The 56,867-nt window shown below is 68.1% G+C and carries 54 protein-coding genes and 1 pseudogene (1 of these 55 running past the window's edge); 29 read left to right on the top strand and 26 right to left on the bottom strand.

Annotated features, from left to right (window positions below):
• The 11 genes from ACIBI9_RS53675 to ACIBI9_RS53625 all read left to right on the top strand — a co-directional run.
• Nucleotides 1-1,407: the 3' portion of a maleylacetate reductase and hydroxyquinol 1,2-dioxygenase domain-containing protein gene (locus ACIBI9_RS53675; RefSeq protein WP_397235186.1), read on the top strand. It extends 561 nt beyond the left edge of the window; the window shows 1,407 of its 1,968 coding nt (coding positions 562-1,968); its start codon lies off the left edge, out of view; the stop codon is at nt 1,405-1,407.
• A 15-nt stretch (nt 1,408-1,422) separates the two neighbouring features.
• Nucleotides 1,423-2,037, top strand: coding sequence for a DoxX family protein (locus tag ACIBI9_RS53670; protein ID WP_397235185.1), 615 nt, complete (start codon nt 1,423-1,425; stop codon nt 2,035-2,037).
• A 241-nt stretch (nt 2,038-2,278) separates the two neighbouring features.
• The gene (locus ACIBI9_RS53665) at nt 2,279-3,133 is read left to right on the top strand and encodes a tryptophan 2,3-dioxygenase (protein WP_397235184.1); all 855 of its coding nucleotides are present in this window, start codon (nt 2,279-2,281) and stop codon (nt 3,131-3,133) included.
• On the top strand, nt 3,130-4,146 hold the full coding sequence (locus ACIBI9_RS53660; protein WP_397235183.1) for an amidohydrolase family protein: 1,017 nt from the start codon (nt 3,130-3,132) through the stop codon (nt 4,144-4,146). Before ACIBI9_RS53665 ends, ACIBI9_RS53660 begins: the two co-directional genes overlap by 4 nt.
• Nucleotides 4,143-5,387 (top strand): kynureninase, encoded by a 1,245-nt coding sequence (locus tag ACIBI9_RS53655; RefSeq protein WP_397235182.1) that lies wholly within the window; start codon nt 4,143-4,145, stop codon nt 5,385-5,387. The genes ACIBI9_RS53660 and ACIBI9_RS53655 overlap by 4 nt, the downstream gene beginning before the upstream one ends.
• Complete coding sequence (locus ACIBI9_RS53650) at nt 5,384-6,808, top strand: amino acid permease (RefSeq protein WP_397235181.1); 1,425 nt, start codon at nt 5,384-5,386, stop codon at nt 6,806-6,808. The genes ACIBI9_RS53655 and ACIBI9_RS53650 overlap by 4 nt, the downstream gene beginning before the upstream one ends.
• A 131-nt stretch (nt 6,809-6,939) precedes the next feature.
• The gene (locus tag ACIBI9_RS53645; protein WP_397235180.1) at nt 6,940-7,938 is read left to right on the top strand and encodes an AraC family transcriptional regulator; all 999 of its coding nucleotides are present in this window, start codon (nt 6,940-6,942) and stop codon (nt 7,936-7,938) included.
• A gap of 80 nt (nt 7,939-8,018) precedes the next feature.
• Nucleotides 8,019-9,071, top strand: a complete 1,053-nt coding sequence (locus ACIBI9_RS53640; protein ID WP_397235179.1) for a carbon-nitrogen hydrolase family protein — start codon at nt 8,019-8,021, stop codon at nt 9,069-9,071.
• Nucleotides 9,068-10,180: a cupin domain-containing protein gene (locus ACIBI9_RS53635; RefSeq protein ID WP_397235178.1), complete on the top strand. Its 1,113-nt coding sequence runs from the start codon at nt 9,068-9,070 to the stop codon at nt 10,178-10,180. Before ACIBI9_RS53640 ends, ACIBI9_RS53635 begins: the two co-directional genes overlap by 4 nt.
• Before the next feature lie 63 nt (nt 10,181-10,243).
• Nucleotides 10,244-11,149 carry a fumarylacetoacetate hydrolase family protein gene (locus ACIBI9_RS53630; protein ID WP_397235177.1) on the top strand — a complete coding sequence of 302 codons (906 nt, stop codon included), beginning with the start codon at nt 10,244-10,246 and terminating at the stop codon, nt 11,147-11,149.
• Nucleotides 11,146-11,907: an Asp/Glu racemase gene (locus ACIBI9_RS53625; RefSeq protein WP_397235176.1), complete on the top strand. Its 762-nt coding sequence runs from the start codon at nt 11,146-11,148 to the stop codon at nt 11,905-11,907. Before ACIBI9_RS53630 ends, ACIBI9_RS53625 begins: the two co-directional genes overlap by 4 nt.
• Before the next feature lie 106 nt (nt 11,908-12,013).
• Here the strand turns inward: ACIBI9_RS53625 and ACIBI9_RS53620 are convergent, their stop codons facing one another.
• Nucleotides 12,014-12,589 (bottom strand): ATP-binding protein, encoded by a 576-nt coding sequence (locus tag ACIBI9_RS53620; RefSeq protein ID WP_397235175.1) that lies wholly within the window; start codon nt 12,587-12,589, stop codon nt 12,014-12,016.
• Nucleotides 12,590-12,632: 43 nt separating this feature from the next.
• Nucleotides 12,633-13,466 (bottom strand): sensor histidine kinase, encoded by an 834-nt coding sequence (locus ACIBI9_RS53615; protein WP_397235174.1) that lies wholly within the window; start codon nt 13,464-13,466, stop codon nt 12,633-12,635.
• A 99-nt stretch (nt 13,467-13,565) separates the two neighbouring features.
• On the opposite strand from ACIBI9_RS53615, the gene ACIBI9_RS53610 reads away from it, so the two are divergent.
• Complete coding sequence (locus ACIBI9_RS53610; RefSeq protein ID WP_397235173.1) at nt 13,566-14,126, top strand: TetR/AcrR family transcriptional regulator; 561 nt, start codon at nt 13,566-13,568, stop codon at nt 14,124-14,126.
• A 748-nt stretch (nt 14,127-14,874) separates the two neighbouring features.
• The gene (locus ACIBI9_RS53605; RefSeq protein WP_397235172.1) at nt 14,875-16,656 is read left to right on the top strand and encodes a reverse transcriptase domain-containing protein; all 1,782 of its coding nucleotides are present in this window, start codon (nt 14,875-14,877) and stop codon (nt 16,654-16,656) included.
• Here the strand turns inward: ACIBI9_RS53605 and ACIBI9_RS53600 are convergent, their stop codons facing one another.
• Genes ACIBI9_RS53600 through ACIBI9_RS53590 form a run of 3 tightly spaced genes read right to left on the bottom strand, consistent with a single transcriptional unit; the run spans nt 16,657 to nt 17,677 of the window.
• On the bottom strand, nt 16,657-17,097 hold the full coding sequence (locus ACIBI9_RS53600) for a hypothetical protein (RefSeq protein WP_397235171.1): 441 nt from the start codon (nt 17,095-17,097) through the stop codon (nt 16,657-16,659).
• A gap of 23 nt (nt 17,098-17,120) precedes the next feature.
• A complete protein-coding gene (locus ACIBI9_RS53595; protein WP_397235170.1) occupies nt 17,121-17,456 on the bottom strand; it encodes a helix-turn-helix domain-containing protein in 336 nt (111 codons plus the stop codon).
• Nucleotides 17,453-17,677 carry a hypothetical protein gene (locus ACIBI9_RS53590; protein ID WP_397235169.1) on the bottom strand — a complete coding sequence of 75 codons (225 nt, stop codon included), beginning with the start codon at nt 17,675-17,677 and terminating at the stop codon, nt 17,453-17,455. The genes ACIBI9_RS53595 and ACIBI9_RS53590 overlap by 4 nt, the downstream gene beginning before the upstream one ends.
• Nucleotides 17,678-17,808: 131 nt before the next feature.
• Here ACIBI9_RS53590 and ACIBI9_RS53585 point away from each other — a divergent pair, with 131 nt between their 5' ends.
• Nucleotides 17,809-18,129 carry a hypothetical protein gene (locus ACIBI9_RS53585; protein WP_397235168.1) on the top strand — a complete coding sequence of 107 codons (321 nt, stop codon included), beginning with the start codon at nt 17,809-17,811 and terminating at the stop codon, nt 18,127-18,129.
• A 90-nt stretch (nt 18,130-18,219) separates the two neighbouring features.
• Here the strand turns inward: ACIBI9_RS53585 and ACIBI9_RS53580 are convergent, their stop codons facing one another.
• The 10 genes from ACIBI9_RS53580 to ACIBI9_RS53535 form a co-directional block, all read right to left on the bottom strand.
• Nucleotides 18,220-19,641 carry an aldehyde dehydrogenase family protein gene (locus tag ACIBI9_RS53580; RefSeq protein WP_397235167.1) on the bottom strand — a complete coding sequence of 474 codons (1,422 nt, stop codon included), beginning with the start codon at nt 19,639-19,641 and terminating at the stop codon, nt 18,220-18,222.
• Between the two features lie 30 nt (nt 19,642-19,671).
• Nucleotides 19,672-21,222, bottom strand: a complete 1,551-nt coding sequence (locus ACIBI9_RS53575; protein ID WP_397235166.1) for a GMC family oxidoreductase — start codon at nt 21,220-21,222, stop codon at nt 19,672-19,674.
• 24 nt (nt 21,223-21,246) lie between these two features.
• The gene (gene menC, locus ACIBI9_RS53570; protein WP_397235165.1) at nt 21,247-22,374 is read right to left on the bottom strand and encodes an o-succinylbenzoate synthase; all 1,128 of its coding nucleotides are present in this window, start codon (nt 22,372-22,374) and stop codon (nt 21,247-21,249) included.
• 2 nt (nt 22,375-22,376) lie between these two features.
• On the bottom strand, nt 22,377-23,171 hold the full coding sequence (locus ACIBI9_RS53565; protein ID WP_397235164.1) for a GNAT family N-acetyltransferase: 795 nt from the start codon (nt 23,169-23,171) through the stop codon (nt 22,377-22,379).
• Complete coding sequence (locus ACIBI9_RS53560) at nt 23,168-26,263, bottom strand: serine hydrolase (RefSeq protein ID WP_397235163.1); 3,096 nt, start codon at nt 26,261-26,263, stop codon at nt 23,168-23,170. The genes ACIBI9_RS53565 and ACIBI9_RS53560 overlap by 4 nt, the downstream gene beginning before the upstream one ends.
• Nucleotides 26,264-26,478: 215 nt before the next feature.
• Nucleotides 26,479-27,279, bottom strand: coding sequence for an ABC transporter ATP-binding protein (locus tag ACIBI9_RS53555; protein ID WP_192791884.1), 801 nt, complete (start codon nt 27,277-27,279; stop codon nt 26,479-26,481).
• On the bottom strand, nt 27,276-29,135 hold the full coding sequence (locus ACIBI9_RS53550; protein WP_397235162.1) for a dipeptide/oligopeptide/nickel ABC transporter permease/ATP-binding protein: 1,860 nt from the start codon (nt 29,133-29,135) through the stop codon (nt 27,276-27,278). Before ACIBI9_RS53550 ends, ACIBI9_RS53555 begins: the two co-directional genes overlap by 4 nt.
• 14 nt (nt 29,136-29,149) lie before the next feature.
• Entirely contained in the window at nt 29,150-30,178 is a 1,029-nt protein-coding gene (locus ACIBI9_RS53545; protein ID WP_319711848.1) for an ABC transporter permease, read from the bottom strand.
• Entirely contained in the window at nt 30,175-31,728 is a 1,554-nt protein-coding gene (locus ACIBI9_RS53540; protein WP_397235161.1) for an ABC transporter substrate-binding protein, read from the bottom strand. Before ACIBI9_RS53540 ends, ACIBI9_RS53545 begins: the two co-directional genes overlap by 4 nt.
• A gap of 153 nt (nt 31,729-31,881) precedes the next feature.
• Nucleotides 31,882-33,495: a PucR family transcriptional regulator gene (locus ACIBI9_RS53535; protein ID WP_397235160.1), complete on the bottom strand. Its 1,614-nt coding sequence runs from the start codon at nt 33,493-33,495 to the stop codon at nt 31,882-31,884.
• 114 nt (nt 33,496-33,609) lie between these two features.
• On the opposite strand from ACIBI9_RS53535, the gene ACIBI9_RS53530 reads away from it, so the two are divergent.
• Nucleotides 33,610-34,455 carry a M55 family metallopeptidase gene (locus ACIBI9_RS53530; protein ID WP_397235159.1) on the top strand — a complete coding sequence of 282 codons (846 nt, stop codon included), beginning with the start codon at nt 33,610-33,612 and terminating at the stop codon, nt 34,453-34,455.
• Here ACIBI9_RS53530 and ACIBI9_RS53525 read toward each other — a convergent pair.
• Both ACIBI9_RS53525 and ACIBI9_RS53520 read right to left on the bottom strand, forming a co-directional pair.
• Nucleotides 34,431-35,618, bottom strand: coding sequence for a M20 family metallopeptidase (locus ACIBI9_RS53525; RefSeq protein ID WP_397235158.1), 1,188 nt, complete (start codon nt 35,616-35,618; stop codon nt 34,431-34,433). The two genes, ACIBI9_RS53530 and ACIBI9_RS53525, sit on opposite strands and share 25 nt — an antisense overlap.
• Nucleotides 35,615-36,580, bottom strand: coding sequence for a serine hydrolase domain-containing protein (locus ACIBI9_RS53520; protein ID WP_397235157.1), 966 nt, complete (start codon nt 36,578-36,580; stop codon nt 35,615-35,617). The genes ACIBI9_RS53525 and ACIBI9_RS53520 overlap by 4 nt, the downstream gene beginning before the upstream one ends.
• Before the next feature lie 265 nt (nt 36,581-36,845).
• Here ACIBI9_RS53520 and speB point away from each other — a divergent pair, with 265 nt between their 5' ends.
• Nucleotides 36,846-37,829 carry an agmatinase gene (gene speB, locus ACIBI9_RS53515; RefSeq protein WP_397235156.1) on the top strand — a complete coding sequence of 328 codons (984 nt, stop codon included), beginning with the start codon at nt 36,846-36,848 and terminating at the stop codon, nt 37,827-37,829.
• Here speB and ACIBI9_RS53510 read toward each other — a convergent pair.
• A complete protein-coding gene (locus ACIBI9_RS53510; protein WP_397235155.1) occupies nt 37,789-38,550 on the bottom strand; it encodes an SAM-dependent methyltransferase in 762 nt (253 codons plus the stop codon). The genes speB and ACIBI9_RS53510 overlap by 41 nt on opposite strands.
• A gap of 521 nt (nt 38,551-39,071) precedes the next feature.
• Between ACIBI9_RS53510 and ACIBI9_RS53505 the strand changes: the two genes are divergently transcribed.
• Entirely contained in the window at nt 39,072-39,641 is a 570-nt protein-coding gene (locus ACIBI9_RS53505; protein WP_397235154.1) for an IS701 family transposase, read from the top strand.
• Between the two features lie 659 nt (nt 39,642-40,300).
• Here the strand turns inward: ACIBI9_RS53505 and ACIBI9_RS53500 are convergent.
• Complete coding sequence (locus ACIBI9_RS53500) at nt 40,301-40,492, bottom strand: hypothetical protein (protein WP_397235153.1); 192 nt, start codon at nt 40,490-40,492, stop codon at nt 40,301-40,303.
• 91 nt (nt 40,493-40,583) lie between these two features.
• On the opposite strand from ACIBI9_RS53500, the gene ACIBI9_RS53495 reads away from it, so the two are divergent.
• Nucleotides 40,584-40,835, top strand: coding sequence for a GntR family transcriptional regulator (locus tag ACIBI9_RS53495; RefSeq protein WP_397235152.1), 252 nt, complete (start codon nt 40,584-40,586; stop codon nt 40,833-40,835).
• Nucleotides 40,836-40,936: 101 nt separating this feature from the next.
• Here the strand turns inward: ACIBI9_RS53495 and ACIBI9_RS53490 are convergent.
• The 5 genes and pseudogenes from ACIBI9_RS53490 to ACIBI9_RS53470 form a co-directional block, all read right to left on the bottom strand.
• Nucleotides 40,937-41,806: pseudogene (locus ACIBI9_RS53490) on the bottom strand (IS5 family transposase).
• Nucleotides 41,807-41,875: 69 nt separating this feature from the next.
• The gene (locus ACIBI9_RS53485; RefSeq protein ID WP_397235151.1) at nt 41,876-42,013 is read right to left on the bottom strand and encodes a transposase; all 138 of its coding nucleotides are present in this window, start codon (nt 42,011-42,013) and stop codon (nt 41,876-41,878) included.
• A 390-nt stretch (nt 42,014-42,403) separates the two neighbouring features.
• Nucleotides 42,404-43,687, bottom strand: coding sequence for an NAD(P)/FAD-dependent oxidoreductase (locus ACIBI9_RS53480; RefSeq protein ID WP_397235241.1), 1,284 nt, complete (start codon nt 43,685-43,687; stop codon nt 42,404-42,406).
• A gap of 13 nt (nt 43,688-43,700) precedes the next feature.
• Nucleotides 43,701-44,555, bottom strand: a complete 855-nt coding sequence (locus ACIBI9_RS53475; RefSeq protein WP_397235150.1) for an alpha/beta hydrolase — start codon at nt 44,553-44,555, stop codon at nt 43,701-43,703.
• Nucleotides 44,552-45,781, bottom strand: coding sequence for an amidohydrolase family protein (locus tag ACIBI9_RS53470; protein WP_397235149.1), 1,230 nt, complete (start codon nt 45,779-45,781; stop codon nt 44,552-44,554). The genes ACIBI9_RS53475 and ACIBI9_RS53470 overlap by 4 nt, the downstream gene beginning before the upstream one ends.
• A 92-nt stretch (nt 45,782-45,873) precedes the next feature.
• Here ACIBI9_RS53470 and ACIBI9_RS53465 point away from each other — a divergent pair, with 92 nt between their 5' ends.
• Both ACIBI9_RS53465 and ACIBI9_RS53460 read left to right on the top strand, forming a co-directional pair.
• A complete protein-coding gene (locus tag ACIBI9_RS53465) occupies nt 45,874-46,527 on the top strand; it encodes a TetR/AcrR family transcriptional regulator (protein ID WP_397235148.1) in 654 nt (217 codons plus the stop codon).
• 18 nt (nt 46,528-46,545) lie between these two features.
• Complete coding sequence (locus ACIBI9_RS53460) at nt 46,546-46,734, top strand: recombinase family protein (RefSeq protein ID WP_397235240.1); 189 nt, start codon at nt 46,546-46,548, stop codon at nt 46,732-46,734.
• Nucleotides 46,735-46,843: 109 nt separating this feature from the next.
• Here the strand turns inward: ACIBI9_RS53460 and ACIBI9_RS53455 are convergent, their stop codons facing one another.
• Both ACIBI9_RS53455 and ACIBI9_RS53450 read right to left on the bottom strand, forming a co-directional pair.
• Nucleotides 46,844-48,073, bottom strand: a complete 1,230-nt coding sequence (locus ACIBI9_RS53455; protein ID WP_397235147.1) for a helix-turn-helix domain-containing protein — start codon at nt 48,071-48,073, stop codon at nt 46,844-46,846.
• Between the two features lie 14 nt (nt 48,074-48,087).
• Complete coding sequence (locus tag ACIBI9_RS53450; protein ID WP_397235146.1) at nt 48,088-48,501, bottom strand: NUDIX domain-containing protein; 414 nt, start codon at nt 48,499-48,501, stop codon at nt 48,088-48,090.
• A 162-nt stretch (nt 48,502-48,663) separates the two neighbouring features.
• Here ACIBI9_RS53450 and ACIBI9_RS53445 point away from each other — a divergent pair, with 162 nt between their 5' ends.
• From ACIBI9_RS53445 to ACIBI9_RS53405, 9 genes are all read left to right on the top strand, one after another.
• On the top strand, nt 48,664-49,479 hold the full coding sequence (locus tag ACIBI9_RS53445) for a TauD/TfdA family dioxygenase (protein ID WP_397235145.1): 816 nt from the start codon (nt 48,664-48,666) through the stop codon (nt 49,477-49,479).
• Between the two features lie 535 nt (nt 49,480-50,014).
• A complete protein-coding gene (locus tag ACIBI9_RS53440; RefSeq protein WP_397235144.1) occupies nt 50,015-51,559 on the top strand; it encodes a radical SAM protein in 1,545 nt (514 codons plus the stop codon).
• Entirely contained in the window at nt 51,537-52,256 is a 720-nt protein-coding gene (locus tag ACIBI9_RS53435; protein WP_397235143.1) for an aspartate/glutamate racemase family protein, read from the top strand. Before ACIBI9_RS53440 ends, ACIBI9_RS53435 begins: the two co-directional genes overlap by 23 nt.
• Nucleotides 52,240-53,055: a hypothetical protein gene (locus tag ACIBI9_RS53430; protein ID WP_397235142.1), complete on the top strand. Its 816-nt coding sequence runs from the start codon at nt 52,240-52,242 to the stop codon at nt 53,053-53,055. Before ACIBI9_RS53435 ends, ACIBI9_RS53430 begins: the two co-directional genes overlap by 17 nt.
• 19 nt (nt 53,056-53,074) lie before the next feature.
• Nucleotides 53,075-53,869, top strand: a complete 795-nt coding sequence (locus ACIBI9_RS53425) for a PfkB family carbohydrate kinase (RefSeq protein WP_397235141.1) — start codon at nt 53,075-53,077, stop codon at nt 53,867-53,869.
• Nucleotides 53,870-53,888: 19 nt separating this feature from the next.
• The gene (locus ACIBI9_RS53420) at nt 53,889-54,845 is read left to right on the top strand and encodes a nucleoside 2-deoxyribosyltransferase (protein ID WP_397235140.1); all 957 of its coding nucleotides are present in this window, start codon (nt 53,889-53,891) and stop codon (nt 54,843-54,845) included.
• Nucleotides 54,845-55,336, top strand: a complete 492-nt coding sequence (locus tag ACIBI9_RS53415; RefSeq protein ID WP_397235139.1) for a hypothetical protein — start codon at nt 54,845-54,847, stop codon at nt 55,334-55,336. Before ACIBI9_RS53420 ends, ACIBI9_RS53415 begins: the two co-directional genes overlap by 1 nt.
• A gap of 114 nt (nt 55,337-55,450) precedes the next feature.
• Nucleotides 55,451-55,762, top strand: a complete 312-nt coding sequence (locus tag ACIBI9_RS53410) for a MazG nucleotide pyrophosphohydrolase domain-containing protein (protein WP_397235138.1) — start codon at nt 55,451-55,453, stop codon at nt 55,760-55,762.
• Between the two features lie 277 nt (nt 55,763-56,039).
• Nucleotides 56,040-56,540 (top strand): DUF4231 domain-containing protein, encoded by a 501-nt coding sequence (locus tag ACIBI9_RS53405; RefSeq protein WP_397235137.1) that lies wholly within the window; start codon nt 56,040-56,042, stop codon nt 56,538-56,540.
• The last annotated feature ends 327 nt before the right edge of the window (nt 56,541-56,867 follow it).

The raw sequence follows: 56,867 nt of genomic DNA, 5'->3' as shown, positions 1-56,867 counted from the left end.
ACCGACGCGATGGCCCTCCAGGCCATCGGCGATCTTGCCACCGCGATCACCACGATCGGCGCCGACCCGCACGACCCCGGTGTACGCGAGAAGCTGCTGGAGGCGGCATGGCTGGCCGGCACCTGTCTGGGCGCGGTCGGCATGGGACTGCACCACCAGCTCTGCCACATCCTGGGCGGCGCCTTCGCGCTGGACCACGCCGCGACGCACGCGGTGATCCTCCCGCACGCCATGGCGTACAACGCCTCGGCCGTACCGGAGGTCATGGCCCGCATCGCGCGGGCGATCGGGGTGACGGACGCCCCGTCGGGAGTCCACGACCTCCTGCGCGCGGCGGGCGCCCCGGCGTCGTTGCGCGAACTCGGCCTGGCCCAGGCCGACCTGGCGGGTGTGGCCGCCACCGCCGCCGGGGCGTCCTACCCCAACCCCCGCCGGCTCGACGCGCCGGACCTCGCCGCGCTGCTCGACGACGCCTGGCACGGCCGCCGACCGGCCGGCACCGCCGCGGAGCTGTCCCTCCTGACCACGCAGGTGCTGGCGAGCTTCGACGCCACGCCGAGCCCAAGGGCCAGGCGCCTCCTACGCGACCTGGTCTGCCATCTTCACCGGTTCGCGATCGGGAACGACCTCACCGAAGCCGAGTGGCGGTACGGTATCGACTTCCTCACCCGCGCCGGTCAGGTCACCGACGACAACCGGCAGGAGTTCATCCTGCTGTCGGACACCCTCGGCCTGTCCAGCGTCGTCGACGTGCTCGGCGGCGCGCGCACGCCTGACAGCACGCCGTCCGCCGTCCTCGGGCCGTTCTACTGCGACGACCCTCCCCACGCCTCCCACGGCACCGACCTGGCGAAAGGCATGGCGGGGACCCCGGTGTGGGCTGACCTCCGGGTCGTCGGCCCAGGAGACCGCCCGATCCCCGGGGCGCGTGTCGATGTGTGGCAGTCCGACGACCAGGGCCTGTACGACCTCCAACACCCGGACCTGCCGGAGCCGCAGCTGCGGGCACGCTTCTTCACCGGCTCGGACGGCCGGCTCGCCTTCTGGACCATCCTGCCCAGCGAATACCCCATTCCGGATGACGGCCCGGTCGGCCAGATGCTCGCCGCCGTGGGCCGGCATCCGTTCCGGGCCCCGCACATCCACTTCCTGATCGACGCCCCCGGGCATCACCGGCTCGTCACCCAGCTGTTCGTCGCCGGCGGGGAGCATCTGGACTCCGACACGGTCTTCGGCGTGAAGGAGCCCCTCGTCGCCCCGTTCGAGCAGGGCGAAGGGCCCGCTCCCGGCGGCCGCCAGATCACCGGCGAATGGCGGCGCCTCACCTACACCTTCCGCCTGGCAAGAGGACCCCACCCTCCCGAGAACCTCGCTTCCCTCGACCAGCCGACCGCCCCATCGACCTGACACGAAGGCCTGAACATGACAACACATGAGGACATCACGGCGAAGCATCGCATCCTTCGATCACTGCACACCGCACTGTTCAACACCGGTACCGGCAGCCACAGCGGCCCGCCGGTCGAGGCCGCAGGCCATCCCTCCCCCGGGATCGGCATCGGCCTGCTCGTTCTGCGGATCACCCTCGCCTGCATCGTCGGAGCGCACGGTCTGCAGAAGCTCTTCGGCCTGTTCGGCGGCAGCGGCATCGGCGGGTTCGCCAAGGTGCTCGGCGGCTACGGCTTCACCAGCAACACCACCCTGCTCGCCTGGGTGACCGCTCTCAGCGAGACAGGCGGCAGCGCACTGCTGCTGCTCGGCCTCGGCACCCCGCTGGGGGCGGCGGCGCTCCTTGGTGTCGCGGTGAACATCGTCTACATCAAGGCGCCGACCGGGTTCTTCATGGGCACCCAGAAGGACGGGTTCGAATTCCAGCTGCTCCTCGGCGTGGTCGCGCTCGCCTATCTGTTCACCGGCGCAGGCCGTTACTCACTCGACGCGCGCACCCCCTGGGGGCGCCGGCCGGTCCCCTATGGTCTCGCCGGCCTCGCCCTCGCCCTGGTGACCTCCACGGGCGTCATCCTCCTGTTCCGCTGAGGATCGTGTTCTTCCAGCTCCCGTCACTGCGCTGCGGTGCGCCGACACGGTGGTGCGCTCATCCGAGTGCCCGCACCCGCCGAGGTTTCTAGCATCGCCGTCAACACACAACGTCACGTCGGCGGGCGCAGGCGGGAAGGCGCCCGCCGGCGAACGAGGCCCCTGCCGTCGATCCGTCTCCACGGAGAGCGGCCTGAGATCGTCCGCCTGTGAGAAGACCCGCCAGAGTACGGAGCTCCGCATGACCCGATCCCCCAACAAACGGGACATAGAACACGAAATGCACCGGGGCGGCCCGGATGACCTCACCTACGCCCAATACCTCAACCTCGAGGTGCTGCTCAGCGCCCAGCGCACCCGCAGCCGGCCGGAACACCACGACGAGCTGCTGTTCATCATCCAGCACCACACCTCGGAACTGTGGTTCAAGCTCATCATCCACGAGCTGAGCCACGCCATCGACGGCCTCGCCCGCGACGACCTGCGGACGGCGCTGAAGAGCATGGCACGGGTCAAACACATCCAGCGGCAGCTCTTCGAGCAGTGGGCGATCCTGGAGACCCTCACCCCGGGCGAGTTCGTCGCCTTCCGCGACCACCTGGCCAAATCCTCGGGCTTCCAGTCCGGGCAGTACCGGACCATCGAGTTCATGCTCGGGAACAAGAACCCCGACATGATCGAGATGTTCGCCGAGGACCCCACCACGCAGGAGAAGCTGCGTCAGGTCCTGCACCGGCCCAGTCTGTACGACGAGTTCCTGCGGTACCTGTTCCGGCGGGGATACGAGATCCCGGGCGAGCTGTTGGACCGCGACTTCTCCCAGCCTTACACCGAGAATCCGAAGCTGCTGCCCACCCTGAAGCTGATCTACGAGAACCCAGATGAGCACTGGCGGGCCTGGGAGACCTGCGAGGAACTCGTCGACATCGAGGAAGCCTTCCAGCTGTGGCGGTTCAGGCACATGAAGGCCGTCGAACGCATCATCGGCTTCAAACGCGGGACGGGCGGATCCAGCGGCGTGGCGTTCCTGCGCGCCGCCCTGCGGCTGACGTTCTTCCCGGAGATCCTCTCCGTCCGCACCGAGATCGGCAGATGACCCCCCTGGTGGTCGAGGCCGAGGCCGGCTGGTGCGGCGGACGCGAACTCCACCGTCCGGCACGGGTGCTCGTGGACGGTACGGGCGTCCACTGGTCGCCCGGCATCCCCGAACCGGACGTCGTCCGCCGCGTGCGTGTGCCGGGGGTGCTGGTGCCGGGCCTGGTCGATCATCACGTCCACACCGACCAGATCGACCCGCCGGCCCTGCTCGCGGGCGGGATCACGTGCGTACGCGACCTCGGGGCGCCCGCGGGCTTCGTGTTCGAGCTCGCCCGGCGTTCCGAGCAGGACCCGGGGCTCCCCAGAATCCTCCCGGCCGGTCCCTTCCTGACCGCCCCCGGCGGATACCCCACCGACCGCCTCTGGGCGCAGGAAGGCTCCTGCCGTCCCCTCCGGGACGCCGTGGACGCGGAACGAACGGTTCACGACCTCGCCGCCCAAGGAGCATGCCTGGTCAAGGTGGCCATGAACGCCGACGCGGGACCCGTCCTCGGCGACGCCGAACTACGGGCCGTGGTCGGCGCCGCCCGGGACGCCGGGCTCCTCGTGGTGGCCCACGCCGAGGGTGACGACCAGGCCGAAAGGGCGCTGGACGCCGGCGTGGACGAACTGGCCCACGTGCCCTGGACGCACCGGCTCGCCGACGAGGTGATCCGCCGGTGCGCGGCCCGGACGGCGTGGACGTCCACCATGGACATCCACGGATGGGGGAAGGACACCCCCGGACGCGAGATCGCCATGGACAACCTGCGGCGCTTCGCCCGTGCCGGCGGCCGGGTGAGGTACGGGACCGACCTGGGCAACGGGCCGCTCCCGCTGGGGGTGAACGTGCGGGAGCTCCAGGCGCTGTCGGACGCGGAGCTCTCCCCGGTCCGGATCCTCGCTTCGATAGCCACCTCCGCCAGGGAGCTCGCCGTCCTGCCGGGGGACCCGTTGACGGATCCGCTGATGACGAGCCGCGTCACCGCCGTCGTGCGAGCGGGCGTCTACAGAGAAAGGACATCAGGGTGACCACGGTTTCCACCTCCGCGTCACGGGAGGAGGCGGCCCTCCTCGACCAGGGCGACGAACTCGCCGCATTCCGAGACCGCTTCCTGCCCATTCGCGACCCCTCTGTCATCGCCTACCTGGACGGGAACTCCCTGGGCCGTCCCCTGAAGCGGACCCTCGAGCTGATGAACGACCTGGTCGGCGCCCAGTGGTCGTCGCGGCTGATCCGAGGCTGGAACGACGGCTGGCTGGAACTGCCCCGGCGGCTGGGGGACGACCTCGGCCGGGTGGCGCTCGGCGCCGGCCCGGGCCAGGTGATCCTTGCGGACTCCACCACCGTCTGCCTGTACAAGGCCCTGCGGGTGGCCGCGGCGCTGCTCCCCGGCCGTGGTGAGCTGGTGTGCGACACGGGCGACTTCCCGACCGACCGCTACATCGCCCAAGCCGTAGCCGACGAGCTGGGGCTCACGGTGCGGTGGATCGACTCCGACCCGGCCTCCGGCGTGACAGCCGAGCAGGTCGCCGACGCCGTCGGCCCCGGCACCGCGGTCGTCGCCCTCTCCCACGTCGCCTACCGTTCGGCGTTCATCGCCGACATGGAACAGATCAACGCGATCGCGCACGACGCGGGCGCACTGGTGGTGTGGGACCTGTGCCACAGCGTCGGATCGGTGCCGGTGCACCTCGACGCCACCGGCACCGACTTCGCGGTGGGCTGCACCTACAAGTACCTGAACGCGGGCCCGGGCGCGCCGGCGTTCGTGTACGTGCGGGCGGACCATCATGGTGCGGCCCGCCAGCCGATACCGGGCTGGATGAGCGCGGCCGACAGGTTCGCCATGGCACGGGACTACCAGGCGGATCCGGGCATCGGCAGGATGCTCTCCGGCACCCCGGCCGTCACCGGGCTGATCGGAGTGGCCGCCGGCGTGGAACTGCTCGAGGAGGCGGGGATCGGACGCGTCCGCGCCAAGTCCGTCGCCCTCACCCGGATGGCCATCGCCCTGTACGACGAATGGCTCGCGCCCCTCGGATTCACCCTCTCCTCACCCCGGCCGGATGCGATACGCGGTGGACACATCACGGTGTCGCATCCGAAGGCCGAGGAATTCGCCGACACCCTCATCGGCGACGGCGTCATCGTCGACTTCCGCGCTCCCGACGGGATCCGCCTGGGCCTCTCACCGCTGTCGACGAGCTACACCGAACTGTGGGCGGCGCTGGACCGCACACGGGCACTCGCGACGGAGGTCCTGGCATGAACCAACGACACCCCGACGGCCAGGGCGGCCTGCACAGGGCGCTGGGCCGCCGCCAGATGGCGCTGCTCGGGTTGGGCTCCGCGCTGGGCACGGGACTGTTCCTCGGCGCCGGGTCGGCCATCTCCGTCGCCGGACCCGGCGTCCTCATCAGCTACTTCGCCGGCGCCCTCATCGCGCTGACGGTGGCCTTCGCCCTCGGCGAGATGGTCAGCGCCATGCCCGTGCGGGGCTCCTTCGGCGCCATCGCCACCCGATACCTCGGCCCCTTCGCCGGATTCGCGGTGCGCTACATCTACTGGGTCGCCCTGGTCGTAGGCATCGGCAGCGAAGTCGTGGCCGCGGCCATCTACATGCGGTTCTGGTGGCCGCAGATCCCTCTGCCGCTGACCGTCCTGGCCTTCGCCGTCGCGGTCACCGCCCTCAACGTGACGGGAGTGAGGTCCTTCGGCACGGCGGAGTCGGTGCTGAGCACGGTCAAGGCGTCCGCGGTCGTCGCCTTCATCGGCCTCGGCGCCGTCCTGATCGTGTTCGGCCTCCCCCAGCGCCCGGCGACCGGCGTGCGGAACTGGGTCGCTCAGGGCGGGTTCCTGCCGGAGGGCAGCTTCGCCGTGTGGCTGGTCATGGCGATCGTCCTGTTCAGCTTCGCCGGTGTGGAGCTGGTCGCGATCTCGGCTCCGGAGGCCAGGGAGCCGGGCGCCTCGCTGCGCGGCGCGCTGCGCTCGCTGATCCTCCGGCTGACCTTGTTCTACCTCGGAGCCGTCGCGGTGATGCTGGCCGTCACTCCGTGGCGCGAACTGGCCGCACACCACGGCGTTCAGACCAGCCCGTTCGTGATGATGTTCGCCGCGGCGGGCATCCCTGCCGCCGCCTCGATCACCAATTTCGTCATCCTGGTGACCGCACTGTCCGCCATGAACGCCAACCTCTACGCCGCGGCTCGGATGCTGCACTCCCTGGGCGGCGACCGGCTGGCCCCGGCCGCGCTGGGAAGGACGACCGCGCGCGGCGTCCCCCGGGCCGCCGTCCTGGTCTCCTCGCTCGGCTTCCTCGCGACCGCCGGCCTGACCGCCCTGTTCGGGGCGCGGGTGTTCTCCATCCTGATGTCGCTGGGCATATTCGGCGTCATCGCGGTATGGATCATCATCCTGGTCACCCTGCTGGCGTTCCGGCGGGACGTGAACCGGCCGCCGTCCACCCTGCGCCTGCATGGAGGCCGGCTCGTCCCCCTGCTCGGCATCGCGGCGCTGCTGTCGGTGTACGCCACCGGCATCTTCGTTCCTGACATGCGGATGGCCTGCATGGTGGGTGTGCCCGCTCTCGCCGTACTGGCGGCGGCCTACCGGTTGCTGGTCCGGCACAGGCCCGAGCCCGGCTCCGCGCTCCTTCCCGCCGGCGCCCCGCAACCGGGGGACGCCCTCTAGCGGGCCGCCCGCTCCACCGAGCGGGCGGCCTCGGCCCGGGGTTCCACCGACGCGATTACGGTTCACCCCTATTCCGCCCGGCAGGTCAGGTCTTAGCCTCAGGTGGGGAAGCGACTCGGCAGGAGAACACCATGGGCACGACCCGGCCGCTGGACATCGGCATCGACCTGTCACGGCACACGGTGCTGCGGTCCCGCGACCGGGACGAGATCGTCCACACGGTCAGCAGTGTGCTGAGGCCGCACCGGTTCCGCCCGATGGACACCCTGGACGCGCCGTGCCTGCTGCAGCACGTCAGCATCGGCGGCGTCTCGGCGACCCGCCTGCGCTACGGCCGGCGCGTCGTCATCGACTCGGATCCGCTGCGCGACCGCTATCTCGTGAGCGTGCCGCTCGCCGGGGCGGCCTCCTACCGGCACGGTGTGGAGCAGACCACGGCGACCCGGAGCACGGCGACGGTGATCAGCCCGCACGACCCGTTCCAGATCACGATGGCCGCCGACTACGACCAGCTCATCGTGCGGATCGACCGCCGCATCGTGGAGCGGGTGCGCGATGCGATGGTGGGCGGCCACGACGACCGGCAGGTCCGGTTCAAGTTACGTTTCGACACCGTGTCCCCGGACTGGGCGCGCTGGGCACCGGCGGCGCAGGCGCTGCTCGGCACCGACGAATTCCTCACCCAGGTCCAGCGTTCGCCACAACTCAGTGTGCATCTGGAATGGCTGCTGGTCTCGGCCCTCATGCAGGCGCAGCCGAACACCGCGAGCGACATGGCCAGGCTGGAGGCCGACACGGCGTCTCCACTGTTCGTGCGGCGCGCCGAGGAGTACATCCACGCCCATCTGGCCGAGCCGGTCACCGTGGCCGAGATCGCCGCCCATGCCGGCGTCAGCCCGCGCAGCCTGTACGCGGGGTTCAAGGAGCACCGTTCGGTGTCACCGATGTCCCTCGTCAGACGGCTGCGCCTCGAGCGGGTCCACCAGGAACTGCTGCTCGCGCCGCGCGGGTCGGCGACGGTCACCGAGATCGCCTTCCGCTGGGGCTTCGGGCACCTCGGCGAGTTCTCCGCCGCCTACCGGCAGCGGTTCGGCGAGACACCGTCGGCCACGCTGACCCGAACTCCCTGACACGGCGGCCCCGCACTCAGCCGACTTTCCCCGGCGCTAGGACGATAGAGGCGGACCTCTCCCGTTCCTAGATTGGCTGCATGCCCTCCCCCCTCCTCCGGCCCGGGCCGGTGATGGACCTCCGGGATCCGCCCCGCTTCACCGCCGCCGCCGTCCAGGCCGCCCCGGTCTACCTCGACACCGCCGCCACGATCGGCAAGGCGGTCTCGCTCATCGCCGAGGCCGCCCGCAACGGCGCCTCGTTGGTGGTCTTCCCCGAGGTCTTCGTTCCCGGGTACCCGTACTGGAACTGGACCATGAATCCGGTCCAGGGCTCCCCCTGGTACGAGCGGCTGTACCGGTGCTCGGTCGACATCCCCGGCCCCGAGGTCGACAGGCTGCGCGAAGCCGCGCGCCGGCACGGGATCGTGCTGGTCATAGGGGTCAACGAGCGCGGCCGGCACAGCCTCGGCGTCCTGTACAACGCCCTGGTCGTCATCGGCTCCGACGGCCGGGTCCTGGGTGTCCACCGCAAACTCGTCCCCACCTGGGCCGAGAAACTCACCTGGACCGGCGGGGACGCCAGCACCCTGCGGGTGCACGACACGCCATTGGGGCCCTTGGGCGCGCTGGCCTGCGGGGAGAACACCAACACTCTGGCCCGGTATGCGCTGCTGGCCCAGGGCGAGCTCATCCACGCCGCCACCTACGTCGCTCTGCCCGTGGCACCGGCCGACTACGACATGTCCGAGGCCATCGCGGTGCGTACCGCCGCCCACAGCTTCGAGGGCAAGGTCTTCTCCGTCGTCTCCTGCTCGGCGCTCTCTGCGCAGGTCGTCGACGCGATCGCGGGCTCGGACACCGAGATCCGCGAGCTCATGACCCGGCCGGGCAGCGCCCTGTCCGGAATCTTCGGACCGGACGGCCGTCCCGTCTGCGACCCGCTGGTCGACGAGGAAGGCATCGTGTACGGCGAGATCGACCTCGCCCGGTGCATCCAGCCCAAGCAGATGCACGACATCACCGGCCACTACAACCGGTTCGACCTCTTCCGGCTCCACGTCGACAACCGCCCGCAGACCCCCCTGACCTTCGCCTGCGACCCCGGCCTGCCGCCGGCGTCCCCCGCTGACGACCACGAGGAGAAAGCATGACCAGCGCCTACGACGACACACAGATCGGCCGCGCCCGCGTGTCCGACACCCCAGAGCTCAAGGAGTACTACCGAGAGCTGGAAGAACTCGACGCCGGCGCCCTGTGGACCGTCGCCAACGACATCGAACCGTGGTACCCCCAGCCACGGTCCATGCCCGCCCACTGGTCGTACCAGAGGCTGCGCCCCCTGGTCCACAAGGCGCTCCCCCTGGTCGCCGCAGACGACGCGGGGCGGCGGGTGGTGATGCTCACCAATCCGGGCCGCCGGGACGTCAGCGCAGCGGTCGGCCTGCTGTACACCGGCCTGCAGATCATGGGTCCAGGAGAGGCCATGACCGCGCACCGGCACCAGGCCGCCGCCCTGCGCTTCGTCCTGGAGGGCACCGGTGCCTGGACCATCGTCGACGGGCAGAAGCTCAAGGTCGGGCCGCGCGACTTCGCCATCACCCCGAACGGCACCTGGCACGAGCATGGCAACGAGTCCGCCGACACCCCCTGCGTATGGCAGGACGGCCTGGACATCCCGCTGGTCAACGCGCTGGACGCGCCGTTCTACGAGGTGCACCCTGATCTGTACCAGGCTCCCGGGGAGGTCGTCGGCTCCTCGCTGCTCACCTACGGGGGGAACCTCCTGCCGTACGGGCTGGAGAAGTGGAGCAGACCTTACTCGCCGCTGTTCGCCTTCCCGTGGGAACCCACCTACCAGGCTCTGCGGAACCTGGCCGCGTCCAGCGAGGGCTCGCCGTACGACGGCGTGATCATGGAGTACGCCAACCCGATCACCGGAGGCTCCGTCATGCCGACGATGAGCGCTCACATACAGCTGTTCAGGCCGGGACAGCACACCGCGGCGCACCGCCACACCGGTTCGGTCGTCTACACCGTCGCCAAGGGCCGCGGCCACTCCGTCATCGCCGGCCGCCGCTTCGACTGGAGCGAGGGCGACATCTTCTGCGTGCCCTCCTGGGCCTGGCACGAGCACGCCAACGCCGACACCTCCGAGGACGCCTGCCTGTTCTCCTTCAACGACTTCCCCGTCATGCGCTCGCTGGCGTTCTGGCGGGAGGAGGCCTACACCGCCGACGGCGGCCACCAGACCGTTTCCTGACCCGGCCCACGAGCGGGCCTCCCGGCGCGCCTCGCACGCCACTGTCTCTGCCTTGGAGCATCCATGCGACTGGTCACCTTCTCCCTCCCTGACGGCCCTCCACGCCTGGGAGCCGAGGTCGACGGACACCTCGTCGACCTCACGGCGCTGAGCGCCGAGGAGAACGTCAACCTCCCCCAGGATCTGCTGTCTCTCATCCGCGCCGGCGACTTCGGCCTGCACACCACCCAAGTGCTGCTGTCCAGGCGGACGCTGGAATCACTGCGGCCCCACGTCCGCGACCGTGACGAGATCGTGCCCCACGCACCTTTCAGGCCCGGGAAGATCATCGGGGTGGGGCTGAACTATGTCGAGCACATCGCCGAATCCGGCCGTGCGCTGGGGACCGGCGAGGAACGGCCCCCGCGGCCCGTGCTGTTCAGCAAACCCGGCACGGCCATCACCGGTCCGGGGGACCCCATCCACCACAACGGCGATCTCACCTCCCAGCTGGACTGGGAGTGCGAGCTGGCCGTCGTCATCGGACGCACCGCACGGCGCGTCAGCGAGGCGGACGCCTGGGAGCATGTGTTCGGCTTCAGCATCATCAATGACATCAGCGCACGCGACCAGCGCCGGTCCGGCCAGTGGTTCTTCTCCAAAGGTCAGGACACCTACGCCCCCTTCGGGCCCGTGGTCGTCACCCGGGACGCGGTTCCGTGCCCGCCCGAGCTGGACCTGTCGCTGCGTGTCAACGGTGAGGTGAAGCAGAAGTCCAACACCCGGCACATGCTGTTCCCGATCCCTCGCCTGATCGCCGACATCTCCTCCGGCGTGATGCTCGAACCTGGCGACGTCATCGCCACCGGTTCCCCCGCCGGCGTCGGCGCCGGCCTCAATCCTCCGCAGTTTCTGCGGCCCGGCGACCTGGTCGAGGCGACCATCGAGTCGATCGGCACCCTGACCAACCCGGTGGTGGACGCCCGATGACCCGCTCGCACGTCTACCGCGTCGGCCAGATCGTGCCGAGCTCCAACGTCACCATGGAGACCGAGGTCCCCGCCATCCTCCAAGCCCGTCACGCCGTCGAGGCGGAGCGCTTCACCTTCCACTCCAGCCGGATGCGGATGACCCATGTCACCCCCGAGCAGCTCCAATCCATGGACGCCGAGTCCGACCGCTGTGCCGTGGAGCTCTCCGACGCGCGCGTCGACGTCCTGGGGTACGCATGCCTGGTGGCCATCATGAGCATGGGCCCCGGATACCACCGGGTGTCGGAGGAACGCCTGCACAAGCGGACCGTCGACAACGGTGCCCCGGCGCCGGTCGTCACCAGCGCGGGGGCCCTCCTGCACGGCCTTGCCACGCTCAAGGCCCGAAAGGTCGCTCTCATCGCCCCCTATATGCTGCCGCTGACCCTCACCGTGGTCGCCTATCTACAGCACGAAGGCATCAAGGTCGTCGACTTCGAGGCGCTGGAGATCCCCGGCAACCTCGACGTCGCGGCCCATGACCCCCGGCTCCTGCCGCACATCGCGCGCCGGCTGGACTACACAGGCACCGACGCCGTGGTCTTGTCGGCATGCGTGCAGATGCCGTCGCTCGCCGCGATCGAGGAGGCCGAGCAGTTCCTCGGACGCCCGGTCGTCTCCTCGGCGACCTGCACGGCGCACCAGATGCTGGGGGCCATGGGCCTGCCTGCGGTCGCCCCGGGTGCCGGGCACCTCCTCTCGGGCGCGTTCGCGTAGGCCGACCGCCACCTGTCCGGCCTGCCCGGCGGATTCGCGGCTCTCAGATGAGCAGGTGACGCGGCCGGCAGGTGGTGCGGGGCGCGGACGGCTCCACCCGGGAGGGCTATGGCCGGTCGGGTCGGATGGTGAACCAGGTGATCCTTTTCTTTCCCCTCTGGTAGGTGCCCCATCGCTCGGAGATGGCGTCCACGAGCAGGAGTCCTCTGCCGTTCTCAGCGCACGGGTCCTGGCGCATCCGCGGTTCGTGCGCGGAGCCTGGGTCGGTGACCTGGACGTGGACGCTGGTATCGCTCTGGCTCACCTTCAGTTCCACCTGCCCGGCGCCACACGGGGTGGAGTATCTGACGCTGTTGGTGACCAGTTCTGAGACCAGCAGCACGATCTCCTCCAGAACAGGGTGGGCTTCTCCCAGCGTCTTCCGCACGAAAGCACGCGCCGGCGCGACGGAAGTGGGAAGGCAGAGCAGCTCGGTCACTCCCAGCAGGACTTCGGTGGCGCTGTTCACCGTCATCGCCTCAGCCGGCCGGCCCGCGTCGAGCGTTCGTGGTGGCGGCGGGATGCTTGTGCGTCCCATCGTCTCCACCGCCGCGGCTTGTGCGGTCCGGCCGAAGGAGAGAAACAGGTTGGGTGCATGCCCCTCAACACGTGGCTTCGGCTTGTCGACTATGGCCTGTCGCATGATTCCGGCCTCCTTGGTATCTCCGTAGTGGATGGGGGGACCGTCACTGTGGTTCCGGCTCAGGCGGGCCGAAGCGTAGGCTGGATCCGAGGTTGGCCAGAGGCAGCCGAAGTACGAAGCACGCGCCGAGGAGCGAGTCCTCCACGCGGAGGGTTCCATGGTGGGCCCAGGCCAGGCCACGGGCGATCGCCAGCCCCAGCCCCGGTCCCCCGTAACGGCGGCAGCGGGAGGCGTCCAACCGGGTGAACACTTCGAAGATCTGCTCTCGATCGGTCCCGGCGATCCCCGCGCCGTCGTCGGCGACGACCAGCTCGGCGGTGTCCCCGCTACGGCGCACCTCGACGTGGACAGTGTCCACGGCGTGTCGCTGGGCGTTGTCCAGCAGATTGCCGAACAACCGGCTGATGTCACATCTGGCGACGTTCACGATCACTCCGCTGTCGAGCCGCAGGATCACCTCACGGCGGTCGACCCGACGGGAGAGCACGTCCTGGACCAGCTCGGCCAGATCCGTCGGCTCCCACCGGCCGGCGGCATGCGCCTCTGGCCGGGCCAGGACAAGCAAGTCCGCGACGATCGCTTGCAACCGGTAGACGTCGCCCAGCGCACCGACGAGCAGGGTTTCCAAGTCCGTTTCACCGGGATGGAGGCGAGCTTCTTCCAGCCGCGCCCTCAGTCCCGCGATCGGGGTGCACAACTCATGTGAGGCATCGGAGACGAACCTCCGCTGCCAGCCGAGCATCCCGTGCGGCTGGGCAGCTCGCATGATGGCGGCGATATCTTGCATCATCTGCTGTTCGCAGCCGCATTCGCCGGCGGAAGCCGCGGACTGGGCGGCTTCCCGGACTGCCGGTCGCGAAGAATGATCCTGGCTCATGTGTGGCCCCCGAAAAGAGAACGTCCGTTCTCACCGTCGTGTAGTAGTCTAGAGAACGATAGTTCTCGATGCAAGAGGCCAGTTCGAAGGAGGTCGGTGATGGACGCGGAGACAGCCCAGACACGCCTGCTGGACGCTGCGGCGGAGCTGTTCTACGGCCGGGGGATCCAATCGGTCGGCATGGACGACATCCGTTCCGCCTCTGGGGTGTCGCTCAAGCGGCTGTACCAGCTGTTCCCCTCGAAGGAGGCGCTGGTGGACGCTTACCTGCGGCGGCGTGACATCCGGTGGCGGCAATCGCTGGAAAGCCACGCCGACGCCCAGTCGACACCCCGGGAGCGGATCCTTGCGGTGTTCGACTGGCTGCACGGCTGGTTCGGTGAGGCCGACTTCCGTGGATGCGGCTTCATCAATTCCTTCGGCGAACTGGGAGCCACCTCCCCGGCCGTCGCCGAGATCGCCCGCGCCCACAAAGACGCGTTCCGCCGATACCTCGGCCGACAGGTCGCCATTGCGGGCGGCGAGCCCCGGCTGGCCGACCAGCTCACCCTGCTGGCCGAAGGAGCCATGACCACCGCAGCCATCTACCGATCCCCCGAACCTGCCCACCATGCCAAGGACGCCGCCCGCGTCCTGCTGGACGCGGCCGGCCTCAAGTAGGAACGCTCTGGCGGGGAGACCGGCGCGGGTGTCCCGCTCTTATGTGTCCTGAGCTGCGCTTAAGCGGCGTGGCGGTACTCAGTGATCATGCCGGCGACTACCTGTCTTCGGCGGATGGATTGCAGGTCGTTGAGGTCGGTCACGTCGCGGGAGGGCTGTGTCCCGATGTCCCGCCGTTGCTGCCGGGATTGGTGCGGCCGATGCCCGTTGTAGCTGCGCCATGAGGCGCCTTGTTGTATCCCCAACTCAGTTGGGAGGGACTCGGAGGGAGGTTCCTGGGCCTGATGGCTGACCCGGATCCGAAAGGTGATCGGGGACCACAGCATGCCAGAAAATCGGCGATCGCGTTCAAGTGCCAGAAGCGATGCGTCGAGGGGCCCGCGTGACACGGCGAAAGCTGGATTGCCTGAACCCTAATCTCCAGATGACGAAAGGGCACGTCCGCCGGAAATGGCATTTGTAACCGGCGCCAGACCCTGCATCGGCATCACTACAAGGTCGATGCATCCTCCGGGGTATGGAGCGATTCCCAATGAGGGAATTCAAGGAGATGAATGGGGCGCCTAAATCACGCTCGATACGTACAACAAGGATGAACATGGGATCGCCTAAGGGGCGCGAGCCCTAAGGTTCGACGGAGACCTCGTAGTAGTCGCAGGAGTAACGGCCTGCCAAGGGGGACGGGAATGCCGTCCACAGGGCGAAGGAGGTCAGGTGATGGACATTCGGAGACCGGGAGGTATGCGCAATGCAGAACGCCGAAACGGTGCTGAATGTCTTGCGTGAACGCGGTAGGCGTGGCCTGCCGTGCGATGAGCTGTACCGACAACTGTTCAACCCGCAGCTATATCTGCTGGCCTACGGGCGTCTGTACTCCAACCAGGGAGCCATGACGCCTGGGGTCGACGGGGAAACCGTGGACGGCATGTCCGAGGCCAAGATCGGTCGCATCATCGGTGCGCTGCGCCACGAGCGCTACCGGTTCCGGCCGGCAAAGCGAGTCTATATTCCCAAGAAGAATGGGAAGAAAAGACCGCTAGGACTACCATCCTGGTCGGACAAACTCGTCGGCGAAGTGATCCGCCTACTGTTGGAGGCGTATTACGAGCCGCGTTTTTCCGACCGGTCCCATGGTTTCCGTTCCGGCCGGGGGTGCCATACCGCACTCAGCAAGGTGGCAGAAACCTGGACCGGCACGACCTGGTTTATCGAGTTGGACATCGCCGACTGCTTCGGAAGCCTGGACCATCAAGTCCTGCTCTCGCTGCTGGCGGAGAAAATCCACGATAACCGGTTCCTCCGGCTCATCAAACAGAGGTTGCAAGCCGGGTACCTGGAGGACTGGGCATGGAATGCAACGCTCAGTGGCGCGCCACAAGGCGGTGTCGTGTCACCCATCCTCTCCAACATCTATTTGGACCGGTTGGACAAGTTCGTCGAAACAACTCTTATACCAGAACACGCCCGGGGTAAACGCAGAGCACACAATCGTGCCCACACACAGGTCGTGCGCGAGATGGCACGGGCCCGCCGCCGCGGTGACCGCGCCGCCCTGCGCCAGCTGCGCAAGCAGCAGCGTTGTCTGCCCAGCGGGGATCCTGACGATCCCGGCTACCGGCGGCTGCGCTACTGCCGCTACGCAGACGACCAGATCCTCGGGTTCACCGGCCCCAAAGCCGAGGCCGAGCAGATCAAAGCCCGCCTCACCCAGTTCCTGCGCGATGAACTCCGACTGGAACTGTCCGCGGACAAAACCCTGATCACGCACGCCCGAACAGGCGCAGCGCGCTTCCTCGGCTACGACATCACCGTCCAGCACGCCGATCGCAAAACCACCCATGGTAAGCGGTCGATCAACGGCGGTATCGCGTTGAAAGTGCCTACGGCGGTGATCAAGGCCAAGACCAGCCCCTACCTCAAAGGCGGTAAACCCGCGCACCGGTCCCAACTGGTGAACGAGAGTGACCACACCATCGTCAACACCTTCGGGGCCGAATACCGAGGTCTGGTCAACTACTACCTGCTGGCCGGCGATGTTTACAAGCTGAGCCGGGTGCGGTGGGTCATGGAAACCGCACTGCTGAAAACGCTGGCCTGCAAGCACGCCTCGACGGTGTCGAAGATGGCGGCCCGCTACAAGGCCAAGATCGATACACCAGACGGGACCCGTACCTGCTTTGAGGCCCGCGTCGAACACGACGGCAGGAAACCTCTGGTCGCACGGTTCGGTGGACAGCCACTGAAAAAGAAGAGAAACGCGGTACTGGTGGACCGCAAACCAGTCCCGGGCATCATCCGGCACAAGGACCTAATCAACCGGCTCCTGACCGGACGATGCGAATCCTGCGATCACCAAGGCGAGGTGCAAGTACACCAGGTCCGGAAAATCGCAGACCTCACCAAACCGGGAAGGCCACAGCCCCCATGGATGGAAACCATGGCAAAACGGCGACGAAAAACCCTCATCGTATGCGCCACCTGCCACGACACCATCCATGGACGACACCCCACCGCGACAACCACGCAGTAATCACTGGAGAGCCCGTTGCTCGGAAACGGGCACGGCGGGTTCGGGAGGGGGCCGTCCGGAAAAGGACCAGCACGCTGGCACCTCGCCGGACGGCCTACCTCGCTGATCGGCATAATCGATCAGTACCGACCGCAGATGCCGTTCGTTGTAGATCAGCAGGCGGTCGGTGCACTCAGCCCGCACGGTGCGCACCCATCGTTCGGCGGAGCAGTTCGCCCGCGGCGTCCGCGGCGGCGTCTTCACCACCGTCACGCCCCCGCCGGCGAAAACCTCGTCGAAGACATCGGTGAACTTGGTGTCCCGGTCACGGATGAGGAAGCGGAAGGAGCCGACCCGCCTCCCAAACTCCATGAGCAGGTTGCGAGCCTGCTGTGCCGTCCAGGCGCCGGTGGGGTTGGCGGTCACACCCAGGATGTGCACGCGCCGGGTGGCGATCTCCATCACGAACAGCACGTACAGGCGCCTCAAGGAAATCGTGTCGACGTGGAAGAAATCGACAGCCAGCAGCCCCTTCGCCTGGGCCGCAGGAAAGTCTTCCACGAAGTGTCGGCGTCTCGGGGAGCCGGGCCGACCCGTCGGCCACGGAGGATCCGCCGCACGGTCGCTTCGCTCATGCAGTAGCCGAGCCGGACCAACTCACCATGCACCCGGCGATATCCCCAGGTCGGGTTCTCCCGTGCCAGGCTCAGCACCAGGTCTCGGACCTGCTTGCTCGTCCTCGGGCGGCCGAACCGGCTCGGATATGTCCACCGGCGTCGAACCAGGCGGCGGTGCCAGGCCAGCAAGGTGCCCGGCGTCACCAGCCGATGAGCCGCAGCCCGGGCGACAAGAGCCGTGCCAGCGCAGCCAGGATCGCTCGATCGGCCCAGTCCGGCTTCGGCCGGACGACCTGACGCCGCAGCACCGCCACCTCATGCCGCAGCACCAGAATCTCGGCATCCTTGGCCGCCTCGCTTCGGCCCAGGAGCACCAGCCAGCCGAACACCCGAATCATGAGCAGGTAGAGGAGACGGAGAGGCACAGAACCGATCTTGCCTGAGCCGCCGCCTCAGGTCGATCCGCAGGTCAAACGCCCTGCGACGACTTTTGAAGCGGTACAGGACCACGCACCGGTAGTCACCGGTGTACGCCTCCCGCCAGACGAACCCGGTCGTGCATGCGTGCCAGACCCCGGAGGCGTTCTCCGACCGCGTCCGGTCGCGTACGGCCGGGTCCACGCAGACGTGGTCGCTGGACCGCGCGCCGCGCCAGACGTACCCGCTGGCGCAGGTGTCAGGGGCGAACGCGGTCTCGGCGCCGGCCCCCGTAACCCCGAGCACCGACATCGCCAGGCATCCCGACGCGGCCATCGCCGCGAGCCTGCCGGAACGTGTGGGCATGTTCTTCCTCCGGGAGAGATCAAGGAACGGATCGCGGGCGGGCACTCCCAGCCCCGTGATCGCATCCTGTCCCGCGGCCCACCGCCGGGCATGAGTAGCCCCTACTCATGTTCGGCTCTCCGGAGTGGGCCCTTGCTCAGGCCGCCACGACCGGCGCGCCCCCCGCCGGGAGCACGGCCCCGTACTACCCGTGGTTCGTGGACGGCGAGTAGAGCATCGACACCGGGCGGGTGGCGGCGTCGAACGACGCCGCTGCCCCGGTCGCACCCATCCCGCTGACCCCCCACGGCTCGTAGACCATGTTGACGCCACCGTGTTGCCACTCGTTGATCCACACGAGAGCGGCGTTGATCTCCCTGCAGCGCCGCAGGTTCTCGGGGGTCGAGGAATAGACCGTCGCCGCGAGTCCGAAGCTTGTGGTGTTGGCCAGGTCGATGGCTTCGGCGAAGGAGTCGACCACGGTGACGGGGGCGACCGGCCCGAAGGTCTCCTCTTTCATGATGCGCATGTCCGAGGTGACCTCGGTCAGCACCGTCGCGGGGTAGAAGTATCCGGGCCGGTCTGGTTGCCCGCCACCGCAGAGCAGCGTCGCCCCGCGGTCGACGGCTTCGTGGACGTGGTCGTGCACGATCCTCCTCTGGGTGTCGTCGACCAGTGGTCCCAGGCCCGAGGAGTAGGGGTCGTCGCTCATCGTCCAGCCTTCGGCTTCGGCCACGAGGGCGGCGATGAACTCGTCCGCGACCGCGCGGTGCACGTAGATCCGCTCCGACGACGTGCAGATCTGTCCGCTGTTGAGGAACGTCGACGTCGCGACCGCCTTGGCGGTGGCGGCCACGTCGGCGTCGACGAGGACGGGGTCGTTCCCTCCCAGTTCCAGGATCGTTCGCTGAAGGCGCTTGGCCGCGGCGACGGCGACGCTGCGGCCCGCCTCGACAGACCCGGTGAAGTGTACCAGCTTGACCGCCTCGTGCTCGGCCAAGGGCTTGCCGGCGCGCGCGTCGCCCAGGAGAAGGTTCACCACGCCTGCCGGAAGGTCGCACAGCTCGACGAGCCGGGCCGCGGACAGCGGCGCCTTCTCCGAGGGCTTGATCACCACTGTGTTGCCGGCGGCGAGCAGGGGGCCGAGGGCTCCCAGGATCGAGGTCACCGTGAAGTTCCAGGGCACGATGAGTGCCAGCACGCCCAGCGGCTCACGGATGACCACTGTCCGTCCGGACTCGCCCGGAGCTGTGACGTCGGCGACGAACGGATAGGACCGCGCCCGCTCGATGCCGAGCCGGAACGAGGCGATTCCGCCCGCGATGAACTGCTCGGCGAGCGGGACAGGCTTGCCCATCTCCCGGTTCTCGAGTTCCGCCAGCTCGCGCACATGCCGTTCGAGGAGGTCGGCGGTGCGGCTCAGCCGGCCGAGGCGGTCCTCGAGGTCGAGCCTCGCCCAGCCCGCGTGCGCGGCCTGCGCCGACTCCACCGCCGCCGCGGCGTCGGCGGCCGATCCGGCCGGAATCAGTGCGACGACCTGTTCGGTGGCCGGGTTGACGACGCTGCGGAGTTCCGGATCCGCGGCTTCGACCGGGGTTCCGTCGATGATGTTGCTCAGGCGCTTCATCTGCTCGTTCCTTCTGGATCGAAGCCGGCTTCAGTGGAGCCTGCGGGCCATGTGCTCGCCGAACATCACGCAGGCGAGATGGGTGTTGGCGCGTGGGACGAAGGGGAAGACGGAGGCATCGACGACTCGGAGACCCTCGAAACCGAGGACCTCGCACCGGGGGTCGACGACCGTCTCCGGCGCGTTCGGATCTCCCATCCGGCACGTGCTCGTCGCGTGCTGCGTGTCGACCACGCTGGCGCGCAGGTAGTCGCGCAGTCGCCCTGGTGTGTCCAGGGCATCGCGCAGCGACGAATTGACCCGCCAGAGATCGCCGTCGGCGATCTCCGCGAAGCTGGAGTGGGCCACCAGGTCGCCGAGGAGCCTGATGCCCGCTTCCAGGCGGTCGATGTCGCGCTCGTCCGACAACATGTTCAGCGCCACCCGGGGCTGCGTGCTCGGGTCGGCGCTTCGAAGCTTCAGCGTTCCGCGCGAGTAGGTCCGGTTGACGAACACCCCGACGGCACCGGCGCCGGCGCGCACTTCGGCCGCCGCCATGGCCAGCGCGTTCTGGTTGAGGGCGGCCAGCATCATGTCGTTCCCGCCGGGCACGGTACCGCTGCTGTAGCGCACGCAGCAGTTCGTGTGCCGGTCGGCGGGGCCGGCCGAGGCCGCTTCGGTGAGCGGGATGCCGATCAGGGCCATCGGATGGTCCTGGAGCCCACGGCCCACCGGCAGATCGGCACGGACCTCGATGCCCAGCCGTCGGAGGTCATCGGCGGGGCCGATGCCCGAGCGCATGAGGATCGAGGGCGAGGCCGTGGCGCCCGCGCTGAGCACGACCTGGTTCGCGTGGAAGGCCGATCCGTTGGCCAGCCGGACGCCGACTGCCCGAGCACGTTCGAAGAGAACCACGTCGACCAGGCTGTCGCCGCGGATGGTGAGGCCCGGGTTGTCGCGACGTGGCTCCAGGTAGGCGTCGTGGCACGAGACCCGTCGACGGTCGATCGAGTTGATGGGGTAGGGAGAGACGCCGGTCGCGCCGGGTGCGTTGACGTCCGGGGCCCATTCGAAACCCGAGGCGAGCGCTGCCGCGCGGAGCGCCTGGTCGACCGAGCCCCACGTGTCGACCGGGGCCCGGTAGACGGGGATCGGGCCGGCGGTGCCGTGGTAGTCCTCGTCGCCGAAGTCGGCGTCGGACTCCAGGGCGACGAAGTCCGCCATGACCTCCGCGGACGACCATCCGGTGCAACCGGAGGCCGCCCACTCGTCGAAGTCCTCGATGGGCGGCCGGATCGCGATCTGCCCGTTCACCGTCGAGCTTCCGCCGAGGCCCTTGCCTCGCCAGTACAGGTAGGGCTCCTGGGCCTCGGTCCTGGTGGCCAGATGCCCGTCCCACAAGAACGCGTTGTACTCGGCGTTCAGGATCGCGTTCAACGGATTCGGCGACCTCCATGCCTCCGGAAGCTGCGAGGCCGCGTAGTCCCGGCCGGCCTCGAGCAGCAGCACCCGCTGTCCCGCGTCGGCGAGCCGTGCCGCGAGTGCCGAGCCGGCCGAGCCCGCTCCGACGACGATGGTGTCGTAGCTGCCTGCTGATCCCATCTGGCCTGATCCTTGGTCTCGTCGCTAGGCGGTGAGGTCGAGCGTGTGAACGGTCATCTCGCCGAGTGCCGCGGGAAGGGGTTCGACGCCGAACCCAGGTCCGCCGGGGATCGACACCGCGCCGTCCTTCATGACGATCGGCTCGGTGATGTCCTGGGCGTAGAACCGATCCGAGCCCGAGATGTCGCCGGGCAGCGTGAAGCCCGGGAGCCCGGCCAGCGCCGCGTTGGCGGCTCGGCCGACGCCGGTTTCGAGCATGCCGCCGCACCAGACCGCGACGCCGTGCGCCAGCGCGAGGTCGTGGATGCGTGCCGCCTCGAGGTATCCCCCCACCCTTCCTGGCTTGATGTTGATGACACTCGCCGCCCCCAGCGCGATCGCGTCGGCGGCGGACCGCGCGTCGACGATCGACTCGTCCAGGCAGATCGGCGTGGTGAGCAGGCCCGCGAGCAGGGCGTGTTGCCGCAGGTCCTCCTCGCCCAGCGGCTGTTCGATCAGCAGCAGATCGAAGGGGTCGAGTCTGCGCAGCCGCTGGGCATCGGAGAGACGGTAGGCGGTGTTCGCGTCGACCTGCAGCGCGATGTCGCCGAACCGCTCGCGCACCGCCTTGACCGGCTCGAGGTCCCACCCGGGCTGGATCTTGAGTTTGATGCGCGCGTAGCCCTGGTCGACGAAGTCGCCCACCCGACCGAGCAGGTCGGGAATCGACTTCTCGATGCCGACGCTGACCCCCGACGGCACCGAGACGCGGGTCACACCGAGCTGCGCTGCGAACGACATGTTCCGCAGCCGCAGCTGGGCATCCAGGATCGCCATCTCCAGAGCGCCCTTGGCCATGCGGTGGCCGACCACGTGCTCAAGTGCCGCGCCGACCGTCGATGCCGACACGGCGTGACCCGCGGCCTGCCACTCGAACAGCGCGGGCACGAGGAATCGCCGCAGGACCTCTCGTGCTCCCTCAAGGTATTCCGGCGAGTAGAACGGCTCGGCGAGGGCGACGCACTCACCCCACCCGGTCACGGTGCCGCCGTGGTCTGAGGCCGTGACCCGGATCAGGAGCGGAAGTCGCTCCGTCTGGGTGGAGAACGAGGTGGTGAACGGGTGGATCAGCGGCATCCGGACCGTGATGAGCTCGACACGCTCGATGTGCATTCTCAGGTGCTCCTCGTGAGGCAGTAGTGACCCCGGCGGTCGAAATCGACGACGACCCAGCCTTCTTCCAGCAGCCCACCCAGCGCCCGTCGTAGCGCGAGCCGCCATGAGATCGCGAGCTCGGGTTCGTGGCGCCGTAGAGCCTCGATGTCCGAGGGGATCTCCACGACGCATCGGGTCAGCGACTCCGCCCGGCCGAGGTCGAGCCGGGGTCGCCGGTCCACGGACCTCAGCACGGCGGGGCCGTGCTTCTTCTCGGCTCGTGAGGGCGCCGTGGCCTGCCCGATGTGCCAGGCCACCATGATCCGGTCGCTGTGCTGGCCCTGGTTGAGCCCGTCACCCATCGGTCCGTAGAAGTCGGGCAGGTAGACCTCGACCTCACAGCCGAGCTTGTGGAGGTTGAAATACGCGTTCCGGGCCACCAGGGGGTCATAGGTCCACGTCACGCGAGTGACACCGCGGGCCAGGCACCAGTCGCGCTGGTGGTGCTTGAGGGCTCTGCCCCATCCTGTGCCCGCCGCGTCTGGTCGCACGCCGGCGATGTGGGAGTGCAGGGCATTCTCCCGGGGCGGGTAGAAGAACCCGACGCAGACCGCCATGAGCTCATGGCCGCGGAAACCACCGGCGACGTAGTTGCCCGCGTGCGCGAACGCCGTGAGGAGCTCCGGGCTGACATGCGACTGGGTGTTGTGGACCTTCCAGATCTGCGCCACGAGCTCGGAGGCGGCAGACATCTCCTCCGGGCGGTGAAGCAGCCGCAACTCCATGGAGGTCGAGCTCGGCGCCTGGGTCGTCATGAGCACTCCTGCCGCAGGAAGCGGCTTCCGTTGTAGACGCCGCCGGCGACGGGCCGGAACTGCTTCTCCCCCGCGAGCTCAGCGGTGGTGTAGGCGTAGACGCCCGGGATGTTCGAGGCATGCAGCGCGACGAACTCCGGCTCTGCTGCCGTGCCGTCGAGCAGCTGCCCATTCCGCTCCCACAGTGTCAGTCGAAGACCGTCCGCGTCGGGGGCCACCTCCGCGCGATAGCCGGCGCACTCCCAGGCGCCCTCCAGCGGTTCGGGCGGACGTGTCATGTCGGCCCGGACCCGGACCGGGGGCAGACTGCCGTCGATCGACGACGTGACGTCCGCGAACAGCTCGTAGAAGAGACCATCCGGTTGACCACCACTGGTCAGCAACGCCACCGCGTAGTTCGTACCGGGGATCAAGCGCAGGTATGAACGTTGGCCGATCGTGCCGCCGTCATGGCCGTATACGAAGGTTCCCCGCCAGTCCTCGAGGAACCAGCCCAGTCCCCAGCCTTGGACGGTGGCGACGCTCTGTCTCAGATCGACATGCTCGATGGTCATCAGGCGAGCGCTGCCGGCTGACAGCAGACGAACGCCTTCCCGGGTCACCCCTCCGCGCAGTGACATCTCCGCGAACGTCAGCAGGTCGCCGACGCTCGCCACGATCAGGCCCGCGGGTCCCATGGATCGGGTGATCGACCACTGGGGCACCGGGGCCGACTCGTCGCCGAAGCCGGCGTGGCCGGTCGCCGTGGCGAACCTGGGTGCGTCCTCGCTCAGGGTGATGGTGTGCCGCAGGCCCATCGGCTTGATCAAATAGTGGAGCAGCGCCTCGTCCCACGTCATGTCGCGGAGCACCTCGACGATGCGGCCCGCGACGACGAAGCCGGCATTGCAGTAGGAGAACCTCTCTCCGGGCGGGTGGATGTGGGAGACGGCGGCGAGGTGCTCCACGTACCGCGCGACGCAGTCGTCTCCCCTCCCGGTGTCGGTGAAGACGTCCCCGTCGATGCCGCTGGTGTGGTTGAGCAACGCCCGTACCGTCACCGAGGGCGACTCGTCGTCGGCCAGCCTGAAGTCCGGCAGGATTTCGCGCACGGGAGCGTCGAGATCGAGCAGCCCCTCGTCGACGAGCTGCATGACGAGCATCGTCGTCCAGACCTTCGTGATCGACCCGATCTGAAAGACGGCGTCGTCGATGACGGGTTCCCGGGTCGAGACGTTCAGGACCCCGGAGCTGACCGTGATGCGGTCGAAGACCGTTCCGCTCCGATCGAGCTGCACGATGCCGAGTTGCGCCCCGACGACTCCGTGCCGTTCTCGGAGGAGGTCCAGACGGCGGCGCCAGTAGTGCTCCCCACGTGGGGCCGGCGACAGCGCGGCCGGCCGTGCGGCGGCGCGGGTGTGCAGCTCGACCCATTCCACGACCCGGGCGTGGTAGTCGACGCGGTGATCGACCTCGCCGTCGGCGATGAAGAGGTGGCTGCCTCCTGGATAGACCACCAGGCGAGTCGGCACACCCTGGATCCGCAGTGCCGAGAACCACTGCTGCGCCTGTCCGATCGGGCAGGTGTTGTCGTTCTCGCCGTGCAGCACGAGCGTGGGTGTCTTCACCTGCTCGACGCGTGCGATCGGAGAGCTCTCGATGAGCCGGACCACGTCTGTCGGCGCGGCACCTGCGGTCGCCGAGGCGAAGAAGCCTTCCGGCAGCAGTCGCTGACCGGCGATGGAGGCGAAGTCGCAGATCAGGCCGCCGGCCACCGCGGCCGCGAACCGGTCGGTGTGGGCGGTGAGGGCACAGGTCGCGACGCCGCCGTAGCTATAGCCGGCGACAGCGAGTCGCTCGGGGTCGGCGATCCCCTCGGCGATCAACTGGTCGATCGGCTCGATGAAGTCCGCCAGATCAGCTCGTCCCCAGCCGCCGTCGACGGCTCGGTAGAACTCCTCGCCGTACCCGTCGGATCCACGGGGGTTGAGCGTGAGGACACGCCACCCGCGTGCGGCGAGGAGCTGTTGGTACAGATGGATCTCGTCGGCCACACCGGCCCAGGCGTTGTGCGGCCCACCGTGGATGTCGAGCAGGAGCGGAGCGGTTCCGGTCGTGTCCGGTGCCGCCATCAGCCACCCGTGGACGACGACGCCATCGCTGATCGTGAACTCTCGTGGCTCCGGTCGACAGAGCTGGACCCCGGGGAGGCTCTCTTCCATCAGCGAGGTGAGGACCTCGACTTCGCCGGTGGCGAGGTCGACGATCGCGACCTCGGCGAACGACTCAGGAGTGGTCAGGACGATCGCGGCACGGGGTGCCTCGGCGGCCACCGAGAGCGCGGAGACGACCTGATGCGGCTCCGCGACGATCGGCCTGCCCTCTCCGCCATCCGGACCGACCCCGTACAGATGGGTCCAGCCACGGTCACGCAGGCAGAAGACGATCTCGCTGCCGTCGTGGCTTTGCGCCGGGTGGCCACCTGGGTAGCCCGTCGCGCCCGGCAGCACATTGCGGTCCAGCCCAGCCGTGATGTCGGTGTCGGGCCTGCCGTCGCCGTACAGCCGGAGAAGCCGGGCATGACCTGCCACCATCGCGGGTGATCCCACGGCGAGCAGCGACGCGCCGTCGCGAGCCCACATGACCGGACCGGTCACTCCTGTGGCCTGTCCGAGCACCTGCACCGGAGCGAGCGGGTCGTCGACCTCGACCGCGTAGGCGCGGCGTTCGAGCTCGACGTCCGCGCGGTGGGCCATGGAGGCCGTGAATGCGAGGCGGTCGCCGTCGGGCGACCATGCCGGGCCGTCCGCGTCGTAGTCGCCGTCGGTGACCTGTCTGATCTGCCTGGATCCCAGGTCCATCACGAAGATCTGGCGGCGGACACTGCCGATCCAGCCGATCTCGTCCGCCTTCTGGTCGAGCGTGTCGATGACGATGGGCGCAGCGGCGTCGCCGGGCGCGCGGTTCACGGGTGCGGAGAACGCGACCCGGCGACCGTCCCGGCTGACGGCCGCGGCCCCGGCCCCCAGCGGCAGCTCGGTCAACCGCGTCGGCTCACCCATGTGCGGCAGGAGATGCAACTGCGGGAATCCGTCGACATCGCGCAGGAACATGATCCCCGTTGGGACGATGCGAGGTGCTCGATCCGTCGGCCCGTGGGTCAGCGGCTGTGGCTGAGAGTCGCGGGAAACCGCCCACAGCGAGGTCTCCGTGCGGTGGTCTGCCGCCTGGCGCCGCGTGAAGACCACCGTTCTTCCATCCGCCGTGATCGCAGTCTCGGGAACGGTGACGACCTGACGGACGTCATCGAGACTGAACAGGCGAGAGTTCATAGAGTGGTTCCTTTGCCGAAGAGAGGGGTGCCGATCCGGGGGACGGCACGGACCAGCTCACGTGTGTAGGGATGTTCGGGGTGGTCGATCACCTCGGTCGCCGATCCGACCTCGACGACCTGCCCGTCCTTCATGACCGCGACGTCGTCGCACAACTGCCTGACCACAGCGAGGTTGTGGCTGATGAAGAGAACCGTCAGATCGAGGTCCCGCTGGACGCGCATCAGCAGATTCAGCACGGTCCCCTGCACCGAGACGTCCAGCGCCGAAGTGATCTCGTCAGCGAGCAGCACCCGGGGCTCGGCGGCAAGCGCCCGCGCGATCGCGACGCGTTGACGTTGACCCCCCGACAACTGCATGGGCAGATCGCCGGCACGGGCCGGGTCGAGCTCGACCATCTCGAGAAGCGCGGCCACCTCGCCGCGCCGGTGAGCGCGATCGCGTCGCGCGGATCGTCCACGTACGGCAAGCGCCTCCTCGATCGAGGCGCCGATGGACATCCTCGGGTTCAGGCAGGAGTTGGCGTCCTGGAAAACCATTTGCACGGTGCGGCGAACGGACGCGGCACTCCCCCGGGCACCGACGACATCGGTGCCATCGACCAGGATGCGGCCCGTATGAGCCTCGTGCAGGCCGACGACGGCACGAGCCAGCGTCGACTTGCCCGAACCTGACTCGCCCACCAGCCCGACCGTCCGGCCGCTCGGCACGTGGAGACTCACCCCACGGACCGCCTGGTGGGCGGCGGGTCCGTGCCCGTACCTGACTCCCACGTTCTCGAAGGCGAGGTCGCTCACGCCGACCCCTCCCTTACGGCGTCGAGGGGAAACTCGGCATCCTCGGTGATCGTGGCGAACTCGGTGCCCGGGACGGCGTCCATGTGCGGCACCGCCGCCACCAGCGCCCGGGTGTAGGGATGCTCCGCGCGTCCGCTCGCGAGATCCTCGGTGCTCAGGCTCTCCACGATGGCTCCTCGGTACATGACCAGGACTCGCGTGCAGAATGACGAGACCAGCGAAATGTCGTGCGAGACGAACATGACGGCCGTCCCATGCTCACGGTTCACCCTCCGCAAGAGCGCCAAGACCTCCCGCTGCACCGTGACGTCGAGGGCCGTTGTCGGCTCGTCGGCTATGACCAGCGCCGGTTCGCCCATGAGCCCCATCGCGATCGTGGCTCGTTGCCGCATGCCACCCGAGAACTCGTGGGGATACTGGCGGGCGCGGCGAGCCGGGTCGGAGAGCCGTACCGCGGCAAGCCGGTCGACCGCACGCCGGCGTGCCTCGCGCCGGCTGAGGCCGCCGTGCAGCAGACCGACCTCCGCGACCTGCGTACCGACGTGAAGGGCGGGGTTGAGCGAGGTCGAGGGATCTTGGAAGACGAACGCCAGTCGCGTACCTAGCTGTTGGGCCAGCGACTTGGAACGCGGTCTGCCGGGCACCTTGCCCCTGACGACAAGTTCCGTGCCGTCGAACTGGACCGATGACGCCGTCACGTGAAGTGGCTCTTCCAGGAGTGACGCGACCGCCATGCAGGTCAGTGACTTCCCCGAGCCCGACTCACCGACGATGCCGACGATCTCCCCTCGATCGATGTCGAAGCTGACGCCACGAACCGGCGTCGCCCATCCATCCCCCCGGGGCGCCTCCACGCGCAGGCCGCGTACGCGGAGCACGGGGTCGGCCGCGACCTGCGGGACCGGTGATGCCGCCGTCGAGCCGGTGGTCTTCCGCTGCCGGCGGCGGCCGGAGGGCCGGTGCAGCCCGAATGCCCGGGCGAGCACCTCGCCGGCGAGCGCGAACGTCACGCCGGCGAACACGATGGCGGCGCCTAGCCCCAGAGACGGAGCGGGGTTCACGTAGATGGCTCCCATGCTCTCGTTGAGCATGCGGCCCCAGTCGTAGTCCGGCGCCTGTACGCCGAGGCCCAGGAAGGACAGCCCCGTCGCCGCGACCAGCGCGGTGCCGGCGCCGATGCTGGCGTTGACGATGAGCGGGTCTCGCACGTTGGGCAGGACGTGCCGTACCAGGATCCGCGCTCGGCTGACGCCGAGGATGCGAGCGGCGGCCACGAAGTCGCGCCCGGTCACCGACGCACCGAGGGTCTGAGTGAGCCGGGCGTAGGACGGCGCCATGGCCAGGCCGATCGCCAGTGTGACACTGGTGGCGCCCACACCGAGGGTGATCGACACGACGATGGCGAGCAGGAGAGCCGGAAAGGCGAGTGCCACGCCGATGGCGCTGTTGACCAACCGCCCCAGCCGCCGGGGCGCGATCGTCGGCAGCAGGCCGATGACCACACCGACGAACACGCCGAGGGCGGCCGACAGGACGGCGGTGACGATCGAGAGCCGGGTCGCGGTCAGCACCCGCGCGAGAACGTCCCGGCCACCCGCGTCGGTGCCGAGGAGGTGGTCCGCGCTGGGCTTCGCGGACAGTTGGGTCAGATCGGCCTGCCGCGCGGCCTCGCCCCACAGCACCGGTCCGAACACCGCGAAGAACGCGACCACCATCAGGGCGGCCAGCGCGCCGATGCCGAGGGGAGAACGCAGGACGGTCAGGAACCTGCGGCGAGACGAGACCGCCATGGGCATCGGCTCGCCCACCGCCGTCGCGGCGGCCGGCCCCGCCAGCGCGGAGTCGGGAGAGGACATGCTTGTCACCGCCATCACGTGTCTTTCAGCGCTGAACGCGGGTCAAGGCAGACCAGGACGATGTCGATCAAGAGGTTGGAAACGAGGACGATCAAGCCGTAGACGATGACGATCCCCTGCGCGAGCGGAAAGTCCTTGCTCCGCACCGCGTCCACGATCGTGAGCCCGAGTCCGGGCCACGAAAAGATGGTCTCGATCAGCACCGTGCCCGCGACGAGGGAGCCGAGCACGATTCCGGCGACGGTGAGCGAGGAGGTCACCAGGTTCGGCAGAGCGTGGCGGAAGTACAGGCGCCACCTCGACATGCGCTTCGCCCGCGCCGTCCGGATGTAGTCCTGCTCGAACACGGTGAGCGCCTCGACCCGGACGATCCTCGAGACGCCCGCGGCGACCGCGATCGACAGTGCCAGGACGGGCAGCACGTACGAGCTCGGATCGGTTCGGCCCGCCACGGGCAGCAGGTGGCTCTGAACGGCGAAGAAGTACACCAGAGCGACTCCCATGAGGAACTCGGGGATGACGGCGAACAGGCCGCTCGCCGAGGTGTAGGCCAGGTCGACGGTGGGTCTGCGGCCGCCTCGGGTGAGCGCGGCGACGACGATGCCGAGCGGGATCGACACCAGGAGCACCAGCGCCAGCGACAGGAACGCGAGTTCCAGGGTCGCCGGCAGGCGCTGCTCGATGATCGTGGTCACCGGCAGGTGAAGGGAGAAAGAGTCTCCGAGATCCCACGTGAGCAGCCCCTTCCAGAAGTTCAGGTACTGCGTCCACAGCGGGTCGTTCAGTCCCAGGCTTTCGCGTTGTGCCTCCACGACCGCGGCCGTCGCGTTGATTCCGAGGGCATTGCGGACCGGGTCTCCTGGGATCAGCCGGACCATCAGGAAGACGACGGTCACCAGGGTGACCACCGAATACGCGAGCCGCACCAGCCGCCGCACGATGAAGGCCCCCAGTCGCCCACCTCTGCCCCGGAACGTTCCGGTCGCGGAATCCGGTCCCGCCCCGGTTCCCGTCAGCAGGGTGACGGTCGGTTCCGTGGTCACTTCAGCACGCGGATCGCGGAGCCGCCGATGGGCAGGTAGAGCGCCGTCGCGCCATTGAAGTACATCTTGTACGGCGTGACGGACACCGGTATGAGGTCAGCGCTTGTCATCAAGGTCTTCTCCGCCTCGGCCCAGGCCTTGCAGGCATCGTCACCGGTCCGGCCGGCGGCCGCGGCGACGCTGCGGTTGTAGTCCTTGTTGTCGATGGAGGCGAAGTTCGTCCCCGCAGGGGCGGCAGGTCCGGAGAGGTACTGCGGGAAGATGGCCGGTGTGCCCGTCTGGAGGTTGAGCCCCAGCGATGCCGTCCAGCCCGACGGGTCTTTGGCCGCGAAGGTCCGGCTGATGACGTAGTTCTCGTCACCACCGTCGAGTTTCACGGCGGCGCCGGCGCTCTCCCACTGCTTCGCGACGTATTCCGCGGCGGCGCTGCCCGTGTCCGTGGAGTTGTCGTAGACAAGTGTGATGTCGACCGGCTTGCCCACCGCGCGCAGGGCCTGGCCGGCGGCGTTCGGGTCGTGGGAAGGCAGGTTGCCCTGGACGGTGTCGTAGGCGCACCGGCTCGGGTTTTCGGAGAGCAGCGATTTCGCCCGTTCGCCCTTGCCGCCGGTCAGAATCTTCGTGAGGGTGTCGAGGTCGACCGCCTGGGTCAGTGCGCGCCGTACGGCGGCCCCAGCGGTCGGGAGACCTTGATGGTGGTTGTAGACGATCATTCCGGACATGGCCGGCGTCGGCTGCGACTTGAGAGCGGCGAGGCGTTCCTCGTCCTTGCCGCTCACTACGGCCGCGTTGAGCTGACCGGACAGCAGCAGGTTCGCTCTGGTCGACGGGCTCGGCACGATCTTGGTCGTCACGGTCTTCGGCATCCCCGGCGTGTTCGAGGTGCTGTTCTTGGGGCCCCACGTGTAGCCCTCTCGGCGGGTCATCGTGATCGAGTCTCCGGCCACGACGCGATCGATGGCGAACGGGCCGGTGCCGTCGCTCCCCGCGGAGAGGCTCTTGGGATCCTTCAGGCCGCGCTCGCACACCAGCTGCTGCGCGCCGATGTCGTACAGCATGAAGGGCCGCGGCTTGGAGGTGGTGACGGTGAGAACGTTCCCCTTCGCGCTCGCCTTGGCATCTGCCGGCACGACGGATTCCAGGCGCGGCGACTTGTTGGCGGGGTCGACGATCCAGTTGAGGTTGTCAGCGGCGGTCTGCGCGGTGAACGGCGTGCCGTCGGCGCAGGTGATGGCGTCGTTCAGGGTGTAGGTGACCTTGGTCGGGCTTTCTGTCCAGCTCTTCGCCAGGAAGGGCGCGGGCTCGGCCGTCTCGGGGTCGAGGAAGATCAGCGTGTCGTAGGAGTACATTCCGACGATCTGCGCGTTGACGAGGTTGGTGACGAGCGGATTCAGGTCGCCTGGGTCGGAGTCGATCGCGAACGCGAACGTGCCGTCCGTCGCGAAGCCCGCCTGGCCCCCGTCCGAGCCCGAGCCCGAGCCCGAGCCGCCGCAAGCCGCAAGAGCCGGCAGAGCGATGAGGAGGGCTGCGAAAGCAGCGGCGCGTCGATTCATGGCAGGCCCGCCTTAAGGTCCGAGTCGGGGTGTGACGTCGAACACCAAGACTCACCCGCCTGGTCGGAGAGGCGCATCGTACGTCCGCCTGATCTGCGTGCACGGACCTTGGACGATCGACCAACCCGGGACCGGCTGATGCGGTCCCGGTCGCTACGCGGGTGGCCGCGGCGATCGCCGACCGCGGCCGAGGCGGAGTTGCAGCATCAGAGCGAATCGTTCGTCGGGGTCGGCCAGATCCACGCCGCCGATCGTCTCGATCCGGCCGAGCCGGTATCGGAACGTGTTCTTGTGCACGTGGACGGCTCGTGCCGCGGCGGCGACGTCCCCGAAGTGCTCGAGCCAGCTCTGGAGTGTCGGCACCAGCTGGGTGTCGTGTTCGGTGTCGTAGTCCTCCAGGTCGGCGAGCGGGCCGGTCAGTTCGATGCGGTCGGCTGCCATCAGGTCGCCGAGGCGGAGCAGGAGGAACTCGATCGCCACGTCCGCCAGTGACGCGACCCGTCTGCCCGCGCGCGGATTGGAGCTCAGCACCCGCATCGCGGCATCGGCATCGCGCCGGGATGAGCCGAGTTCGCTGACGTCCTCGACGATGCCGCCGAGTCCGGCGCAGAACCCGGTGGTGGTGTCCAGACGGGCGATGAACTCGGCGGCCAGGTCCTTCATGGCGGCCAGCGCCGGGGCGGCCGCGGCACGCACGGGGACGACGGCGTAGACCGCGCCACCGAGTTGGGCGACGATGGCCCGCGGATAGGTGGGCCTGAGGTGCGTCCGAAATGCGGAGGCCGTTCGCTGGATGTCGGCCGCCGTGCGGACCTCGTCGTCGGACTGCAGCGGCCCCAGGACCAGGACGCATGCCGGCGACGAACCGAAGGCCAGCTGCTGCGCGGCTTCGCGCGCGCCGGTCCCTCCCTCAAGGAGCATGGACAGCAGGGCCACTCCGAGTCGTTGGGAGGCATCGGCGCTGACGCGGGCACGCAGCATCTCGAGCGCGATCACCCGTGCAGCCTCGATCATGGCGGCCTCCCGCTCGGGGGTGAGCGGCCCTGCCACGGCGGCCCAGATGGAGCCGAGAAGCTCATTGCCCGCCTGGACCCTCATCGCCGCCCGAGGACGGGTGCCGGGGGCGGGGTTCTGCATGAACACCGGTCGCTCCGAGGCGTACACGCGGCGGAACATGCCCTGTTCTCTCTGGTATTCGCTGTAGATCTGCGGCACCTGGAGGCCGAGGATCGTCAGGCGGCGCGGCTCGTCGGCGCCGGCCTGGTCAGCCGAGAAGGCGACCACCCGCGACGACAGATCCTCGATCGTGACCGGGGCGTCGAGGAGAGCCGACAGCGAGTTCGCCAGGGCGAACAGGTCTCGGTCCGCATCGCCGCCGACAGCGGGCGCCCCATCGGCACCGAGATGCAGAGCGCCGCTCAGCAACGTCGCCACCTGGATCCACGATGCGCCCTGCACCAGGCCGAAGACGGACACCTTGCCGCGCTCCGCCTCGCGGGCGACCTCCTCGTCGACGGCCAGCGGCTCCCGGACCACGAGGGCCGTGGCCCCGGCTTCGCCCAGCGCTCTGACCAGGGTGACCAAGCTGTCGTCAGCCGCCACGCCGACGCCCAGCACCACTGCGTCCGGCGGGACGTCGGGTTGGTCCAGAGGATCGTGAATGATGACGGTCGTCACGGCACGAGCCGGCTGACGTGGCCCCGCCTTGATGGTCAGCAGCGTCGAGCCGAGCCGCTCGACCACCCGCCCCAGGTCTGCTCCATGCATTGTGTGATCGTACATCTATGTCCGATTTGATTCGGTCGATCGACCCAGTGTTGACGCGAAAGCCTCGACAACAATGGGAGTGACGCGTGGCACCGATGAAGGAGAAGCTCAGCGATGAAGGCGTACATCTCCGTCGACATGGAGGGCGTCGCCGGCATCGCGACCCTCGACCAGATCGTGCGCGGCGGGTACGGCTACCCCCGGGCCCAGGAGCTCATGACCGAGGAGGCCAATGCCGCGATCGCGGGCGCCTTCGACGGCGGAGCGACGAGCGTGCTCGTGAACGACTCCCACGGAACGATGGACAACCTGATCCACGAGCGCCTCGACCCGAGGGCACGGCTGGTCTTCGGGCAGCCCAAGGCCCAGTGCATGGCCGAGGGCCTGACCGAGGACTGCGCCGTGGCGCTCTTCGTGGGCTACCACGCGCCGGCCGGCACGCCCGGGCTCTTGGCGCACACCTTCTCCGCCTACTTCGGTGAAGTCAGAGTCAACGGATCACCGGTCTCAGAGGCCGAGGTCAATGCCCTGTACGCGGCATCCCTCGGTGTCCCGGTGGGCCTGGTCACCGGGGATGACGTCATCGGCGCGATCGCGACCGAGATCTTCCCTGAGGCCACGATCGTGACCGTGAAGAAGACACACGGATTCTCGGCCACGGACTCCGTCGCGCCGAGCGTGGCGAGGGACCTGGTGCGGGAAGGGGCCGCCGATGCCGTGGCCCGCGCGTCGGCACTGAGCTGTCCGCCGCCGCCCCCGTCGTTCGAGGTCGAGGTCGACCTGCCCTCGCCGGTGGCCGCCGAGCTCGCCGCCTGCATCCCCGGCTGCTCCCGGACGGCCGACCGGACGGTGTCGACAGTCCTCACGGCGTCGGCGGATCTCCTCGGATTCATCACAGTCCTGTACGAACTCGCGGCGAGCAGCGAGCGCGCGCGTCAGGTGATCTCCGCCCGCCGTTGAGGCCCGGCGCTCCTACCTGTGAGTTCTTCGATGAGGGTGGTGAGCAGTCGCGTACGCGGGAGGATCCACGCGATCTCCGCGTGCTCGTCGCGGGCGTGGGCGCCGCCGCCGACGGCACCGAGCCCGTCCAGGGTGGGCACTCCCATACCCGCGGTGAAGTTCCCGTCCGATGCGCCGCCGACCGTCATCTCCTCCAGCGGAGGATGGCCGAGGCGGCGTGCGATTCGTTGTGCCTGGCTGAACAGCGCCGCCGCCGCGCTCCGTTCCATGGGCGGCCGGTTGATTCCGCCCCGCACCCGGATCTCCGCCGGGACGAGAACCGGCGTGACCTCGCGGATCGCCCGGTCCACGCGGTGCTGCTCCTCGGCGGTGCCGGCCCGGACGTCGACAGCCACAGAGGCCGTCGCGGGCACGGTGTTGGGCGTCGTGCCCGCGCTCATCACCGTCGGGGTGACGGTCGTACCGGCCGCCGGGTCAGCGAGCTGGGCGATCGCCAGCACCACCTCGGCGATCGCGATGGTCGCGTTCACGCCCTTCTCCGGATCGAGACCGCTGTGCGCGGCACGACCGAGCACTTCGATCCGGTAGAGGGACACGCCTTTGCGCCCCGTCTTCAGTGCGCCGCCCGGGCCGGCCGCCTCCAGCACGAGGGCTGCCCGGCAGCGGCCTGCTTCCTGCTCGATCAGTGCCCGTGATGTCGTGGACCCCAGCTCCTCATCGCCCGTGATGAGAAGGGTCACCTGGTCGAGGACGCCGGTGCCGCGGCATCGCCGCAGCCACGCGAGAGCGTGGATCGCCTGGACGAGGCCGAGTTTCATGTCGAAGCAGCCCGGGCCACTGACGACGCCGGCAGTTTCGGTGTAGGGCAGCTCGTCCAACGTGCCGAGCGGCCAGACGGTGTCGTGGTGCCCGAGGAGCATGACCATTGGATCGGCCCCGCGCAGCAGGACATGGTCGACTCCGTCGACGCACAGGATCTCTGGCCGACGCCCCAAGCGCTCATGAACCAAGTCCGCGACCACCCGCGCGGAGCGGCCGACCGCGTCCAGGTCCGTCGACGGCGACTCGGTACGAACGAGTCTGCTCAGATCCTCGAGGAGGAGCGACAGGTTCCCGGACGCCTCCGGCCCGGTGGAATCCTCGGGTGTCGGCTTTTTCCTCATGAGCCAGCAGCGTTCGCGAGCCGGGTGCGCAGGAACGCGGCGAGCAGGTCCGCGGAGTGGTCGTCGAGGTTGGTGAGGACGACGACGGTCGTCGCGGTCGCCGGATCGTGGCCGGCGAACGATTGGAATCCGGGCAGTTCGCCGTTGTGGCCCCACATGCCGTCGAAGTTCGCGATGCCGAGGCCGTAGGTGATGGTGCTGTCGGGCACCGGGTGGGTGCGCATGCGTTCACGCCGGGTCTGCTCCTGGAGGAGGTCGCCGCGCACCGATGCCTCGATGAGCAGTCTCAAGTCGCCCACGGTGGACACCGCGTTACCGGCGGTCCACGCCCAGGACGGGTTGATGCGCGTCGCGTCGACGAGTTCGCCGTCCCGGCGGTGGTACCCACGCAGCCGAGGATCCGGCAGGGCGGCGGCGTCGTGCGTCAGCGGCGGGAGCTCGGTCTCCCTCATGCCGAGGGGGTCGAAGACCAGCCGGCGCGCGACGTCCTCGACTCGTGCGCCGGTTACGTGCTCGATGAGCATTCCCAGCATGATGTAGCCGGCGTTGCAGTACGCCCAGGAGGTGCCGGGCTCGAACTGCTGCGGGTTCCGCAGGGCGACTTTGAGCAGCTCGGAGGGAGTCCAGAGCCGGTCGGGCTCGAGGAGCAGACCGGCGACGAACTCCTCCGAGGTGTAGTCGGGCAGGCCCGAGGTCATGTCGAGGAGACGGCGAACGGTGACTCCTCGCGGGATCTGCGGCTCTGCCAGATGGACCTGTATCTCATCGTCCAAGGAGAGGTCTCCGGCTTCCGCCAGGCGTAGGACGATCAGCGCCACGATGGTCTTCGTGAGGCTCCCGATCCTCATGTGGCTGCCGGCGGTGAGCCGCACCCCGGTGGCCAGATCGCAGACGCCGAGCGCACGGGTCCAACTGCCGTACGACGGACCGCTCACGTGGACGACGGCACCCGGGATGCCCAATCGCCGGCGCTCTCCGTCCAAGGCGCCGAGCAGGTCTGGAGTCGAGGACGCATACGCATCCGATGCATTCTCAGGCAAGCGGAATCCTCACTCGTGGGTGTTATGCCGACCTTCGCATCATTGTCCTCACCAGGTATCGGCGCATTGTGCCGAAGGCCGGAAGCGGCGCGAATCCCTCGTGCGATCGACCGAATGCCCGGGAGAGAGCTCTGACTACTGTGAGGCCCAGAAGACGGGGGTCGGTCACCTTGGGAGGAGAATCGCGTTGTCGAGCGTTGAGAAGGACGAGCTCGCGGAGTCCGGCGACACAGGGATCGTCGGACCGCCCGATTCCATCAGGCAGCTCCCGCGTTTCGCGGGGCCCTCCACGTTCGCCCGCCTGCCGCGGCTCGACGAGGTCGCCCGGGCCGACGTCGCGATCTTCGGCGTGCCGTTCGATGCCGGTACCACCTACCGGCCAGGCGCACGATTCGGCCCGGAGGCCATTCGCGCCGGCTCCAAACTCCTGAGGCCCTACCACCTCGGGCTCGAGATCGAGCCGTGGTCGAGGTTGCAGATCGCCGACGCCGGTGACGTCGGCGTGACTCCCTTCGACATCGCCGAGGCGGTGAGTCAGATCGAGTCGGCCGCTCAGCGGCTCTATCGAAGTGCTGACCGGATCATCACTCTGGGCGGCGACCACACCGTCGCCCTCCCGATGCTGCGAGCCGCCCATCGGCACCACGGCCCCGTGGCACTCATCCACTTCGACGCCCATCTCGACACCTGGGACAACATGTTCGGTGCGCGGCTCACTCACGGCACTCCGTTCCGCCGGGCCACCGAGGAGCGACTGCTGGCGGTGAACCACTGCGCCCATGTGGGCATCCGCCACACAACCCCGGCCGCCAAGGATCTGGAGGACGACAGGGAGCTGGGATTCGCGACGATCTCCACACTCGACGTCGCGCGGCGCGGCATCGAGCACGTCGCCGACCGGCTCCGGGAGAGAGTGGCTGATCGGCCGGTCTACATCAGCATCGACATCGACGTGCTCGATCCCGCCCATGCGCCCGCGACCGGCACCCCTGAGCCCGGCGGGCTGAGCACCCGGGAGCTTCAGCTGCTGCTGTACTCCCTCGCGGACCTCGACATCGTCGGTGCGGATGTCGTCGAGGTCTCACCCGCCTACGACCACGCTCAGATCACCGCGCTGGCCGCCGCCGGCCTCACGTTCGACCTCCTGGCCATGGTTGCCCGGGGAAGGTAGTCATCGGAACGGCCCCGGTCCGGGCCGCGATCTCGATGGCAGGCACGCCGTCTGTCAGCGAGGTCATGGGAGGCGTGCCGTCGCCAGCCAGCCGCGCCCGCTGTCGGCGCGGGCGGGGTCGAACGCGGGTGGGATCGGGCGTTCGCAGGCGGCCGCGGCCTCGGCGATGTCCGTCACGGAGGGCTGCCAGCCGAGGTTGGAGAGCCAGGTGTCCAGGTTCTCGGCGGGGCCCGCCTCGCCATAGTCCGACGAGTTCGGCGGAGATGTCGGCGCGGGCGGCGCGGAGCAGCTCGGAGTCCTCCGCGTGGTCCAGGGCGAGCACGCTTCCCGGTGCGGAGACGGCGGTGATCCGGTCGAGGAGCAGGTCGGCGGCTTCGGGCGGCAGCGCGTACAGGATGCCCTCCGCCAGCCAGGCCGCCGGCCGCCGCGGGCTGAAGCCTGACTCCGTCAGCGCGCGCGGCCAGTCCTGGCGCAGGTCGGTGGCGACCTCGACGCGATGGCACGCGGGGGTCGCGCCGCGGCCGTCGAGCACGGCCGCCTTGAAGGCGAGTACGTCGGCGAAGTCCAGCTCGAAGACCGTGGTGCCGGGTGGCCAGGTGAGCCGGTGCGCGCGGGCGTCCATGCCGGACGCCAGGAGGACCACCTGATCGCATTCTCGCGCGGCCGCGGCCAGTAGCGCGCGGTCGAGGAACCGGGTGCGTACGGCGACTTGCTCGGCCATCACTCAGCAAGAGGTGGTGATCCGGCGGGTGGAGGAGGTGGCGGAGTGCCACCGGTCCTTCGCGGTTCTCGAGGTAGGCGTCCCGCACCAGTTCTCCGGCTTCGGGTCCGGTACGGGCCGCCTCACGACCCCGCGGACGGCATCTTCGCCGACCTGCGCAGCGAGGCGCACAACCGCTACGGCGTGCGCCGCCCCAGCCAGCCCCCCGCAGGTTTGCTGGAGTTGGCCCGGTTTGGTGGACGCCTGATCTCTGGGGAACCCTGGTCCCGGAAGAAGGAGTCTGCTGTGCCGAACAACTATCCGCCGGAGTTTCGCCGGCAGATGGTGGAGCTGGTGCGCGGGACGGAAGCCGGAGGAGCTGGCCAAGGAGTTCCAGCCGTCCGCGCAGTCGATCCGTACCTGGGTGCGCCAGGCCGACCTCGATGACGGCCGCCGCCAAGACGGTCTGACGGGTCGACGGCCTGGAGGAAGTGCCGCGCGTAGGGGTCGTCGAACAGCCGGTCCGGGCGGGCGTCCACTCCATGGGTCGCCGCCGGTCCTTCTCCGGCGACCGCGCGTCTCCTGCGCTGGTCGGTGATGACACTGGCTTCGCCAAGCAGGGCAGGTGCTCAGCCGGAGTGCAACGGCAATACACCGGCACCACCGGGAAGATCACCAACTGCCAGATCGGAGTGTTCCTCGGCTACGCCTCCAGCCGTGGCCGGGCCGTGCTGGACCGGGAGCTCTACCTGCCCAGGGACTCGTGGATCGCGTCGCCGGAGCGCTGCACGGCCGCGCAGATCCCCGAGCAGGTTGGCTTCGCCACCAAGCCCCAGCTCCTGCAGGCCATGATCGAACGGGCACTCACCGCTGGCGTGCCCTTCGAATGGGTGACCGCCGATGCGGCATACGGCGACAACGGGCCATTACGCTGCTTCCTGGAGAGCCACCAGATCGGCTACGTCCTGGCAGTTTCGCGCGCACATCAGATCACCACTGGTGTGGGCAAGGTCCCGCCGACGTCATGGCCGGCAAGGTTCCCAAGACCGGATGGCAGCGCTTGTCATGCGGCCAAGGCGCCAAAGGCGAACGACGCTACGACTGGGCCCTGATCGCCACCGACAGCCCGATGCATCGCCTGTTGGTTCGCCGTTCGCTCAGCGTCCTCTCCGATTTGGCCTTCTACCTGTGTCACGCCCCGCGGCCAGTCCCGTTACACGCTTGATCCGGGTGGCCGGAGCCCGCTGGACGATCGAGGAGTGCTCTCGTGCTCCACAGCGCTCGCCGTCGGCCGGTACGGGCAGGTTCAGCCCCGTCGGCGGGTTCCCGAGCCCGGACACGACGGAGCCCCGTCGCCGCTGTGGCGTACGGGGCTCGGTCCGGCCGGACGGCCGACGGCTACGGCGAGTCGTGAACGATCCTGAGCCACACGGCTTCGGTGTCGCGCTGACGGCCACAAGCCGTTTCTCTCACACTGACGACTCGATCGCCTCTCCGCTTAGTTCGCTTAATGACGTAGTTCCCGCCTTCGGCGCACAGCTCGTACTCGACGTCGCCGCGAACGATGAACTCCCTCATGCGAGAGCGCATGCCTTGAAGGAAGTTCGGTCGCCACTCGATCGGGGGCGGCGACGAATCCGCCGTCATCTCGAACCGGCCCGTTCCTGTGCGCTCGCACCCGATCCACAGCGGAGGCAAGGGAACGAGCAAGAGAACATCGCCGCGCACGATCCGCACACGCTGATCACGATCGTGATAACACCGTCGGGGATCATGGGATCACTCGCGCGATGTCGGTACCGATGCGGACGGCGCTCGCCAGTAGTTCGAGCCGACGCACCGTGTCGGCTTCGATCGTCCGGCTGCTGACACGGTGCTTCCCCCGCAAGATCTCGCCGTCTCGCCACACGTCGAAATCGGAAATCTCGGGGGCCGCCGCTGTGGGGGTCTGTGGCCTGTCCATAGGGCAAAGGTACGCCAGGCGCGCTATGTCCGCTACGTCAACCACGTGCGCCGCTCTCGCCTGATTCGGCAGGCTTCCCTAGCGTGGCAGCGTGGCAAAGATCGAGACGGACCCGCCGAGATGGCGTCAGGTATACGGAGTGATCTCTCAGCGCATTCGCTCGGGAGAGATCAAGGTCGGTGCGCGCGTTCCGTCGCTCGTGGATCTCGGGACCGAGTTCGGGATCGCGAACGCCACAGCGCAGAAGGTCATCCGTCAGCTTCGAGCCGACGGGCTCATTCGCACTGAGCCGGGCATCGGGTCGCGCGTCGCCGAGCCGGAACACTGGGAGCCTGCGGAGTGATCTCTACGCCGGTTCTGTCCGGTCTGTCCGGTTTAGTCGGTCAAAGCCCCCGCCTCTGGCTTACCTCTAGAGCCTGTACGGAGTTCGGATCTTCAGGTCGGTCATAGGCTGCGGAGCCACAAGATGGCCCCGCGTAGATACAGACCGGCCAGATAGCTGTCGGGGGTCTTGTCGAAGCGAAAGGCCAGTCCCCGCCACTCCTTGACCCGATTGACGCATCGCTTTGTAGAGATCTGGATCATGGCGGACTGGCCGGCCGCCGCGAGAGCCACGCTTCTTGCGGTTGGCCGCCTGGTCGGCCTTCTCCGGGATGACCGCCTTGACTCCGCGCCGGCGCAGGTAGGCGCGGTTGCTTCGGGAGGAGTACGCCTTATCGGCGGCCACCGCGCCCGGCCTGGTGCGCGGACGGCCGATGGGCAGGCGGATCCTGATGCGCTCCAGCACCGCACGAAACTGCGGGCTGTCTCCAGCCTGACCAGGAGTGAGAACGAAAGACAGCGGACGGCATCGCCGGTCGGCCGACAGATGCACCTTGCTGGTCAGCCCGCCCCGCGAGCGACCCAGCTTGGCCGCCTTCAGCCGGAACCTGTGCCGCCGTCGCAGGCGTCGGCGTCCGACCCCCTCTCCGTCGTTGGGGCCATCGTCACCGGCATTTTGCCCCTTTGACGCAGCCCCTTTCCCTGCTCGGCCGCCTCGTGCAGCGCTGCGGCCAGCTCGCCGTCCAGGGCCATCCCAGCAGCGTGATGGTGGGCACGGGGGCCGTGGTGGAGTCCACGCTGACCAGGTCGAGGTCGGCCTGCCCGCGAGCTGCGGCCTCAGCGATCATCGCCTGCATCAACTGCTCAAACACCCCCGCTCACCGCCCACGAGCGGAACCGATCGTAGACGGTGGACCAGGGCCCGTATTCGGCGGCGGGTAGATCCCGCCACGGGCTGCCGGGGTGTGTCCCATCCAGTGGTGGATCAACGATCTCGTTGTGCGTTTCCTACGTGGTCGAACATCGCTGAGCGGATGTGGAGCTACACCACTCTGCGGGACGTCATCGGCTGCCGGTCCGAAACCGCCACATCACCGCGTTGAACTGCTGCCGCAGGTCCGGGATCGGACCTCGCTCACCCAGCGGCAAGTGAGGCTCGATCAAGGACCATTCCTCGTCGGTGAGGTCTCCACGCGCCATGGCGAAGACCTACCAGGGTCACAGAGCAGACCGCAGGCAATCCCGCTGATCCCAACTCCGTACAGGCTCTATGAGCGCTGTCGAGCCGCGGTGGATCGACTGAATCCTCTCCATCCAGACACTAGGAGCGCATGTGTAAAACAAGCGGCAGAATGATCGACCGTGCCTCTTCGCCTGGCTTATCTCACCGTCACGAACACGTTCGCCGCAGTGCGACTGCTGCCCGTGGACGCTTCTGACCTTGTCGCCGGGCAAGGTCCTGCACCGGCTATGGCTCCTCATGGATCTCCACTGCGGACGGTCCTGCACGCGCCACAACCGACACCGTACGGATTCAGCCGACGAATCCCAGGCGGATGACATCAGTGGACGAGATGTCAAGAAGGCGCATCAGCCCAGGACTGTGCCCGAGTTCTCGGTGCCGCGGGGACGCTTGCGGGAGAACGCCGAAAGGTCTATAGCCAGGCCGGTGTGCTCGCCGACGAATCGTACCGGCCGTTCGTCGTGATCTACGCCGTTCTCGGTCTGTTCGATGATCGCGGCGAGGAACTTGCCGACGACCGGCGCGTTCTTGAACTGGTTGCCGCTCGTCCCCATGGCGACGTAGAACCCGTCCAGCTCCGTACGGTCGTAAATCGGCGTCCAGTCGTCGGCGACGTCGTAGACTCCCACGACCCCGCGAGCCCGATTCGGTATCTCCAACGCCGGTAGCCGTCGCGCAGCCCTCGTCACCTGGGCCTCGAACACCGCCGTCGTCGGATGCGCGGTGACGGCATCCGGGTCGTCCACCCACTGCAGCGGGTCGCATTCCGGTTCCGTACCACCCACCAGCAGTCCCCCGCCGGCCTCACCGCGCAGGTAGATACCCAGGTCCATGTCCGCGACGCAGATCCCGGCGCGGTTGTCGGCGCCGAAACCCGCGGGGGCCGCGACGTGCGCGACCTCCTGCCGTAACGGCCGGCATCCCACGGTGAAGTCGGATCCGACCGAGGCCAGCTCGTTGATGCGGGTCGACCATGGGCCTGCGGCGTTGACCACCACGCCGCAGGGGATCCTGCTCCCGTCCGCGAGTGTCACCGCGGTGACCCGACCATGAGCCCGCTCGATCCCGCGCACCGACGTATGGAACCGGAACTCGGCACCGTGTGCCCGCGCGGCGGCGGCCAGATTCTGCGCCGCCAGTTGCGGATCGTTCACGAACCCCGCATCAGGTGTGTACACGGCACCCAGCGTGGTTTCGGTCTCTGCCCAGAACTCGTCGTCGTCGATACGTTTCGGTGGCCAGTACCTGCCGACGTCGATACCCAGGATCCGCTCCGACAGGTCCGCACTCGTCCACTCCTCGAACGGGATACCCGCGTTCCGGAACAACGGCAGGTACACCGACCGAGGAGCCACGTCCACGTCCAGCATCGCCATCCCGCACCTTACGTACCGAGCCAACGGCCCGACGTCGCGGCCAAGGTGCTCCGCCCACGACCTCCAGCCGAAGTGCGCCTCCCAGGCGGTGGCGACGCCCGCGGCGGTGGAGAAGTTGAACCGCACCACCGCGCTGGACGCACTCGTGGAGCCGTGGCCGGCGCCCCCGGCCTTGTCGACCACCGTCACCTGCCAGCCACGGCGGGCGAGTTCCAAGGCGACCGACGCGCCGATCACCCCCGACCCGATCACCACGACATCCGTGCGCTTACCGGGCACGGCAGGTCCTGAGATAACTGAGGAACGAGGCCTGCAGGCCGGTGACGTGCGTTTCGTGCATGAGTGCGCTGGTGACGGATCCGCTGCGTGAGGTGAGGCGGTGAAGGAACGTGGCCGCGTTCTTCGCGAGATTCTGGTAGACCGCCACGTCTCCGAGGATCTCTCGGTCGTTGAAGGTCACGTGAAGCTTGGTAGCAGGCAGGGTGTCACCCATCGCTTGAAGACGAGCGAAGACCTGACTGTCTGCACCGACAATGCCGGGGCTGCCCGCGCCGATGCTCTCGAAGAAGGTGCTATTGGTGAGCCAGGCGTAGAGACTGAAGAGTCCGCCGTAGGAATAGCCGAAGAGGCCGTGACCGCTCGGGGCTGTGCCGTAGTCGCGTTCGATCCGCGGGTGTAGGTCGTCGGTAAGGAAGTTCAGGAACATATCCCCGCGGCTGTCGCTCAATTCGGCGAGGTAGGCGTCGGCTTGCTCGCGAGTCATCGTGCCCGCTTCGACCCCCATCTCCACCGCATCGATGTACTCCTTCGCGATGGGTTCGCCGGGGGGCACGAGGTCGCGGTTGCGCAACCGCTCCCAGTGCTCTGCCTCCTCGCCTGCGTAGCCCACGCTGACTTGGACGTAGGGCTGAATCGACTGCATGGGGTCCAGTTGCGTGACGATGAGTGGGGCGGTCATGCCCACGGCCCAATTGCCGTCGAGCACGTACACGACAGGCGCTTGCGCCGTGGCAGGGTCGTAGCGCGGTGGCGTGGTGACCCAGACGCCGTAGTCGTGCCCACCGCTGGAGCGCATCTCGAAGTAGTCGGTGTGGGCGAGGCAGCCCTGCCACATGGTGCTCATCTGAGGTCCTTTACGATTTGGCCAGCCTGGATTACGAGGACGGCGCTGGTGGGGTCGGAGAACAGTTCTGGGTCTTCGAGCGGGTTGCCGTTCCAAAGAACGAGGTCTGCCTGCGCGCCGGGAGTGATGACACCCACCTGGCCGGACAGGCCGAGGATCTCGGCGTTGGTCTGGGTCGCCGCCACGAGCGCTTCCATCGGCGTCTCGAGGGCTGCGCGGAGGCTGAGTTCTTTGCCGCGACGGTCCTGAGCCGGACCGATGAGATCGGAACCCAGCCCGATCCGCACTCCGGCCTCCCTGGCGACAACGAGCGCCTCGGTCATCCGCTCACGGACACCCAGCACACGATCGCGGACCGACTCGCCGAGGCCGGCTTCCGCGGGGTCGTGCAGCAGTCGCTCGACGACGGCGAACGTGGGCACAAGGGCGACCCCGCGCGTGGCCATCAAGGTGGCCGTGGGCTCATCGAGGTCGGTGCCGTGCTCGACACAGCGCGCCCCGGCCTCGACCGCGTTCCGAATGCCCTCATTGTTGTGGGCGTGAACCGTCACGTAAGTGCCCCGTGCCGCGGCTTCCTGCACAGCGACGGCGATCTCCTCCACGGTGAACTGGGTGTCGGTCAGCCGGTCGTGAGCGCTGACCACTCCCCCGGTCACACAGAGCTTCAGGAAGGAGGCTCCGCGGCGGAAGGCCTCACGTACGTTGCCTCGCAGCTCGTCCGCGTTGCCCGACATCATGGACAGAGCACACAGACCCGGAAGGTGATGGCCGCTCCACAGCTCGGTGGGTTCCCAGTCGGCTCCGTAGTAGCCGTGCCCACCGATCTGGCACTGCACCGGTCCGCACGACAGGACGCGCGGTCCCCTGACCTTGCCCTTCGCGATCGTGGTGACGACGCCACCGTCGATCCCGCCGGTGTCCCGGACAGTCGTGAAGCCGGCGTCGAGCGCTGCGCCGGCCGTGGCGAAGATGTCCGCCGCGATCTCGGCGGCACTGATCTGGAACGAGAACTGCGGCTGGATCGGGCTCGACAGGCCCAGGTGAACGTGCGCGTCGATCAGGCCGGGCGTCATCGTCAGTCCCCCGGCGTCGAGCCGCTCGCCGGGTTCGCCACCGGAGGCCCCGAGCTGGGTGATCCGCCCGTCTTCGACGGTGACGTCGACGTCTATGGGATCGCGCCCCGTCCCGTCGGCGACCGCCGCGCCGACCACCTGCAAACGTCCCACGAGTCGTTCCCTCCGCCGTCGCGAGCTGACTGCGACCATGTACGAAGCAACACGGGCCGCCAGAAATCTTTTCCAATGGATAAACTGTAGGAGTGATCCTGTCAACCACGGAACGCAAAGGCGACGCACGCGAGCGCCTCCTGGCCCGGCTCCTCGACACCTTTGACGAGGCCCTTCCCTCACCGGAGGTGTCGCTCCGCGAGATCGCCGCCCGGACCGAGACCAGCCACGCCCTCCTGCGATACCACTTCGGGTCACTCCCGGGCGTCCTGGCGGCCATGCTCAAGGCACAGCGATCTCGTGACAACGAGGCCCTTTTCGCAGCCGCCCAGCAGGGCACCTTCGCCAACCTCGTTGTGGCGATCTGGCGGACCTACACCCGCCCGGAGCAGTTGTCGCGTGTCCGCGGCTTCTTCCACGTCGTAGGACTGGCCGCGTACAGGCCGGAGGACTTCCGCGAGTTCATCGACTCGCTCGACGACCTGACCAAAATGCTGGCCTCGCTCGCGGAACGCGAAGGGCACGACACCGGGGAAGCGCTGACCATGGCCACCGTCGCCGTTGCCGCGATCCGCGGCCTCCTCTTACAGGAAGTCCTGACTCCAGGAGTCCACTCGGAGGACGCCGTCGACTTGATCCTGCGCATGCTCCCCGGCAACGCGGCCGGTGTTCACTCAGGCGATGGAGTACGCCCGCACCCTCAAGCAGGCCGTCCCGCACCGGCGCGTGATCGTCATGGTGCATGAGATGAAGCGAACTTCGATCTGGGCCCCAAAGAGGGCCGGTTCATGTTCGCGGTCCTGGCCGCGGCCGCGGAATACGAACTGCAGCTGCGAGCCGAGCGCCAGTCCGAGGGCATGACCGCCGCCAAGCGCCGCGAGGCCGCCGGTGGAGCGCAAAGGGCGACGCCCACGCGCTGGCTGGGCCGGGCTAACGCATGGAGCTCCCGCTGATCTTCTCGACTACCAGGAAGTCGCACGCGATGATCGCGTGGGCCTGAGCGGCCAGGAACTAACGCCAGGTCGGCCTTGCCCGGCGGGGTGCCCATTCGATTGGCTTTACTCAAGCCGCTGGGAGCGTGAGCTGAAGGCGTTGGAGAGCGGCGGTGCCGGCCGCCTCAACCTCTGGGAGGGCTCCTCTGGCAGCTCGCATGGCGCGTTGAATCTGATGGGGCAGGCGCGTGTTCTCCGCAGCTGCGATCGACTGAAGGAGCGCTCCAGAGGCGGCGGCTTCGTCGCCACTGGCGCGAAAAACCTCGGCAACGGTGACGCGTTCAATGGTCCGCCATTGTGGCGCGACACGTGAGACATCCGGCATGTCAGCTTCTGCGAGTCTCACGGCCGCTGGCATACGACCAGTAGCAAGCAAGCCCCGCAGCTGGACCTCCCGTACAACGAAGGCATTGACCAAGGGCGTGCTGTGGTAGGAGTCCACGAAGCCTTGAAGGCCGCAGATGGCAGCGTCAAATCGTTCGACGTCACCGAGTTCGGCGAGAGTGCGGGCGAGCGGGATGAGGACTGCGCCACGTTCCGACGCCGGAGCGACGTCGGCGGCTCGTTGTAGTCGTGCGACGGCCGCGGCCCTTTTTCCGATCTTGCGGAGTTCATTGCCGTGCACGCGTAGAGCGCGTGTCAGAAGATCGACGTCATCGAGGCGGTTGGCGAGGAGAAGTGCGCGTCCTGTCCATCGGGCTGCAGCTGCGAGATTCTCCTCCGGGAGGATATCACCGAGGGCGACGCCGAGCGTGGCGCGCGCTTGGCCGAGGAGCTGCGCGGCGGCGCGATCGGCATAGCCTTGGGCGAGCCGTGCGTCCAGCCGCCAGACCAGCGGCCAGAGCTCGTTGACGGCCTCGGCGCTGTGGCCTGATTCGCGTGCCAGAGAGGCCAGCCGAATGGTCGATTCCCCAAATTTGATCATGGAGATGAAATCGGCGTCCGCATTATCGGTGACCCCGAGCACGTGCGGAGGAAGCCCGAGGCGTTGCGCCACGCGCCGGAGAGTGGGGACGTCGGTGATGGCGCGCCGACCGTTCTCCAGCATCGAGATGTAAGTGGTGTCGTACCCGAGTCCGGCGGCCAGAGCGGCCTGAGTAACGCCCGCGGTGTGCCGGTACGCCTTGAGGATCGCTGCGAGGTTGCCCGAGGCCAGTGCCGGATATGCAACATCCGAGGTCCACAACCACAGCGGTGAGCCTGCGGTGGCCGTGCTGGGCAGCGAGGCACCGCTGATGGCGTGGCAGGCCGGGCACCAGCGCGAGGCATCCCAACCGTCATCGACCGTGGTCGCGCACACCGCACACCGCATGGTTAGGTCACCGGCGCCCGGAGCCTGGAGAACCAGTCGGCGATCGACCGCTTGTAGCCCTGCGGCATCCGCAGGGCTTTCACCTCGTGCTCTTCGAAGAGGCCGACTTGCTTGTGCTCATGGCTGACCACGGGCGGCTCCTCTGTGTCGACTGTGGCACCGTAGGTCACGATCAACACGTCCACGCCGTCGCGGATGTGGTACTGCCAGGAGTCCAGGATCGGCCCGACCTTGGCTTCCCACCCGGTTTCCTCGCTGATCTCACGCGCCAGACGGGCCGGCGGGTCCTCGCCGAGCTCCAGTTTGCCCCCCGGCAGTTCCCACTCGTCGCGTTCATTACGCAAAAGCAGCACCTTGCCATCGCGGACGATCACGCCTTTCACGGACACCGGAAACGCGTGGGGGCGGTAACTCATCAGCAGCGACCTCTCTCCCTACACGACTGTGCCTGGAACCTAACACGGCCGACCATCCCGATCAGGGCCTTCCATATTGACAATCTGTCACTTGTCCAACCCAGAGCGTCCGCTCCACGCTGAAGCCGAGCTTCGCAAGCCGGAGAGGCATCGGAGGTGACGATGGCGAGCCACGCGGCTTTCGCCAGCCAGTACGTGGACATTGCAAGCGATGATGCCCCAACGCGAGTCGCCAGGATGCTGGCGCGTGACGGCATGGTCACCTTCGACCGTGTATACCAACGCCAATCGGTCGTCAGGCTTGCCCTGCGCCTGCTGGCTCCCTGGAGGCATCGGGATGCCGACGCGGATGGTGTGACGGTTATCAGCGACAGAGGCTTCATTGCCGCTCGTCCCGGCTATGCCGGGTTCGGCGCCAGGGGGCTGGAGCCTCATACGGATTCGTCCTCTCTCGACCTGCCGCCTCGGCTGGTCATGCTGGTCTGCGGCCGATCCGCGGACCGTGGGGGCGAGTCGTACGTGGTAGACGGAGCCGCCGTCTATCACGAACTGACCTCCCGGTCACCGGAACTGCTCAAGGCGCTGCAACAACCGCGCGCCGTCCGGTTCGCCAGTCACTGGGGATCGGTGTTCGAGACGGTCGGGGACGGCTGGATGAGAATTCGGCTGCGCCTGGACGGCGTGGAGCACTTCACTCCCCCAGTCGCCGAAGCCGTTCCCGTTCTTCGTGCGGCCATCGAAAGGCACACACGGGAGATCGTGCTACTGCCTGGGCAGGGCTACCTGCTCGACAACTGGCGCATGTTGCATGGGCGTCGTAACTTCCGTGGACCTCGCCGGATGTATCGGGTTCTGGGCGATCCCGTGGCCGGCTGTGTCCTGCCGCCCGGCTTCGCACCGTCGCCCGGGCGGGCGTTGCTTCCTCAGCAGCGCATCCCTGAGTGCCCCGCCGCCCTCCTGTCTGGAGAGATCTCGTGAGCGGCGAGAGTGACGCGACTGCCGACGCTTTCGGGACCGAATACATTCGTCAGCACCAACGACGTTTCCCCGACTGGCTCCTGATGTACTCCCGCGTCGATCGTGGTCTCTCGCTTTCTACCGGGGTTTCTCCGCCGAAGGCGGCATCCTCGTCGCGGCCAAGCACCCGGAGCAGTTGCTGCGTCTCATGAGCGATGCCGCGCAGAAGCGGTGGCGAACCCCGCCGGGCCTTCAGCGGCCCACGCAACCTCGCATCATCGTGGAGAAGCGCTCCGGCCCTGGTACGAGGAATGCAACCCAATGAGACGAGACAAGGACAGCTCCACGCAGGTGCCGATGTCACACTCTCATCTCACCAAGGCCAAGGAGCTCCGATGAACAGCGTCATGCTGGCCGGCTTGCAGTGGCGATTCTCCTTACCCACACCGCATACCGGCAACCCGACCACGCAAGAGCGGGAAGACCTACCCGTGAGCGAGGACCAAGAGCAGTCGAGCCCCACCCCCACACGGGCACGCTGACGATTGGAGTGCACATGAGCACGACATCGCGCACCACCCTGCTGATCTTGGACTGCTACACCGTCGAACCCTCCGGCCTGGGGGTTCCGCCGTACCTGTCCACTTACGCCCGAGCCGCCTACGGCGCGCTGCGCACGGCGCAACCGCGCGCCCGCATCGCCTACCTCACGATCGATGACGTCCGCTGGTGCCTGAACGGCGGCCAGCCGCACGAGCGGCCTCCGCTGTCGGATCGGCTCACCTACTCGGCCACGGTCAACCGGGACGATGCGCTGCGCCTGCTCGGCGACGCCGCCCTCACCGTGGTGATCGCCGGGGACGCCGTGCCTTCGGTGCATCTGCAGGCGCAGAACGGTTCGCTCGAGGAAATCGCACGAGCCCTGGCCTGCACGCGCGGCCGCCGTGTACTGCTCGGCCCGCTGGCCACCTACGCACTGGCCGACCCGGCCGCCTACGCCGGGCTGTTCGACGCCGTCCACACGCACACGCTCACCTCAGCCGACATCACCGCCGGGACCCGGCAGGCAGCTCCGTACGAGCGGCTGGCCGCCGACCGCGTCGACTACCGCGACCTGGTCGACCAGTTGTGCTGGACGCCGGTCGCCGAGATCGAGCTCTACCGGGGTTGTACCCGGCGCCGCTTCTGCGACTTCTGCAACGAGCCCGTCAAAGCCCCGGTGGTGGACTTCCGGCCGGTCGAGGACGTCCTGGCCGAGGTGGCCATCCTGCACGCCGCCGGCGTACGACACTTCAGGCTCGGGCAGCAGACCTGCTTCTTCTCCTACATGAACCGCGACGCCGCAGCCATCCAGAAACTGCTCGCCGGCATCCGGGAGTCCGCCGCCCCCGACCTGGTGACCCTGCACATCGACAACGCCGACCCGCTCGCCGTCGCCGCACCGGCAGGGGCGAAGATCGCACGCCTGGTCGCCGCATACTGCACCGAGGGCAACTGCGCACCGATGGGCATCGAGTCCTTCGACCCGGAGGTCATCAAACGCAACACTCTCACCTGCACGCCCGACATCCTCGTCCGGGCCGTCGAGCACGTGAACCAGGCGGGCGCCCAAGTCGGCCCCGGCGGACTCAGCACCCTGCTGCCCGGCCTCAACCTGATCTACGGCCTACCAGGCGAGACGCACCGCACCCACTACGAGAACCTCGCCGCTCTGGTGCGCATCCTGGACGCCGGGCTGCTGTGCCACCGCATCAACGTCCGGCAGGCCCGCGCCTACCCCGGCACGCCACTGGCCAAGATCCAGGAGCAGCAGCCGCCGCCTTCGGCCGAGCACTTCACGAGCTGGAAGGCCGACATCGACCACGTCTTCGACCAGCCGATGAAGCAGCGCGTCTACCCCAAAGGCCGCAAAATCACCGACCTGCACTCCTTCTTCGTCACCACCCGAGGCACCTGGCATCGACGCCTCGGCTCCTACCCCATCCAGGTCGTGGAACGTGACGCCGTCCGCCCGCTGTACGAGGTCACCGACATGACTGTCACCGACCACGCGCCCCGCTACATCTACGGAGAACGCGATGACGCGCCAACAGGCGTCTGACCGCCACCGCACCTCCCCGCATCCCTCCGTGTCGCACGTTGGAGTGCTGGTGCCCTGGGCAAACGCGGTCGTAGAGGCCGAACTGCCGCAGTGGGGCCGTGGACGAACGGTATGGCACTATGCCCGTCTGGTGCCCGCCCACGACGGTACGGCGCTGGATGAGGACTTCCTGTCCGGCCTGATCGAAGCCGTCCCAGGGGCACTCCACCAGCTTTCCCGGCTATCGCTCGACCAGGTCTACCTGGCGTGCACATCGGCGGCCTTCACCCACCTCGGCCGCCTCACCGAAGTCACGGCAGGTTCCCAGGTGCACGTGGTCAGCGCGTTCGAGGCGATCCTGGCCCAGCTCCAGGAGCACGGCGCACGGAAGATCGCGTTGGTCACACCCTACCCACGCGAGATCACGGAGGTCGAGGTCACCCAGTTCGCCGAGCGAGGCGTCCTTGTCACGGGCTCGGCGAGCCTCGGCCTGGCCGATGGATACGCCGAGGTCACCCTCAACCAACAGGTAGCGCTCGTGGATCAGTTGGGAAAGGACGCAGTACGGCAAGCGGACGCGATCGTACTGTCCTGTGCGGGCTGGCCCACCCAGGCCGCCATCACGATGCTGCGGCGTCGGCTGGGACGGCTCGTGACCTCCTCGAACGCCGCCATCGCCCAGCACGCCCTCGGGAGCGCCCGTGAACACCACCGATGACACCTCCGAACTCGCCCCCCGCCTGTACGACCTGGTCTCGGTCATCAGCGCACAGGAGGAGGTGAAGGCGGCAGTCGAGGCCAATCACGACAACAACCAGTGGTGGCCCCTGCACGTGGACGACTGGCGGATACGGATGCTCGTCACCGGATGGAGCACCCGAGTGTCCTACTCCATGATCGATGTCTACGCCGAGGTCGTGAAGAAGGCCGACGCCTATGGCTGGGACGCACTCTCCACCTTCCAAGACTCCGAGGTCGTCGAACTCGTCCGCCCGCTCGGCCTGGCAGACGCCCGCGCCCGCTACCTCCGCTCCCTGGCGGACTTCGTCGCCGCCTCGGAGGCCTGCGGCCGGAACCCGCTCACCATGCCAGCTGACGCATTCATCGAGGCGTTCGCCGCCGAGGTGAACGGCGCCTCCTACAAGGTCGCCCAGTGCGCCACCCTCTACGCCCGCGGCTACCACTGCGGCATCATCCCCGTCGACTCCGGCATGGTCGGCAAGCTCGCTCCGCTCCTCGGCATGGAGGTGGGCAGCGGGGCGTTCGCGCACGAGCGGATGCGGCTCCTGCTGGAGGCTTGCGCCGCCGACGGCTCCCGCTACCGGGACCTCATCACCGCCCGCGGGTACCGGGTCACCATTCCCGGCCAGGCAACGCCCACGTGGTGGCTGCACCTGGTCCTGATCTACTTCAAACGCCTGTTCCTCAACCCTCCGGCAAGCCCGAGACTCTGCGCCAACAGGCCCGCCTGCTCCACCGTCCTCGACTGCGACCATCCACCCCGCCGACGGAGGTAGCCAGGTGCCCTGTCTCGGCGTGATCGGCAACATCTCGATCGACACCACCCGGTACCCCAATGGCCGCACCCACGTCCTGATCGGCGGCGCCGCGTTACACGTCGCCCTTGCCACCGCCCACGCCGAAACGACCGCCCACCCTATTGCGGTCATCGGCGCAGATCTCGCCCGCCTGCACGCTCGCCCCTGGCCCGAGAAGCTCGACTTATCCCACGTGGCCAGCATTGCAGGAGCATCCTGCCGGTTCGACATCACCTACGGCGCAGATGGCCAGGTCATGGGACTGACCGCCGCCTACGGCTCGGCCGCAGCCCTCACCGCTCATGCACTGGCCGTGCTGGACCGGTCAGACTGCGATCACTGGCACGTGTGCTGCCGTCGCCCCTTGGACGTCGGACAGGTCCTGGAGCGGCTCGTGATGGCGGGGCATCCGTTCAGTCTGGACTTCCACCTTGCCTCCGCCGCCGAGCAAATCCATGCGGCTAAGAGTGCCCTACCGCACGCCGGGGCGGTGTTCGTCAACGCCGCCGAGTACCAACTCCTGGACGATCTCGTCGCCGTGAACCAGCTGGCCACCGTGATTGTCTCCGATGGGCCCCGCGCAGTCACCCTGCTGCGCCACGGCCGCGCGATCAACACCGAGTTACCACGAAGCGGCCCAGTGACGGAGGTGACCGGCGCCGGAGACACCCTCGCCGGCACCTTCCTCGCCAAAGTCCTCCAGGGCGTCGCGGAACAGGAAGCGCTCGCGTCAGCCGTGACCGCAGCCACCCACCAGGCTCGTGACCCAGGCCTGTCTTACGAACCCCCGTAATCACAGGAAGGGCTCCACTATGGCGCTCTACTACGTGGCCCACCGTCTGTTCGCCGCCCACGACCGCGCCTTAGGCGCCTACGTCGCCCATTACCTCGCCCGCCGCTTCGGGCCAGACGCCGTGTTCCTCCCCTTCTGCGACACCGACGAGGAAAACCTCGACCACCCGTGCAAGGGCCGCCGCCTGTTCGAGCTGGACAGCGAACGCCTGGCCCGCGTCGACGCCATGATCGCCATCCTGCACGGCCCAAGCCTCGACGACGGCGTCTGCATGGAGATCGGCTACGCCGCCAGCCGCGGCGTCCCCATCCTCGCGATCACCACCGACTTCCAGCTCTACGGCCCCATCGCAGACACCGCGCTACGCCTGCCGTTCCCTGACCCGCTCCTCCAGCACGTGGTGAGCCGAGTCATTTCCGTGCGCCAGCTCGGTCCCCCAGGCGGTGAGGATGATCGGTTCGAGCTCTTCCTCGCCCAGAACCTTCACGCCATCACCCGAGCAGCAACCGAGGTGGTCGACGCTCTAACAGGCTCGCCCACTCCCGGTCCCGCCATGCCGCCACCCAGCATCAACGGCCGACGGTTGGCCTATCTGGAACCGTCCCCGTACGGAGGCGACAGCTGGACCGTTCAGGTCTCCGATGCCCTGCACGCCCACGGATTCGCCACCCATCACGCCGGGCGGTTCGCCAACGCCGCGGCCGATCCCACCCTGATAGCCATCGAAGATTGGACCGCCCTGGCACATGCGAGCCTGGCCGTCGTGGACATCCGCGGGCCCGAAACACCTCCCGGCGCGGCGTTGGTCATCGGTGCCTGCGCGGCCACCGGCCGTCCCGTCTACGCCCCCCAGCCCGGCAGCTGGTGGACCTTCGCCCGCGGCCGCGAGCCCAACTACCGCAACCTCATGATCCAGTACGGCCTGACCGGCACCTTCAGCGATCTCGACGAACTCGCCAAACGCCTGGAGGCCTGATGGCAGCCGACCTCGCGATGTGGTCCGACCGCTACGAGGTGATCGTCCTGGAGGGCTGCGACGGGGTGGGTAAGACGACCTATGCCGTCGCGCTCGCCACCACATACGGCTACCAGCGAGTGCACGCCGATCGCACCCCCGAGGGAATGGATCTCTTCCAGCGCCACCAGGCCATCCTGACCCTGGCCGGCCGCCTGGTCCTGGATCGCAGTTTCATCAGCGAACTGGTCTACGGCCCGCTGCTGCACGGCCGCTGCCGCCTGACCTCATCGCAGACCGCCGAGTTACTCGGCATGGTGACCGCCCGCCGAGGTGCCCTGGTCCACCTCACCGCCAGGCCGGAACAGATCCATGCCCGCCTTCTCGCCCGCGACGGGAGGGCCCCCACCCTCGACGAACTACGGACGCTCACGGCCCGATATTTCACGGTATTCGCGGACCTGGCGAGGTATACGAAAGTTCTCACCGTGGACAACGAACAAGCCGCCTGACGCGACGTACGAGACAAGCCGTTCACCTGACCGACGGAACGATGGCCGCTAGGCTCACAGCCTGTCCATCGTCCTCACGGAGCGCATGAGGCTCCACGGCCACAGGAGAATCGGGTGCACCTCCGAGACGTCCAGAAGCGGGCCTGGGAGAACAAGCTGGCCAAGGGGTTCAACACCACCGACATGCCCCTGGAGTTCGCCCTCGCTCACGGCGAACTCTCCGAAGCCTTCGAAGCGGCCCGCAAGCACCCCGAGACCCTCGGCGAAGAGCTCGCCGATGTCCTGATCTTCTTGACCAGCATCGCGGAGATGTCCGGCATCGACCTCGAGTCCGCTGTCGAGGCCAAGATGGCCAAGAACGAGGCCCGCCGATATGAACGCGGCGCGAATGGAACCTTGATCAAGGTTGGCGAAGAGTCCAAGTAGGGCTGGGAGCCGACATCGAGCCACATCCAAAGCCGCCACCTGGACCACAAAGGGCCCGCCATTGCGACGCGGCGCCTGAGCACAACGCCTTCCGCTGTCCGTTGCGGCCGAGCCCTCTTCGGCGTGAAGGGCGCGGATTTGCTGGCGCTCGTCGTCGGAGAGGGAGATAAAGGCTATGGGGGCGTCCCTTGCCAAAGATGGCGCATCAGCTATCGCTGGTCGGCTTTGAAACCTAGGCTTGGGGCTCTGCATGGTTTGGTGTTCAAGGCGGCCGATCATGAGCTACAAGGAGCCTGACCTCGCCAACTTCAAAAACAAGCCGTTCGAGGAACAGTACCTGGCCTCGGTAGAACACGAGCGCCTGTGGACGCGTCGAGCGGGTAACCGCGATGCGGTGCTCTATCGATGGACGCGAACTATCTCACTGATCTGTGCAGCTGCAACGCCTGTCCTCGCTGCTACGGCGCTGCCTCGCTGGACGATGGTCATCACAGGGGCACTTGTCGTAGTCATTGAAGGCTTTCTCCAGGTCAATCAACTGAATCTTCGAGCTGCTCATCGATGGACAACGGCTGGAGCCCTCGGGCGCCTTCTGCACCGGTACCAGGCGCAAGAGTGGCCAGACGCAAGTTCGCGCGCCAAGCACCTGATGCAGTTGGTAAAGGACGTTGAAGACGTGCGCGCGCAGGCCTTCGCCAACAACACCGCTCGTATGCAGCTGGCGGCGGAAAAGGGATCAATGCCTGAACCTTCGAAGGAATCGCGCGAGAAGATCTGAGCCCCAGGCCGTTGCCAGCGGCGAGCTTCTGCAGCAGCGCGGCTTCCGCCAGGCCGTCGGTCGCGTTCAATACCACTGCATCGCCCCTGACAGCCATGCCTGCCGAGCAGCGCGCCGATGCCGAACGAGGTGTAGCCCCATGAGCGTTTCAAGGTGGGAGTTCTCTCTGCCGTCATCCATACGAGGGACCGGTGGAAGTGCAGGCAGCGGCTGTCCGGCTCGGTGCCGCGGAGAGCTTGTCACCTGAAGTGTGTAAAGTCCTACTCTGAGTAACGAAGAGTGCTCTTTATCTGATTTACTTGATCCTTCCCGGATAAGCGATCTCGA

The organism is Nonomuraea sp. NPDC050451 (genome assembly GCF_044458585.1).
The sequence above is the reverse complement of the archived record's forward strand: the minus strand, read 5'-3'. Positions and strand labels throughout refer to the sequence as shown.

Coding starts and splice junctions, on each gene's coding strand:
- ACIBI9_RS53670 (WP_397235185.1), top strand. CDS start 1,423: ATGACAACACATGAGGACATCACGGCGAAGCATCGCATCCTTCGATCA.
- ACIBI9_RS53665 (WP_397235184.1), top strand. CDS start 2,279: ATGACCCGATCCCCCAACAAACGGGACATAGAACACGAAATGCACCGG.
- ACIBI9_RS53660 (WP_397235183.1), top strand. CDS start 3,130: ATGACCCCCCTGGTGGTCGAGGCCGAGGCCGGCTGGTGCGGCGGACGC.
- ACIBI9_RS53650 (WP_397235181.1), top strand. CDS start 5,384: ATGAACCAACGACACCCCGACGGCCAGGGCGGCCTGCACAGGGCGCTG.
- ACIBI9_RS53645 (WP_397235180.1), top strand. CDS start 6,940: ATGGGCACGACCCGGCCGCTGGACATCGGCATCGACCTGTCACGGCAC.
- ACIBI9_RS53640 (WP_397235179.1), top strand. CDS start 8,019: ATGCCCTCCCCCCTCCTCCGGCCCGGGCCGGTGATGGACCTCCGGGAT.
- ACIBI9_RS53635 (WP_397235178.1), top strand. CDS start 9,068: ATGACCAGCGCCTACGACGACACACAGATCGGCCGCGCCCGCGTGTCC.
- ACIBI9_RS53630 (WP_397235177.1), top strand. CDS start 10,244: ATGCGACTGGTCACCTTCTCCCTCCCTGACGGCCCTCCACGCCTGGGA.
- ACIBI9_RS53625 (WP_397235176.1), top strand. CDS start 11,146: ATGACCCGCTCGCACGTCTACCGCGTCGGCCAGATCGTGCCGAGCTCC.
- ACIBI9_RS53620 (WP_397235175.1), bottom strand. CDS start 12,589: ATGCGACAGGCCATAGTCGACAAGCCGAAGCCACGTGTTGAGGGGCAT.
- ACIBI9_RS53615 (WP_397235174.1), bottom strand. CDS start 13,466: ATGAGCCAGGATCATTCTTCGCGACCGGCAGTCCGGGAAGCCGCCCAG.
- ACIBI9_RS53610 (WP_397235173.1), top strand. CDS start 13,566: ATGGACGCGGAGACAGCCCAGACACGCCTGCTGGACGCTGCGGCGGAG.
- ACIBI9_RS53605 (WP_397235172.1), top strand. CDS start 14,875: ATGCAGAACGCCGAAACGGTGCTGAATGTCTTGCGTGAACGCGGTAGG.
- ACIBI9_RS53600 (WP_397235171.1), bottom strand. CDS start 17,097: ATGGAGATCGCCACCCGGCGCGTGCACATCCTGGGTGTGACCGCCAAC.
- ACIBI9_RS53580 (WP_397235167.1), bottom strand. CDS start 19,641: ATGAAGCGCCTGAGCAACATCATCGACGGAACCCCGGTCGAAGCCGCG.
- ACIBI9_RS53575 (WP_397235166.1), bottom strand. CDS start 21,222: ATGGGATCAGCAGGCAGCTACGACACCATCGTCGTCGGAGCGGGCTCG.
- menC (WP_397235165.1), bottom strand. CDS start 22,374: ATGCACATCGAGCGTGTCGAGCTCATCACGGTCCGGATGCCGCTGATC.
- ACIBI9_RS53565 (WP_397235164.1), bottom strand. CDS start 23,171: ATGACGACCCAGGCGCCGAGCTCGACCTCCATGGAGTTGCGGCTGCTT.
- ACIBI9_RS53560 (WP_397235163.1), bottom strand. CDS start 26,263: ATGTTCCTGCGCGATGTCGACGGATTCCCGCAGTTGCATCTCCTGCCG.
- ACIBI9_RS53550 (WP_397235162.1), bottom strand. CDS start 29,135: ATGTCCTCTCCCGACTCCGCGCTGGCGGGGCCGGCCGCCGCGACGGCG.
- ACIBI9_RS53540 (WP_397235161.1), bottom strand. CDS start 31,728: ATGAATCGACGCGCCGCTGCTTTCGCAGCCCTCCTCATCGCTCTGCCG.
- ACIBI9_RS53535 (WP_397235160.1), bottom strand. CDS start 33,495: ATGCATGGAGCAGACCTGGGGCGGGTGGTCGAGCGGCTCGGCTCGACG.
- ACIBI9_RS53530 (WP_397235159.1), top strand. CDS start 33,610: ATGAAGGCGTACATCTCCGTCGACATGGAGGGCGTCGCCGGCATCGCG.
- ACIBI9_RS53525 (WP_397235158.1), bottom strand. CDS start 35,618: ATGAGGAAAAAGCCGACACCCGAGGATTCCACCGGGCCGGAGGCGTCC.
- ACIBI9_RS53510 (WP_397235155.1), bottom strand. CDS start 38,550: ATGGCCGAGCAAGTCGCCGTACGCACCCGGTTCCTCGACCGCGCGCTA.
- ACIBI9_RS53505 (WP_397235154.1), top strand. CDS start 39,072: ATGGGTCGCCGCCGGTCCTTCTCCGGCGACCGCGCGTCTCCTGCGCTG.
- ACIBI9_RS53500 (WP_397235153.1), bottom strand. CDS start 40,492: ATGGACAGGCCACAGACCCCCACAGCGGCGGCCCCCGAGATTTCCGAT.
- ACIBI9_RS53485 (WP_397235151.1), bottom strand. CDS start 42,013: ATGGCGCGTGGAGACCTCACCGACGAGGAATGGTCCTTGATCGAGCCT.
- ACIBI9_RS53475 (WP_397235150.1), bottom strand. CDS start 44,555: ATGAGCACCATGTGGCAGGGCTGCCTCGCCCACACCGACTACTTCGAG.
- ACIBI9_RS53450 (WP_397235146.1), bottom strand. CDS start 48,501: ATGAGTTACCGCCCCCACGCGTTTCCGGTGTCCGTGAAAGGCGTGATC.
- ACIBI9_RS53445 (WP_397235145.1), top strand. CDS start 48,664: ATGGCGAGCCACGCGGCTTTCGCCAGCCAGTACGTGGACATTGCAAGC.
- ACIBI9_RS53440 (WP_397235144.1), top strand. CDS start 50,015: ATGAGCACGACATCGCGCACCACCCTGCTGATCTTGGACTGCTACACC.
- ACIBI9_RS53435 (WP_397235143.1), top strand. CDS start 51,537: ATGACGCGCCAACAGGCGTCTGACCGCCACCGCACCTCCCCGCATCCC.
- ACIBI9_RS53420 (WP_397235140.1), top strand. CDS start 53,889: ATGGCGCTCTACTACGTGGCCCACCGTCTGTTCGCCGCCCACGACCGC.
- ACIBI9_RS53415 (WP_397235139.1), top strand. CDS start 54,845: ATGGCAGCCGACCTCGCGATGTGGTCCGACCGCTACGAGGTGATCGTC.
- ACIBI9_RS53405 (WP_397235137.1), top strand. CDS start 56,040: ATGAGCTACAAGGAGCCTGACCTCGCCAACTTCAAAAACAAGCCGTTC.